This window comes from Luteimonas notoginsengisoli, from assembly GCF_042648885.1.
GTDB lineage: Bacteria > Pseudomonadota > Gammaproteobacteria > Xanthomonadales > Xanthomonadaceae > Luteimonas > Luteimonas notoginsengisoli.
The window spans coordinates 1-53,625 of record NZ_JBHRYF010000022.1; the positions used below are offsets into that span (position 1 = coordinate 1).

A 53,625-nucleotide genomic window follows, 5' to 3' on the forward strand; every position below is an offset into this window, starting at 1 on the left:
CCTGGCGGTGAAAACATGCCAGAAAGTTCTACTTCCGTGGTGTCTACCTACCCGGGAAGCTTACGCGAGGATCGCGCGCACGCCGTCGAGGCCGACGTGCGGATGGTAGGTAGTGCCGTGTTGCGCTTCGGCCAGCAGGCGGCCATCGGCGCGCCCGCGCCGGGCGGGCGTCAGTCCTCGCCGATATCCTCGTTCCACACCTCGGGATTGGCCGCGATCCAGTCGCCGAGCATCGAAATGCAGCGCTCGTCGGCAAGATCGACCACGTTGACGCCATTCTCGCGCAGCCAGTCGATCCCGCCGGCGAAGTTCACCGATTCGCCCACCACCACCGTGCCGATGTTGAATTGCCGCACCAGACCGCTGCAGTACCAGCACGGCGCCAGCGTGGTGACCATGATCGTGTCGCGGTAGCGGCGCTGGCGGCCGGCCTTGCGGAAGGCGTCGGTTTCGCCGTGCACGGACGGGTCGCCTTCCTGCACGCGGCGGTTGTGGCCGCAGCCGAGCAGACGCCCGTCGTCGTGGTACAGCGCCGCGCCAATCGGGATGCCGCCTTCGGCCAGGCCGGTGCGGGCTTCGTCGATGGCGGTGTCGAGCAGGGCGCGGTAGTCGGGCGTGGCGATCATCGGGCGGGTTCGCGGTGTGACGGGACGCACGATGGTGCCACGGCGGGCGGCGGCCGGTCGGGAAAGACTTGCGAAACGCCTGCGCGCGTGGATAGTGCAGGGCGCAAGGCCGCCGTCGGGGCGCGGCCCGATGCGACAGGGGAGAAGCAGTGATGACGGGATGCAACGGGCGCGGTGTCCGTGCGCGCGGTCGCGCGTGGCTCGCGGGCGCGATGCTGATGCTGGCCTGCACGGCCGCGGGCGCACAGATCGTGCAGGGTCGGCTGGCGCTGCAGTGGGGCGATCCGGGGCCCGCGCAACAGGCCCTGCCGGCACGGCTGTCGGCCACGCTGGTCACGGACGAAGGCGCGCGCATTGCGCTCGATCCCGCGCAGGCGCGGCGCGCGGCGGGCGACCTGTACGCGCTGTCGAACCGCCGCGTGGCGGTTGCCTTTGCGGCGCGCGATCGCGGCGTGCTGCAGCGGACGGCCGTCGAGGTGATCGTCCCGGCCGACCGGCTCTGGCAGCGCGCGCCGGCGCTCGACGCCGCCGGACGCGTGGTCGCCGAAGCGCCGGTCTCGGGCACCACGCGCTGGGTGACGCTGGCCTGCAGGTTCAGCGACATTGCCACCGAGCAGAAGACGACCGCATTCTTCACCTCGCAGTACGGCACGGCGGCCGGGCAGCTCGGGCACTACTGGAACGAGGTGTCGTACGGCAAGATCAACCTCACCGGCAGCCAGGCGTACGGCTGGTTCGCGCTGCCGCTGGCGCGCGGTGCGTACGTGACCATGGTCGACGGCGAAGAAGAGGCGGACCTGGACAAGCTGTTCACCGACTGCGCGGCCGCGGCCGACCCGACGGTCAACTTCACCGGCGTGCAGGGCGTCAACATGATGTTCAACGGCGACCTCGACGGGTACGCGTGGGGCGGCGGCGCCTGCGCCACGCTCGACGGCGTGCGCCGCTGCCCGCGCGTGACCTGGAACCCGCCGTGGTCGTTCGGCAACCTGGCGCCGCTGGCGCACGAGATGGGGCATGGCTACGGCCTGCCGCATTCGGACAACTCCGACGGCGACGACGACACCTACGACAACCCGTGGGACGTGATGAGCGACGGGTGGAGCAACGCGACGTACGACGGCACCTATGGCGCGCTGCCCAAGCACATCAACATCCAGCAGCGTGACCGCCTGGGCTGGGTGGATGCGGCGCGCAAGCTGATCGTGCCTGCGGGCAATTTCAGCAGGACCCAGGTGGCACTCGACTTCGCGAGCCTGAAGGGCTCGACCCATCCGCAGATGATCGTGCTGGCGATGCCGGCGGGCGCCGATCCGTATGCGACGGAGGTCTACACGATCGAGGCGCGCAGGCGCACGGGCACCTACGAATCGGCGCTCGCGGGCGACGCGGTGATCATCCACCGGATGGCGGACTACGGCACCGCGTACAGCGTCGACGCGGACGTGCCGCCGGCGGACGTGTCCAACAACGAGGGTTCGATGTTCACGCCGGGCGAAGTCTGGCAGTCGCCCGATCGCTCGCGGTGGATCCGGGTCGATGCGATGACCGCCACCGGCTTCCTGGTGACGATCGGGCCGAAGCTGCGCGTCACCGGCGGCCGGCTGCCGGGCCTGCGCAAGGCGGCCGCGCCGCTGGCCCCGCAGCCTGCGGGTTCTCTGCGCTCTGCGCGCGAGGCGAGCCATCCGTCGCCCGCGCGCGCCGGCGCTAGGCGGGCGCCCGCTGACCGTGGCGCCCGCGGCCCGATCGCCGGGCGGCGGATGCGATAATCGGCGGCATGAACGAATCCACGGGCAAGTCCGGCACCACCCACTTCGGCTTCCGCGACGTGCCGGTGGGCGAGAAGCAGAAGCTGGTCGGCGCGGTGTTCTCGTCGGTGGCGGGCAACTACGACCTGATGAACGACCTGATGTCGATGGGCATCCATCGGGTCTGGAAGCGCTACTTCGTCGCCACCGCGCAGGTCGGCAAGGGCGACCGCGTGCTGGACCTGGCCGGTGGCACCGGCGACATCGCGGCGCTGCTGAAGGACCGCGTCGGCGCCGAGGGCGAGCTGGTGCTCGGCGACATCAACGGCGCCATGCTGCGCGTCGGCCGCGACCGCATGACCGATCGCGGCAACGTGCGCGGGTTCGAGTACGTGCAGTGCAATGCTCAGGCGCTGCCCTTCCCGGATGCGAGCTTCGACCTGGTCACCATCGCGTTCGGCCTGCGCAACGTGACCGACAAGGAGGCGGCGCTGGCGGAGATGCTGCGCGTGCTGAAGGTGGGCGGGCAGGCGCGCGTGTTGGAATTCTCGGAAGTGAAGGCCGACTGGTTCAAGCCGATCTACGACTTCCACTCGTTCCAGGTGCTGCCGCGGCTGGGCAAGCTGTTCGCTCGCGACGCCGACAGCTACCAGTACCTTGCCGAGTCGATCCGCAAGCATCCGCCGCAGGACGAGCTCAAGGCGATGATGGAAGCCGCCGGCTTCGCGCGCTGCGACTACCGGAACCTGTCCGGCGGCATCGTCGCGATCCATACCGGCTACCGGACCTAGGCCGCGGCGAATCGTGCAGGGCGCCGCCCATCAGCGGTGGAGCGCGCCGATTTGGGTGCGCGCAGGCGGGGCGCTAGACTTGGCGGCCCTGTTGCTTCCCCCGGGATCCCAATGCGCGCTTTGCTTCTTTCCCTCGGTTTCGCGGTTGCCCTGGCCGGCTGCCAGCGCGACGCGGCCGACACCCCGACTCCCAAGCCCGCCGCGAAGCCTGCCGTGACCGCTTCGGCAAGCCCCGACGAGCACTCCTACGCCGAGCCGGGCAAGGTCGCCATCGACGACCTGGCGCTGGACCTGAAGGTCGATTTCGACTCCAAGACCATTTCCGGGACCGCCACCTACACCCTGGACTGGAAGGACAAGGGTGCCACGCAGCTGGTGCTCGACAGCCGCGACCTGTCGATCGACAAGGTCGAGGGCGAAGGCAAGGACGGGCAGTGGCAGCCGCTGCAGTACGGCCTGGCCAAGAGCGACGCGATCCTGGGCAGCAAGTTCACGATCGAGGCGCCCGGACAAAACGCGCATATCCGCGTCACCTACGCCACCTCGCCGCAAGCATCGGGCCTGCAGTGGCTCGAGCCGGCGATGACCGAGGGCAAGCAGCTGCCCTTCATGTTCAGCCAGTCGCAGCAGATCCACGCGCGGTCGTGGGTGCCGCTGCAGGACACGCCGAGCGTGCGCTACACCTACAGCGCGCACGTTTCCACGCGACCGGACGTGATGGCGCTGATGAGCGCCGACAACGACCCGAAGGCGGCGCGCGACGGCGACTACACGTTCAAGATGCCGCAGAAGATCCCGTCGTACCTGATGGCGATCGCCGCCGGCGACCTGGTGTTCAAGCCGATTTCCGAGCGTTCCGGGGTGTGGGCCGAACCGTCGATGGTCGACAAGGCGCAGGCCGAGTTCGCCGACACCGAGAAGATGATCCAGACCGCCGAGTCGCTGTACGGCCCGTATCGCTGGGGCCGCTATGACATCTTGGTGCTGCCGCCGTCGTTCCCGTATGGCGGCATGGAAAACCCGCGCCTGACCTTCGCCACGCCCACCGTGATCGTCGGCGACAAGTCGCTGGTGTCGCTGGTCGCGCACGAGCTGGCGCACAGCTGGTCGGGGAATCTCGTGACGTTCTCCAGCGCCAAGGATGCCTGGCTCAACGAAGGCGTCACCAGCTACGTCGAGAACCGCATCATCGAGGCGCTGTACGGCAAGGACCAGGCCGACATGGAAAGCGTCATCGCGCGCAACGAGCTCAAGGAAGAGTTCAAGCAGATCGATCCGAAGCTGCAGGTGCTGGCCGAGAAGCCGGGCGTGCTGAAGGATCCGGACAACAGCTCGGCGTCGACCGTCTACACCAAGGGCGCGTGGTTCCTGCAGTTCCTCGAGCAGCGCTTCGGGCGCGAGGACTTCGACGCCTTCCTGCGCGGCTATTTCGACCACTTCGCGTTCCAGAGCATCTCCAGCCAGCAGTTCGCCGATTACGCCAAGGCCAACCTGCTCGACAAGTACCCGGGCAAGGTGACCCAGGCCGAATTCGACGCATGGCTGTACGAGCCCGGCGTCCCGTCGACCGCGCCGCGGGTGCTGGCGCGCAAGTTCGGCGTGGTCGATTCGGCGCGGCTGGCGTGGCTGGGCAGCGGCGAACTGCCGCCGCCGGCGATCACCGGCGAATGGAGCACGCAGGAATGGGTGCACTTCATCGAGGGCATGCCCGAGACGCTGACCACCGAGCAGCTCGCGCAGCTCGACAAGGCCTACCAGTTCACCGGCACGCCCAACGGCGAGATCGCGCAGCGCTGGTATCCGCTGGCGGTGCGCAGCGGCTACACCCAGGCCAATGACGCGATCGCCGCGTTCCTGGAAAGGATCGGCCGCCGCAAGCTGATCATGCCGACCTACCACGCGCTGGCCGACACCACCGACGGCCTGGCGCTGGCCAAGGCCGTGTTCGCCAAGGCCAAACCCGGTTACCACCCGATCACCACCGGCTCGGTACAGACCGTGATCGATGAAGCCAAGCCGAAGCCATCGGTCGCGCCGGCGGCAAGCGAAGCGGCACCGGCGCAGGACGCGCCGGTGGAGGACGGCAAGCGCCCGGCCGCGGGAGACGCGACCGCGCCGGCGCCGGCATCGACGCCGGATCCGGCCGCCGGCTGACCCGGCGTCGCGGCGTCACGACGGTGACAGCGGCCATGGCCGCGATCGGGGCGCGGCCAACCCGCGCCCCTTGCCGTGCCCGCGGGATTCCCGCCCCCGGATGGCGTTCGAGCACAACGCCGATGACGAACGCCAACGTGGCCGTGCGCGCGAGCTGCCGGCGGACCCGATCGCCTCCGGCTTTTGTGGGAGCGGCCATGGCCGCGATGGCCGCCGCCACGCATCGCGACCATGGCCGCTCCCACCAGCACGTGTCCATGTGCGCGCGTCCGGGTGGTGACCGGTCATGACGACCGCGATCATCGCCGCCGTCGCCATCGTCGCCATCGTCGCCATCGTCGCGATTGCCGCCATCGCATGGGCGGCGCTCGCCCTCTGGCGCGATCCGTATGCGCTGGTCCGCGCCGAATTCGCGCGCGAGCGCGTTGCGCTGGGGCTTGCGCGGCGTGTCGTCGAGGTCGACGGCATCCGCTGGGTCTACGCCGAAGGCAAGGCGCCCGCCGCCGATGCGCCGGTGCTGGTGATGCTGCACGGCTTCACCGGCAGCAAGGAGAACTGGTATCCGGTCGCCAGACGCCTGCGCGGCCGGTACCGACTGCTGATTCCCGATCTGCCGGGCTGGGGCGAGAGCCAGCGCGAAGGCGTCGCCGGGCATGGCTTCGGCGTGCAGGCCGCGCGCGTCGCGGCCTTCATCCGTGCGACCTGCGACCGGCCGGTGGTGCTGCTCGGGCATTCGATGGGCGGAGGCATCGCGGCGGTGCTGGCGGCGCGCCAGCCGGCGCTGGTCGCGCGCGTCGGCCTGTTCGACGCGGCTGGCGTGCGTTTCGCCGACAACCAGTTCGGCCTCGAGGTGCTGGCGGGGAACAATCCGTTCGGCGTGCACGACCGCGCCTCGCTGGCGCAGTACTTCGACATCCTTTTCCACGACCGCGGCGCGCTGCCGGCGATGCCGTGGCCGGCGCCGGCCATCCTCGTCGCACGACGGCGCAGCGACAGCGCGTTCGAGCAGGCAGTGCTCGACGAGATCGGCCGCGGCCCGGAGCAGTTCCTGCCCGGCGAGGAAGCCGCGCGCATCCGCCAGCCCGCGCTGCTGGCGTGGGGCGCGCACGACCGCGTGATCGATCCCAGCGCGATGGACCTTTACGCGGCGCGGATGCCGCAGGCGCGTAGAGTGCTGCTGGGCGGCAGCGGCCACATGACGGTGATGGAGCAGCCCGGCGACATCGCCGACGCGATCGAAGGCCTGCTTGCCGACGCACCGGCCGAACAGGGAGCCCACGCATGAACCACCGCATCATCTTCTGCGCCGCGCTGCTGGCGTTGGCCGCCACCGTGGTCTCCGGCTGCGGCGACCGCGCCGCGGCGGACGCCGCGCGCGCCGCCGCGCAGGCCGCCGCCAACGAAAAGGCGGCGGCCGAATACGCCAACGGCTTCGACGCCGCCGTGGCCCAGGAAAACTGGACGCTGGCCAAGGCGCAGGGCGACGTGCTGTTCGCACGGTTTCCCGACACCCGGCAGGCAGCGCGCATCCGTCCGCACTACGACGAGGCCAAGGCCAAGGCCGAGGCCGCGCGCGAAGCCCGGCGCGTCGCCGCGCTGTGGAGCTACCAGACCGAGAGCGTCAAGGGCGGCAAGCAGCTCTCGGCGGCGATCTATTCCAGGGACGCCGTCGACACCGACGGCAGCGGCGCCAATCCAGTGCGGCTGATCTTCCGCGACCATCCGACCTGGGGCACCAGCAGCTACCTGGTGTTGCAGGCCGGCGACTTCGCGTGCCGTGGCGGCTGCAAGGTCAAGGTGACGGTCGACGACGCGGCGCCGAAATCGATGTCGGCGCTGCGCCCAGACACGGACGATGCGATCGCCATGTTCATCAACGACGAGCACGCGCTGTGGCGGATGCTCAAGGACGCAAGACAGGTCTCGATCGAATTCCCGGTCAAGGCCGGCGGCACGCGTACGGTGGTGTTCGAGGTCGCGGGGCTGGATCGCTCGAAGCTGCCCGATTGGGACTGATCGCACGACGGTCGGTAACGGGCAGGGCCGAACCGGATCCTAAATGCTGGTATGGCGAAAATCGTCATCCCCAGACAGACGTCATCCCAGAAAAGCTGTCATGCCGAGCGTAGCGAGGGATCTGCCTGCCTGTCGCACGTCGCGGAGAAGACAGATCCCTCGCTGCGCTCGGGATGACACGGAAAGATGGGAGAGTGGGTCGTTGTCGACCCGAAGCATCGCAACACCGGGAGCACCGAGGGCAGGGGAGGCATCGGTGCGCTTCTTGGCCCATCGGCACGGCGCGTGCGCCTACACGTTGCCGAAACCCTGCCGGAGTAGAGTGTGGCCACGGCGCACGACGCCTCGGGCGTTGCCTGCGCCGGACCGGTGCGCTGCCGGATGCGCGCGCCGCGACCCACCAGCCAGCCTCGCGCCGGAGCGGCAACGGGCCGAAGCAGGAGACGACCATGCTCGCTCCCCGCCTGCACCATTTCCTCGACGAACGCCACGCGCCCTACGCCACGCTGGCCCACGATCGAACGATCACCGCGCAGGAAACCGCCAACTGCGCGCACATCGGCAGCCGCCATTTCGCCAAGACCGTGATGCTCAAGGTCGACGGCGACCTGGTGATGATGGTGATGCCCGCTGCCTACCGCATCGACATGACCCGCCTGTCGCGCGCGCTGGGCGGCCGCGAAGTCGAACTCGCGCAGGAGCCGGACTTCCACGACGCCTTTCCCGACTGCGAGCTGGGGGCGATGCCGCCATTCGGCAATCTCTACGGGATGCCGGTCTACGTCGACGCGCGGCTGTCCGAGCACCCCGAGATCGTCTTCAACGCCGGCTCGCACACCGACCTGATGCGGATGCCGTATGCGCAGTTCGAGCGACTGGTGAAGCCCGAGCCGCTGTGGCTGGCGCACGTGATGTGAGGCGGGGATCCAAGACCCGGAAGCGCCGTCGCCGCGGCGCACCGGTGTTCCGGACTGCGGTTCCCGGATCCTCCGCGCTCGTCAGAGCGAGTAGCCGAACTGCTGCTTGAACTGTTCGTTGAACTCGTCGTAGTCGAAGCGCTGGTTCTGGGTGCCGGGATGCTCGACCTTCAGCGCGCCCATCAGGTTGCCGATGCGGCCGATGGTGAGCCAGTCGCAGCCCTTCTGGATGCCGAAGATCAGGCCGGCGCGGAAGGCGTCGCCGCAGCCGGTGGGATCGGTGACCCGGCGCTCGTGCGCCGGCGGCACGTCGAAGGTCTTGCCGTCGGTGAAGATCAGCGCGCCCCTGGGGCCGCGGGTGGCGATGTAGGCCTTCACCTTGTCGGCGATCTCGCGCTCGCTCCAGCCGGTGCGTTCCTGCAGCAGGTTGGACTCGTAATCGTTGACGGTGACGTAGTCGGCCTGCTCGATGAAGGCGCGCAGCTCGGCGCCGTTGAACAGCGGCATCGCCTGGCCGGGGTCGAAGATGAAGGGGATGCCGGCCTCGGCGAATTCCTTCGCGTTCTGCAGCATGCCCTCGTAGCCGTCCGGGCTGACGATGCCGATGGTCACGCCGGGCACGTCGCGCACGTGGTTTTCGTACGACCGCATCATCGCGCCGGGGTGGAAGGCGGTGATCTGGTTGTTGTCCAGGTCGGTGGTGATGAAGGCCTGGGGCGTGAACAGCTCGGGGATCTCCTTGACCTGGGCCAGCGGGATTTCCAGCTCCTCGAAGTATTCGCGGTAGGGGCCGAAATCCTGGCCGACGGTGGCCATCGGGACCGGATCGCCGCCCAGCAGCTTGAGGTTGTAGGCGATGTTGCCGGCGCAGCCGCCGAACTCGCGGCGCATCCGTGGCACCAGGAACGACACGTTCAGGATGTGCACCTTGTCCGGCAGGATGTGGTTCTTGAACTGGTCGGGGAACACCATGATGGTGTCGTAGGCCAGGGAGCCACAGATCAGGGCAGACATCGGGCGGGCGCTCGTTTCGGGCAAAAGGGCGGCTAGGTTAGCGGGCCGGGTCCGGCGAGGCCAGCCGACAGCGCCGACATCGGCACCTGCGAAGGCGCTCCAGGGGGCCTCGGGGCAGCCCCGCGGGAGCGGCGGCCGCCGCGATCTCGCACCGGCGGGGTTCACGGGCAGCGCATCGCGACCATGGCCATCGCCCGCAAAGGCGGGCCGCGAAGCGGGAAAGAGGCGTCGGCGAGCATCCACGTGCCGCTTTTTTGCTAGGCTAACCGACTCTTTTCACCCATTCCTCACGGACATTCTCCCCCGATGTTCAAGAAGTTCCGCGGCCTGTTCTCCAACGACCTGTCGATCGATCTCGGCACGGCCAATACCCTCATCTTCGTCCGCGGGCAGGGCATCGTGCTCAACGAGCCGTCCGTGGTCGCGGTGCGCCAGGACCGTTCGGGCTCCGGCAACCGCACGGTGGCGGCGGTCGGCACCGAGGCCAAGCAGATGCTGGGCCGCACCCCGGGCGGGATCACCACGATCCGGCCGATGAAGGACGGCGTCATCGCCGACTTCACCTATACCGAGGAAATGCTCAAGTACTTCATCCGCAAGGTGCACAAGTCGCGCTTCCTGCGGCCGAGCCCGCGGGTGCTGATCTGCGTGCCCTGCGGCTCGACCCAGGTCGAGCAGCGCGCGATCAAGGAATCGGCGCTCGAAGCCGGCGCCCGCGACGTGTCGCTGATCGAGGAGCCGATGGCCGCGGCGATCGGCGCCGGCATGCCGGTGACCGAGGCGCGCGGCTCGATGGTGGTCGACATCGGCGGCGGCACCACCGAGGTGGCGGTGATCGCGCTGTCGGGCATCGTCTACTCGCAGTCGGCGCGGATCGGCGGCGACCGCTTCGACGAGTCGATCATTAACTACGTGCGCCGCAACCACGGCATGCTGATCGGCGACAGCACCGCCGAGAAGATCAAGCTCGAGATCGGCAACGCCTGGCCGCAGGACCGGGTGATCGAGATGGAGGTCTTCGGCCGCCACCTCGCCGAAGGCGTGCCGAAGATGATCACGATCACTTCCAGCGAAGTGCTCGAGGCGCTGCGCGAGCCGCTGGCCGGGATCGTCAGCGCGGTCAAGCAGGCGCTGGAGCAGACCCCGCCCGAGCTGAGCGCCGACGTCGCCGAACTGGGCATCGTGCTCACCGGCGGCGGCGCGCTGCTGCGCGACATGGACCGGCTGCTTAGCGAGGAAACCGGGCTGCACGTGCAGGTCGCGGAAGACCCGCTGACCTGCGTGGCGCGCGGCGGCGGGCGCGCGCTGGAACTGCTGGACACGCACGGAAACGAGTTCTTCGCCTACGACTGAGGCGGGCGGGTGCAAGCAGCCCAATGCAGGGGCCAGGCATTGCGTGACGTCACCCTTCCCGAGAGGTGGCAGACGTCGTGGCCCGCGGCGAGTGGTGCGGCGAGCCTGCATTCGGGCCCGAAAAACACGGCGCGGCGGATTCACCGCGCACCCGGAGTGGCATGCTGGTGGCCCGTGTCGCGCCCGCTCGTCGCCTGCGTGGCGATCCCACTGACGTTTTTCCGCGCCGCCCTTCCCGGCTCCGATTCCCTCGTGTCCCGACCTGATGCCTGCCTACGCCAGTCCCACGCCCCCTCGTACCGGTGATGTCGCGGGCACGCTGCGCCTGCTGACCTACCTGGCGCTGGCGGTGGCGCTGCTGGTGCTCGACCATCGCGGCGGCTGGCTGACCCGGATCCGGGCCCAGGCCAATGTCGCAGTGCAGCCGCTGTGGTGGCTGGCCGGACTGCCGGCGCGGCTGGGCGACAGCGTGCGCGACGACGCGGTGACGCGCTCGATGCTGGCCGAGGACAATCGCCGCCTGCGCAATGCCTTGCTCGTCAGCAGCGCGCGCCAGGCGCGGCTGCAGGTGGCGGCGGCGGAGAACGCGCGCCTGCGCGGCCTGCTCGGCGCGGCCGAGCGCGGCGGGCTCGACGTGCAGCTGGCGCCGATCCTCGACATCGACCTCGACCCCACCCGCCAGCGCGTCATCCTCGATGCCGGCAGCCGCGACGGCGTGCGCCTGGGACAGAGCGTGATCGACGCCGGCGGCCTGGTCGGACAGATCATCGAGGTCACCCCGACCACGGCGACCGTGCTGCTGATCACCGATCCCGACCACGCCGTGCCGGTGCTGGTCGGTCGCAACGGCGTGCGCCTGGTGGCCTACGGCCAGGGTCGCAGCGACCAGCTCGAAGTGCCGAACATCCCGCTGTCGGCCGACGTCAAGGTCGGCGATGCGATCATCACCTCGGGGCTCGGCGGGCGCTTTCCGCCCGGCTTTCCGGTGGGCAGCGTGGCCTCGCTGCGCCCCGACGACAGTCGCGCCTTCCTGGTGGCTGCGCTGGCCCCGGCAGCGCGGCTGGATCGCGGCCGCGACGTCCTGCTGTTGCAGCAGGCCCGGACGCCGGGTGCGGCGAGCGGCGTTTCCGAAAACCTCGACCAGGCGTCGGCGCCCGTGCAGCCTGCGTCCGCAACCGGAACGGAGGCGGCCGCTCCGGCAAGCGACGCCGGCGCAAAGCCACCGGCCGGCGGTGCTTCCGGATCCCCGCTCCCCGGTTCCCCGCGCCCGCCCGCGGCCGAACCTGACGCATCCCCGTCGACGGAGCCGGCCCCATGAGCCGCCCCCGCCGCACCTGGCTGTTGCCGGTCAGCATCGTGCTGGCCCTGCTGCTGGGCCTGCTGCCGCTGCCGACGCTGCTGCAGCCCCTGCGCCCGTACTGGCTGGGGCTGGCGGTGGCGTTCTGGGTGATCGAGGAGCCGGACCGCGCCGGCCTGGGCTTCGCGTTCGCGATGGGCGTGATCGGCGACCTCGCGTTCGGCGGCATCCTCGGCGAGCAGGCGCTGCGGCTGACGGTGATGACGTTCATCCTGCAGCGTTTTCGCGCCCAGGTGCGCTTCTTCCCGATGGCGCAGCAGGCGCTGGTGATCGGCGGCCTGCTGGTCAACGACCGCGTGGTCAGCGCCGCGGTGCACCTGATGCTCGACGAGCCGCAGCTGCCGTGGTCGTACTGGTGGGCCCCGGTGCTCGGCATGGCGCTGTGGGCGCCGCTGTTCGTGCTGCTCGACGCGCTGCGGATCGGCCGGCGCAAGAGCTAGGCCTGGCGATGAATACGACACGCGCTGCGATGCAATCCTTCGGCCCGTCCTCGCGACCGCGCGCCGCCGCGTCATCGAGCGGTCGTGCATCGACAGCCACTGCCGTGCTCTTCCTTGCGGCGCATGGTCGCGGCCGCGGCGGATGCCGCTTCCACTGTAGCGCCAGGTCCTGATGCGCCAGATGCGGACCCGGCTGAAGAACCACGTGCGCGAGACCCGGCAGTTCCGCGTGCGCGCGCTGCTGGGCTTCGCGATCGTGGTGCTGGCACTGGGCGGGCTGGCGGGGTGGTATTTCAAGCTGCAGGTGCTCGACCACGCCGACTACGCGAAGCGCTCGGAGGCCAACCGGATCAAGCCCAGGCCAGTGGTGCCGGCGCGCGGCATCATCTATGACCGCAAGGGCCGGATCCTGGCCGACAACGTGCCGGCGTTCCGGCTCGACGTGGTGCCGGAGGACGCCGGTGATCCGAAGGCGCTGCTCGCCGGCCTGTCGAAGATCGTGGCGCTGTCGCCCGAGGACATCGCCCGCTTCGAGCGCGAGCGCAAGTCCAACCGCAGCTTCCGCGCGCTGACCCTCAAGCTGCGGTTGAGCGAGGACGAGGTCGCGCGCTTCGCGGTCGACCAGTGGCGCTTCCCCGGCGTCAGCGTCGAGCCCTACCTGACCCGGCGCTATCCCTACGGCGCACTGATGGCGCACATCGTCGGCTACGTCGGCCGCACCGACGAGAAGGACATCGAGCAGTACGGGCCGGGGCAGGCGCTGTTCACCCACACCGGCCGCGCCGGCATCGAGCGCTATTACGACGAGGCGCTGCGCGGCAAGGTCGGCTACGAGGAAGTGAAGACCAACGTCGAGGGGCGCGCGCTGGGCCGCGTCGGGCGGATCCCGGCGACCGCCGGCGCCGATCTGCGACTGGCCGTCGACGTGGACCTGCAGCGGACCATGGTCGAGGCGTTCGGCGACCACGACGGCTCGGCGGTGGCGATCGACCCCAAGACCGGCGAGATCCTGGCGATGGCCAGCCTGCCCAGTTACGACCCCAACCTGTTCGTCAACGGCATCTCCAGCGCCGACTACCGCGCGCTGATGGACAACCCGTCGCGGCCGCTGTTCAACCGCAACGTGCTCGGCGGCGGCCCGCCGGGTTCGACGGTCAAGCCGTTCGTCGCGCTGGCCGGGCTGGAAAGCGGCCTGCGCCGGCCCGAGGACAAGGTGTTCAGCACCGGCGAGTTCCACATCCCGGGACAGAGGCGCGGCTATCGCGACGCGCACGGCGGCAGCGGCTGGGTCGACCTGCACAAGTCCATCGCCGCCTCGGTGAACTACTACTACTACAAGCTCGCCTACGACATGGGCATCGAGCGCCTGTCGAAGTACATGCACCGCTACGGCTTCGGCGAGCCGACCGGCATCGACCTGGCCGGCGAAAAAGCCGGCGTGGTGCCGTCGCCGCAGTGGAAGTCGAAGAACAGCCGCGAGCCCTGGTATCCCGGGGAAACCGTCATCGCGGGCATTGGCCAGGGCTACTGGATCGCGACCACGCTGCAGCTCGCGCAGGGCGCCGCGGCGCTGGCGGCCGACGGCGTCATGCACCGCCCGCACCTGGCCAGCGACCGCCGCGACGGCTTCCGCAATCCCTGGACGCCGGTGCCGCAACCCGCGCCGCGGCTGTTGTCCGACAAGCCCGCCTTCATCCGTGCGGTGCAGGGCGGGATGGAGGGCACGATCTACGATCCGGGCGGCACCGGGCGGGCGATGGCGATCGGTGCGAGCTACCGCATGGCGGGCAAGACCGGCACCGCGCAGCGGGTCAGCCGCAAGGGCAATGTCAGCACCAACCCGCATTCGTTGCCGCTGCACCTGCGCCACCAGGCGTGGTTCATCGGTTATGCGCCAGCCGAGGATCCGCGGATCGCGGTCGCGGTGATGGTCGAGCACGGCGGCTACGGCGGCTCCACCGCCGCGCCGGTCGCGCGCAAGCTGTTCGACGCCTGGCTGCTGGGCAAGTATCCCGAGCCGGATCCCGATGCGATCCCGGTGACCGCGATCGGCGCCCGCGCGGCCGCATCGGAGGTCGCGCCGACGGCAGCGCGCGCGGCCCGCGCGGCGATCCCGGGACTGGACCAGGACACGATCGAACTGATCCAGGACGGTTCCGGGGCCGGGCATTGAACACGATCGTGCAATGGCTGCTCCACCTGCTGCTGCGCTTCGTGCGCACCCTGGACTGGTCGCTGTGCGCCGCCCTGTTCGCGCTGATGGCGATCGCGCTGGCCGTGCTGTACAGCGCGGGCGGGCAGAACGGGATGGATCTCGTGGTGGCGCAGGGCGCGCGCTACGGGGTGGGACTGGCGGCGATGTGGGGGCTGTCGCGGGTGACCCCGCTGCGCCTGCGCGACGTCACGCCGCTGGTGTACGCCGCCACGCTGCTGCCGCTGCTGCTGGTGCTGGTGATCGGCACCGGCAAGCACGGCAAGCACTGGATCGATCTGCGGCTGTTCTATTTCCAGCCGTCCGAACTGCTCAAGCTGAGCCTGCCGATGATGGCGGCGTGGTACCTGGATCGGCAGCTGCTGCCGCCGCGCATCGGCGTGGTGCTGGCCACCGTGGTGCTGATCGCGGTCCCGACCGCGCTGGTCCTGCTGCAGCCGGATTTCGGCACGGCGATGCTGGTGGCGATCAGCGGCTGCTTCGTGCTGTTCCTGGCCGGCCTGCCGTGGTGGTGGTTCGCGATCGCCTTCGGCGGCGTCGCCGGCGCCGCGCCGGTGGCGTGGTTCTGGCTGCTCAAGCCCTACCAGAAGGACCGCATCCTGACGTTCCTCGACCCCGAGTCCGATCCGCTGGGCGCGGGCTGGAACATCATCCAGTCGAAGATCGCGATCGGCTCGGGCGGGATGACCGGGCAGGGCTGGATGCAGGGCTCGCAGTCGCACCTGGATTACCTGCCAGAGCACACCACCGACTTCATCTTCGCAGTGCTCAGCGAGGAGTTCGGCTGGATCGGCGTGGCGACGGTGCTTGCGCTGTACCTGTTCGTGGTCGGGCGCTGCCTGTGGATCGCGGCCGAGGCGCGTGATGGCTATGCGCGACTGCTGGCCGGCAGCCTGGGCCTTGCGTTCTTCGTCTACGTGATCGTCAACGGCGGCATGATCTCCGGGCTGCTGCCGGTGGTCGGCGTGCCGATGCCGCTGCTTTCCTACGGCGGCACCGCGGCGGTATCGCTGCTGGCCGGCCTGGGCGTGGTGATGTCGGTGCGCAACCATCGCCCGATCCACGGCTGAAGCGACTTTCTCCGCGACGACGCATGCGCGGGCACATGGCGGCCGTGGCTGAACGCATCGTGCGCCGCGCCGTTGCATCCGGCCGACCCCGGGACGACCGCATGCTACCCTCGCGCCGATGATCCGACGCTCCTCGCCCATGCGCCTGCCCGTCATCCTGGTTCCGCTCGCCTTCGCCCTGGCCGCCTGCGCAACCGGTGCGACGGCGCCCCCGCCGACCGCCGCGAATCCGCCGCCGTCGCCCGCGGTGTCCACCGCGCCGGCCGCTTCGGCCGAAGGCCTGCTGCCCAAGATCCCGCAGCCGCCGGAGCGTCCGGTCGCGCCGCCCTCGGTGACCGATCCGGCGATCCCGCTGCCGCAGCGCATCGACGCCTTCGTCGACTACACCGCCCAGGCCTACGGCGTCGATCCGCAGGCGATCCGCGCCGCGCTCGCGCAGGCCGAATACAAGCAGAGCATCATCGACGCGATCTCGCGTCCGGCCGAGAAGGTGCGGCCCTGGCGCGACTACCGCCCGATTTTCATGAACGACGCGCGCATCGCCGGCGGCAAGGCGTTCTACGCCGACAACCGCGTCGCGCTCGATCGCATCACCGCTTCGACCGGCGTCCCGGCGCAATACATCGTGGCGATCATCGGCGTCGAAACCAGCTACGGGAAGATCACCGGCAACTACCGCGTGCTCGACGCGCTGTACACGCTGGCGTTCTGGCACCCGAAGCGCGCGCCGTTCTTCGCCGGCGAACTGGCGCAGCTGTTCGCGCTGGCAAAGGAAGAGCCGCAGCTCGACGTGCTTGCGCTCAAGGGCAGCTACGCCGGCGCGATGGGCATGGGCCAGTTCATGCCGTCGAGCTACCGCAACTGGGCCAAGGACGGCGACGGCGATGGCCGTCGCGACCTGCTCGACCACAAGCCGGACGTGTTCGCCTCGATCGCCAATTATTTCGTCGTCCACGGCTGGCAGCGCGGCGGTCCGGTGGTGGCGCGCGCGACGCGCGGCGCACAGGCGGCCGATTTCGCGCCCGAAGGGCTGGATCCGGTCTATCCACTGCCGATGCTGGCCGCCCGCGGCTATGCGCCGCAGCCCGGAGAACCGACCGCCGAGGGCGCGACGCTGCTCTCGCTCGACGGCGAGGCCGGCAAGGAATATTGGCTCGGCTATGGCAATTTCTACGTCATCACCCGCTACAACCATTCGCCGATGTACGCGCTTGCCGTGCACCAGCTGGCGCAGGCGATCGGCGGCAACGGCGCGCCGTGATGCGGTCGATCGCACCGCTGCGAATCCTGCCCGCGCTGGCAGTGGTCGCAACCCTGGCGCTGGCCGGCTGCGCCAGCGGACCGGAGAAATCCGCGTCGGAAGCGTCCGCGCTACCCGACGGCGAAGCGGTGCGCCGCGGCGAGCTCCCAGCCTCGGGCAAGCGTTCGCCGTACGCGCCGGCGCAGGAAGACACGTCCAAGCGCGGCCATTACACCGCCGGCGGCCTGTATGCGCCGCACATCAAGGACAGCGTGCCCGATGAGCTGCCGGACGTGGACGCGATCCCCGAGCCCGAGGTCGTGGACGAGCCGCGCTCGCGCTACGGCAACCGCTCGCCCTACAAGGTGCTGGGCAAGAGCTACACGGTGCGCGACAGCGCCGAGGGCTACGACGAGACCGGCATGGCCTCGTACTACGGCAACAAGTTCCACGGCCGCCGCACCTCGAACCTTGAGGTCTACGACATGTACGCCTTCACCGCGGCGCACAAGACGCTGCCGCTGCCCAGCTTCGCGCGGGTCACCAACCTCGACAACGGCAAGTCGGTGGTGGTGCGCGTCAACGACCGCGGCCCGTTCCACGACGGCCGGGTCATCGACCTGAGCTACGCCGCGGCGGTCAAGATCGGCATCCGCGCGCGTGGCACGGGTCGCGTCGAGGTCGTCGGCCTGAGCCCCGGCGAAAACGCGCGCAACGACTACGACGCGGTGGCCGCGCGCTCCGGCCGGACTTCGCAGCCTGTCGCGGCGACCACCACGTCCGGCAGCGGGGCGCTGCAGCTGCCGCCAGGCGTACGCATCGCCACCGGCAAGCCGCAGCCGGCCAGCGCGATGGACAAGCTGATCGAAGGGGTGCTGCCGATCGGCGCGGCCAATGCCAGCGAGCGCGTGCCCGGCGCCCCGCTGGTCGCAAGCGCCTCGGCTGTCGCGCCGCCCACGTCGACCGGCACCGCGGCCTCGCCATCGACGACACCGGCGCCATCGGACGACCTCGACTGGCGCTTCGACATGCGCCAGGACGGCAAGGCGATGACCGCTGACGAGTTCGATGCCTGGATGAAGGCGCGCCGCGCGCGCGTGGCTACCGGCAAGGCCGGCACGCCCGATCCCTATGGCGCGGCGGCGCCCGGTGCGCGTGCGCCCGTGAAGGCACCACCCCGCGCCGCGGTCGCCGCCACGCCCGCACCCGATGCCGCCGCAAAGCCCGCGGCGCCGGTTCCCGCGACCGGCAACGGCGTCACACTGCAGGTCGCCGCTTTCGGCGCACGCGCGAATGCAGAGCGCGCGCTGGCGATGCTGCGCGGCGCCGGGGTGCCCGAAGCCCGCCTGCTCGACGGCCTCTCGGCCGGCCGGCAGGTCTGGCGCCTGCGCGTGGGTCCGGTCGAAAGCGCGAAAATCCCGGAACTGTCGGCGCGCGTCGCCGGTCTGGGGTTCGGCCAGCCCCAGGTCGTGCGCGAATAGCCGCGGCTTCTGCGCCTGTCCTGATTCGATCCACCCGTTCCACCCGCCTCTTTCCACCTCGCTTGCACCAAGCGGTTTTTCCCGGAGTTCCGTTGTCGATGAATGTCACCCAGACCGCGCGTCGCGTCCTGCTTGCCGCCCTGTTCACTTCCGCCGTCGGATTCGCCGCCGCCCAGGCCCCGACGCCGGATGCCCCGGCCGCCGCGCTCAGCGACAGCTTGCCGGTCCCGCCGGCGCCCGCGCCCAAGCAGTCCAAGGCCTGGGTGCTGCTCGATGCCGCCAATGGCCAGGTGCTGGCCGGCGACAACGTCGACCTGCGGGTGGAGCCGGCCAGCATCACCAAGGTGATGACGTCGTACGTGCTGGCGGCCGAGATGAAGGCTGGCAAGATCGGTCGCGATGACCAGGTGCTGATGAGCGAGAACGCGTGGCGCACCGGCGGTGCGGGCACCGACGGCAGCTACAGCGGCTTCGAGGTCAACAAGACCGCGAAGCTGGTCGACATGGAAAAGGGCATGGTGGTGCAGTCGGGCAACGACGCGGCGATCGCGCTGGCCGAGCACGCCGCCGGCAGCGAGGCCGCGTTCGCGCAGCTGATGAACGCCTACGCCAAGAAGCTCGGCCTGAAGAACACCCATTTCGCTAACGCCACCGGCCTGACCGCCGAGAACCACTATTCGAGCGCGCACGACCTGGCCCTGCTCGGCCGCGCGCTGGCCCGCGATTTCCCCGAGGCGTACGGCTACAACAAGATCAAGGAATTCACCGTCGGCCCGATCACCCAGCGCAACCGCAACCTGCTGCTGTGGCGCGATTCGACCGTCGACGGCATCAAGACCGGCCACACCTCGGCCGCCGGCTACTGCCTGATGGCCTCGGCCAAGCGCGGTGACCAGCGCCTGGTGGCGGTGGTGATGGGCGACACCAGCGAGAACCAGCGCGCGGTCGATGCGCAGGCGCTGCTCAACTGGGGCTTCCGCTTCTACGAATCGCACAAGCTCTACGAAGCCGGCAAGCCGGTGGCCAGGCAGAAGATCTGGAAGGGCCAGGCCGACGAACTGCGCCTGGGCGTCGCGCATCCGCTGCTGGTCAGTAGCCCGCGCGGCAAGTACGCGCAGCTCAAGCCGACCATGGACGTGCCCAAGACGCTGGTCGCGCCGGTCAAGAAAGGCCAGAAGATCGGCACGGTGAAGGTGACGCTGGATGGAAAGACGATCGCGTCGGCGCCGCTGGTCGCGCTCGACGACGTCGAGGAGGCCGGCTTCTTTGGCCGTCTGTGGGATTCGTTCTGGATGTGGTGGGAATCGGCCTGAGCGCCACGCCGCGTCATCGGCGATGAGGGAGGGGCCGGCGCAAGCCGGCCTCTTTCGTTTCCCGTGCTCAGGATTCGCAGGAGCGGCAGAAGCCGCGATGGCCGTCCGGGCAGAACATCGCGGCTTCCGCCGCTCCTGCGAGGGCCAAGGCAGAGCGCCGCCGCGTATCACTTCCGCGAGGCGCGTCCTTGCAGGAAACGCTCAGGTCCGCACGAACCAGGGCAACGCGACCAGCACCGCCCCCACCAGTACCATCGCCCACGCGCTGGACACGAAGCAGGGGAAGAGGACCAGTCCCAGCCCGCACACCAGCGGCACCGGCGCGCGCTGGCGCCGGGCGTAGACCAGGTACCCGACCCCGATCGCGCCGAACAGCATCCCCCACCACAGCGTGACCTCGCCCATTGCTCCGGCCTCTTCCGGTGGATGCCAAACAGGGATGGCAGCCTCCTCGTGGGAGCGGCTTCAGCCGCGAGCTTCTCGCGTCGCTTGAAAACTCGCGGCTGGAAGCCAGCTTCCATGCGTCCCATTGTGCGCCGCGCTCGACGCGGGTCATTCCGACAGGCGCGAAGGGCCACGAGCGCGAGGCAGAGCCAAGCTTCGCCGACAAGCGTTCGCCCTCAGCGTGACAGCCCGAACAGCGTCGAGTTCACCCAGCCGCGATTGCCCAGCTCGTCGTCCACCTCCCACATCAGTCCGTCCTTGTTGCCGGTGGGGTAGAGCATCATTCCGACGTCGAGGTCGCGTACCGCGCCACCCTGGCCGTTGGACTGCTTCAGCAGTCTGGCCGGTTTGCTGACCGTCACCGCCTGCTGCACGTTCGCCGCCGAGGCATTGGTAGGCAGGCCGCCCAGCTGCGCGACCAGGTCGGTGTAGGCCTGGAGGTAGGCCAGGGTGATCACCTGGCCGATTTCGGTGTTGGCGTAGCCGCTGGCGCCCGCGCCGCCGAAGCCGCCGCGGAACACGCCGCCGCCGGCGCCCCAGCCCAGGTCGGTCCGGGTGGCATGGCCTTCGGTCATCGCCACCTGTTCGGACGAGCGCACGTCGGTGACGGTAAGCACCACGTCGGCGGTCTTCTTCTTGATGTTGATGCCGCCGACCAGGGCGCCGACGGTGCGGTCGCCGATCAGGCCGCCGAGCAGGCCGCCGATGGCGTTGCCGCTGGAATTGTCGTTCTGCGAGACCAGGTCCGGCACCATGACGTAGTCGGCGGCCTTGATCTGGCCCTTGCCGAGGTTGGAGCCGCCGCGCAGGTCGCCGCTGGCCGCGAGCTCGCGCTCAGCCTGCATCGCCGACATCCCGCGGCCGCGATCGACCAGGGTGAAGCAGCGCGACTTGCTGACGAAGACCTTGATCAGCGCGGCCGGCGAGGCGAGCTGCTGGCCGGTCCACCAGTTCCTTCCCTCGGGCTCGAGCACGGCCAGGGTGCCCAGCGGGCGGCTGCAGGCCGGGATTTCGGCGGACTTCTGCGCGCGCTCCTGCTGCGCGGTGGCGCCATGCGCGGGCAGGGACGCTGCCAGCAGGGCGAGGACGCCGGCGATGCCTGCGGCCAAGGTGGAGTTGGGGTGAGCCATGGTCGGGAGTCCTTGCGTCGAAAGGCCCGCTGCGGGGCGTTTCAAGTGCATACGTGGAAAGCAGCATCTGCGTGCCACGTGTCCCGCGGTGCCTTGGGTCGGGGCAGGGACGGGTCCATAATCGTGCGATGGAAATCAAGTCAGACAACCCCGAGCACGGCTTCCAGTTCCCCGGCACCTTCGAGGTCACCGCGATGGGGCCGGCCACGGCCGGGCTCGAAACCGAGATCCCGAAGCTGCTGGCCGCCAGCGGCATCGACGTGCTGCACGAAACGATCTCCTGGCGCGCATCGAGCGGCGGCAAGTTCGTCTCGGTCAAGCTGAGTTTCCGCGCCGACGACCGCGCCCAGTACGAAGCCGCGCACGAAGCCCTGCGCACGCATCCGGAAGTGAAGTGGACGCTGTGAGCCGTTGCTCGCATCCCCGCGCCGGAAGCGCGCGGGTCTCAAACAGCATCGCGGGCCGTGGGCGTCCTCTCCAGGGTTCCGCCTGCCGTCGCAGGGAGAGCGACCCTGCGGGAAGGCGGGCATGAGCCCGCGCCAGGCCATCGTCCGCGACCTCGGCCGCCAGCCGTACGAACCGGTGTGGCGCGCGATGCAGCGCTTCACCGACCTGCGCGGCGACGATTCGATCGACGAAATCTGGATGGTCGAGCACGAACCGGTGTTCACCCTCGGCCAGGCCGGCAAGCCCGAACACGTGCTGCTGCCCGGGGACATCCCGGTGCTGCACGTTGATCGCGGCGGCCAGGTGACGTACCACGGCCCCGGCCAGATCGTGGTGTATCCGCTGCTCGACCTGCGACGCCTCAAGCTCGGCGTGCGCGAGTACGTGTGCCGGATCGAGCAGGCGGTGATCGACACCCTGGCCGAGTGGAACATCGGCGCCGCGCGCCGCAACGGCGCGCCGGGCGTCTACGTCAACGATGCCAAGGTCGCCGCGCTCGGCATCCGCGTGCGCCGCGGCTGCACCTTCCATGGCCTGGCCTTCAACGCGGCGATGGACCTGGAGCCGTTTGGCCGCATCAACCCCTGCGGCTACGCCGGGCTGCGCGTGACCTCGGTGCTAGACTTGGGCGGCCCGTCGAGCATGGAAGCGATCAAGCCGGTGCTGCTCGACGCGATGGCGACGCGGTTCGGCCTTGCGTTGCAGCCGGCACCGTCGCCGGACCTCGCGGACCCGCGCCCGCTCGCCGCCGCGCCTTCCTCTTCCACGCAAGCTGCCTGAGCCGTCGCCATGTCCGAGTCCCCGCCGCGTTCGATCCCCCTGCAGGTCGTGGCCAATCCGGCGTCGGCGCTGGAAGCGGGGGCGAAGCAGGTTGCCGGCGACAAGATCGCGCGCTCGCCGGTGCAATTCGCCGATGCGCCGGTACTGCGCAAGCCGTCGTGGATCCGCGTGCGCATCCCCAGCGGCAACGCGGTGCAGAAGCTCAAGGCCAAGCTGCGCGAGAACCGCCTGGTCACGGTGTGCGAGGAAGCCAGCTGCCCCAACATCCACGAGTGCTTCGGCCACGGCACCGCCACCTTCATGATCCTCGGCGAGGTCTGCACCCGCCGTTGCAGCTTCTGCGACGTCGCCCACGGCCGTCCCAAGCCGCCGGACCCGGCCGAGCCGCTGCACCTGGCGCAGACGGTCAAGGACATGGGCCTGAAGTACGTGGTGGTCACCAGCGTCGACCGCGACGACCTGCGCGACGGCGGCGCGGCGCACTTCGTCGACTGTATCGCGGCGATCCGCGAGTTCAGCCCGGGCACGAAGATCGAGATCCTGACCCCCGACTTCCGCGGCAAGGGCCGCATGGAACGCGCGCTGGAGATCCTGGCTGCCAACCCGCCGGACGTGTTCAACCACAACATCGAGACCGTGCCGGACCTGTACCGCAACGTCCGGCCCGGCGCCGACTACCAGTGGTCGCTGACCCTGCTTTCGAGGTTCAAGCAGCAGCATCCGCACATCCCGACCAAGTCCGGGATCATGCTCGGCCTGGGCGAGACGATGGAGCAGGTGCAGGCGACCCTGCGCGACCTGCGCGCCCACGACGTGGAAATGGTCACCATCGGCCAGTACCTGCAGCCCAGCGCGCACCACCACCCGGTGCTGCGCTACTGGACCCCCGACGAGTTCAAGGCGCTGGAAGTCTTCGGCATGGCGCTGGGCTTCACCCACGTCGCCTCCGGGCCGCTGGTGCGTTCCTCGTATCACGCGGACCGCCAGGCGGCCGAGGCCGGCGTCGCCGCCTGAAGCACCGCACGCGCGGACCGCGCGCAGCCGCGGCCGCGGCGACTGATGTTTTGTTCACATACCCTGCGGCAGCGGCGGTTAGAGTGGATTTCGCGCGATCGTGCAACTTTCAGCACTGTCACGCCGTCCATCGAGGACGCCAGACTCCCTCCTTCCGAACAGCGGCCGTGGCGCGGCCCGAGTGAACGCATGAACCTGTCCCGCACCGTGTCCGTTTCCGTGATCGCCCTCGCCCTGTCGGTGCCGCTGGTGCTGATGGCGCGTGCCGACAACGCCACCATCCCGTCCACTGCCAGCGTCGACCAGGCCACCACCTCCAAGATGGTCTACGGGCTGCTCTCCGACAGCCGCTACGCCTACCGGCCGCGGCCGCTGGACGCGACCTTGTCGGCCGACATCTTCAAGCGCTACCTCGAGTCGCTCGATGCCGGCAAGATGTTCTTCACCGCGCAGGACGTGGCGAAGTTCGCGCCGTACAAGGCCGGCATGGGCCGCGCGATCAAGGCCGGCGAACTCGACCCGGCATTCGCCATCTTCTCGCTGTTCAAGCAGCGCGTGGGCCAGCGCGTGGACTACGCGCGCGGCCTGCTCAAGCAGGACATCTTCGACTTCAGCGGCAACGACCGCTGGTACTACGACCGCGAGGACGCGCCGTGGGCGGCGAGCGACGCGGAGGTCGAACAGCTGTGGAAGCAGTCGGTGCGCAACGACTGGCTGCGGCTGAAGCTGGCCGGCAAGAAGCCCGACGACATCCGCAAGACGCTCGACAAGCGCTACGCCAACCTCGACAAGACCTTGCAGCAGCTCGACGGCACCGACGCCTTCCAGAGCTTCCTCAACGCCTACACCGCGTCGATCGACCCGCACACCGATTACTTCGACCCGCGCAGCGCCGACCGCTTCAACCAGAGCATGTCGCTGTCGCTGGAGGGCATCGGCGCGCAGCTGCAGAAGCAGGACGATGTGGTGGTGATCCGCGAGCTGATCGCCGGCGGCCCGGCCGCCAGCAGCGGCAAGTTCACCCCCGGCGACCGGATCGTCGGCGTCGGCCAAGGCGCCAACGGGCAGATGGAAGACGTGATCGGCTGGCGCATCGACGACGTGGTCGAGAAGATCAAGGGACCCAAGGGCACCCAGGTGCGCCTGGACGTGATTCCCGCGGCGATGGGCATGGACGGCAAGCCCAACCGTATCGTGCTCACCCGCGCCCGGATCCGGCTCGAGGAGCAGGCCGCCAAGTCCGAGATCCTCAAGCTGCCGGCCGCAGGCAATGCGCCCGAGCGCCGGATCGGCGTGGTCAAGCTGCCTGCGTTCTACCAGGATTTCGAGGGTCGCCGGAAGAACAGCGACGACTACGCCTCGGCGACGCGCGACGTGGCGCGCCTGCTCAAGGAGTTCAAGGCGCGCGGCGTCGACGGCGTGGTGATGGACTTGCGCAACAACGGCGGCGGCTCGCTCAACGAAGCGATCGAGTTGACCGGCCTGTTCATCGACAAGGGTCCGGTGGTGCAGGTACGCGAGTCCGGCGGCCGCGTCAGCGTCGAGGGCGACCGCGACGCAGGCGTTGCCTGGGACGGCCCGCTGGCGGTGCTGACCAACCGCGGTTCGGCGTCGGCCTCGGAAATCTTCGCCGGTGCGATCCAGGACTACGGCCGCGGGCTGGTGATCGGCGAGACCACCTTCGGCAAGGGCACGGTGCAGAACCTGGTCGACCTGGACCGCTGGCCGGGCAACGAGGGCAAGCGCTATGGCCAGGTCAAGCTGACCATCGCCCAGTTCTTCCTGCCCGACGGCAGCAGCACCCAGAACAAGGGCGTGGTGCCGGACATCGCCTTTCCGGTGATGGTCGATGCCTCGGAGTTCGGCGAAAGCACCTACGACAACGCGCTGCCGTGGACGCGGATCGCGGCCGTGGCGCATACGCAGTACGGCAACTTCGCGCCGCTGCTGCCGAAGCTGCAGGCGCGGCACGTCGCGCGGATCGCGCAGGACAAGGAATTCCAGTGGTTCGAGGAGGACGTCAAGGAATTCCGCACCGAGCAGGCGAAGAAGTACGTCTCGCTCAACGAGGCCGAGCGCCGCGCCGACCGCGACCGCCAGGACGCGAAGCGCAAGTCGCGCCAGGAGCAGCGCAAGGCGTTGGGCCTGCCGCTGGATCCACTGGCCGCCGATGCCGCCGACGACGGCCTGCAGGCCAGCGAGCGCAACGTCGCCAAGGACGCCGCGCGCGAGAAGGCGGCCGAGGATGCGCCCGACCCGCTGCTGCGCGAGTCGGCGGCGATCCTCGCCGACGCAGTGCAGCTGCTGGGCAACGACGAGGTGCTGTCGGCGCAGGTGCTGCCCGAGGCCAAGGTGCAGGGGCACTGGGCCGACTGAGGCGTGCCGCCGGTCGGACGGCGGATGCAGGAGAAAGGAAACGGGCGCTTAGGCGCCCGTTTTCGTTGGCGTCGCCGGAAGTGTCCGAGGACTCGTGGGAGCGGCTTCAGCCGCGAGCTTTCACTGCCGCACGCAAGGCATCAGTCCTCGAGGCTGATCCGCAAACGATGCACATGCAATTGTCCGACGCGGACCTCTCGTCACGCGCACTCCGATTGGCCCACCTGCGGGAGACAGCATCGCGCTGAGCGGTCGCGCGGCAGGCGTAGAATTCCGCACTCGGGACTGCAGCCCCGTCCCCCACGCCCCCGATCCGGACCCCATCCATGAGTGCCTCGTCGCCGCTCGTGCCGCCGCCCGTTTCCACAATCGCCGTCGCCCTGGCGCTGGCGGTGGTGTACGTGATCTGGGGATCGACCTACCTCGGCATCCGTTTCGCGCTCGAAGGCGGCTGGCCGCCCTTGCTGATGGCCGGGACGCGTTTCCTCGCCGCCGGCGCGATCCTGTTCACGCTGCTGCGCCTGCGCGGCGTGGCCATGCCCACGCCGGTGCAGTGGCGCAACAGCGCGTTCATGGGGATGTTGCTGCTGGGCATGGGCAACGGCCTGGTCTGCATCGCCGAGCAGTCGGTTTCGTCGGGCCTGGCCGCGGTCGCGGTGGCTTCGGTGCCGCTGTGGATCGGCCTGTTCGCGACCCTGCGCGGTCAGCGCTCCAATCGCCTCGAATGGCTGGGCCTGGGCATCGGCTTCATCGGCGTGCTGTGGCTCAACGCCGGCAGTTCGCTGGCCGCGTCGCCGACTGGCCTCGTTGCGCTGCTGGTCGCGCCGATCGCGTGGGCGTTCGGTTCGGTCTGGAGCAAGGGCCGCGACCTGCCGTCGCCCTTCATGGGCGCGGCGGCGCAGATGCTGTGCGGCGGCGTGCTGATGCTCGCCGCCGGCTTCGCGCTGGGCGAACGCTTCGACGTCGTGCCGTCGGCCAAGGGCTCGTTCGCCGTCGCCTACCTGGCCGGCTTCGGTTCGATCGTCGCGTTCTCGGCCTACGTCTGGCTGCTGCACAACGTGCGCGCGACGCTCGCCGGCAGCTACGCCTACGTCAACCCGGTGATCGCGGTGGTGCTGGGCGCGTGGCTGGCCGCCGAGCGCTTCAGCGCGCACGACATCGGCGCGATGGTGGTGATCCTGTGCGGCGTGGTCGCTATCACGCTATCGAAGGCGCGTGCACCCAGACCGGCGAAGGCGTCGACGTGACGGCGGGCGCCCTTGATCGCCGCGGCCTCTGGGTCGCCGTCGGCTCGTTCGTGCTGTGGGGCGTGATGCCGCTGTACTGGCATCTGCTCAAGGCGGTGCCGTCGCTGCAGATCATCGCCCACCGCATCGTCTGGAGCGCGCTGCTGGTGGTCGGGTGGCTGCTGTTCAAGTACGGCCGCAGCTGGCTGCGCGAGACCCTGGCGCAGCCGCGCGCGGCGTGGATGCTCGCGCTGAGCGGGACCCTGATCGCGTTCAACTGGGGCCTGTACATCTGGGCGGTCAACGCCGGGCACGTGGTCGAGACGAGCCTTGGCTACTTCATCAATCCACTGCTCAACGTGCTGCTGGGCGTGGTGGTACTGCACGAACGGCTCAACCGCACGCAATGGCTGTCGGTGGCGATCGCCGCCGGCGGCGTGCTGTGGCTGACGGTGCACTACGGCAGCTTCCCGTGGATCGCGTTGACCCTGGCCGCATCGTTCGGCGCCTACGGCCTGATCCGCAAGCTGGTCGCGGTGCCGCCGGTGCGCGGGCTAGGCGTGGAAAGCCTGTACCTGGTGCTGCCGGCGCTGGCACTGCTGTTCTGGGGCGAGAGCCATGGCGAAGGCGGATTCCTGCCGACCGGCGTTGCCGCCTGGGGCTGGAAGCTCGATGCGCTGCTGGTGCTGGGCGGCGCGCTGACCGCCCTGCCGCTGATCGGCTTCGCCGACGCGGTGCGCCGCATCCCTTATTCGCTGGTCGGCCTGCTGCAGTACATCGCGCCGACGCTGCAGCTGCTGTGCGGCGTGCTGCTGTTGGGCGAGGAGTTCGGCTCCGAGCGTGCCATCGGTTTCGTGCTGATCTGGATCGCGCTTGCGGTCTACGCCGGCGACGGACTGCTGCGCGCGCGACGGCGACCGCAGCCGGCCTGACCTGCGCCGATGCGCATCGCGCATCGCCATGTCGGCTGGACCCGCCGGGGCGGACGCGCAGCAAGCTCCAGCCCTTGGCGGAGGCGGGTGATGGTGAACGACTCCGGGTGTTCCGCTTGCTGTGGCTGGTCGCTTCGCCCTATGACAACGGCACGTTGCGGGTGAGCGACCACCACGCCAGCGCCGCGCTGCCTGCGATCGCCACCGCGATGGACGCCTTGCGCCACGCCTGCGCGCGCTTTCGCAGACGCCGCACGCGTTCCTCGTTGAGCGCCCTGGCCTGCGCGATCAGCGGCGCGGCCACGGCCTCGGCCTGCGCGTACGCCGCCTCGGCCTGCGCCGGGTTGGCTTCGGCGCGCAACGCCGCGTCCTCGTAGGCGTCGAACGCACGCTTCTGCAGATCGTGCAGCATGGCTTCGAGCTGCGCGTGACTCATGTCAGCGGGGGAGTTGGGGTTCATCCGTGACGGCTTCCGTGGGGCTGGATGGCGCGGTGCCCGCGCCAGGAGGGACGGGCGATGTGGATGGGGCGTCGGCGGCCGGGGCCATCCCGCTGGCAGAGAACTGCGAGGGGCCGCCCTCGGCCAGCGGATCCGGCGGAAGCCGGAGCTGGCTGCATTCGCCGTTCGCGACCTGCTGCAGCCACGCGTCGAGCGGACGCGCCAGCCACTCGATGCGCAGCGGCAGGCTGAGGTGGCTCTCGTCCGGCAGCTCGCGATAGCGGACGAGCGGGGAGGCATCGGCCAGGGATCGGGCCGCGGCGACGGGGACGTAGCGGTCGCCGGCCCCGTGCAGCAGCAGGGTGCACGTTGCAGTCTGGGCGAGCGTGGCGCGCACGTCGATCGCATCCAGGTCGAGCCCCAGCCGCTGGCCCGCCTGGCGCACGCCGCGCTCGATGGCGGGCGCGTCGTAACGCCAGCGCGCAAAGGCGCGCATCAGCGAGCCGTGCAGGCCATCGTCACGATCGGCCTGCGCGCCGGCGATGAAGCCGCGCACGCCATCACCCGCAGCGGCATAGCTTTCCATGGCGACGATGCCGGTCACGCGATCGCGCAGTAGCGGCTCGGCGAACAGGGCGGTCGCCGCGCCGTAGGACACGCCAAACAGATAGACCGGCGGCCGCAATCGGCCTTCGGCCTGCAGGTGTTCGACAAGGGCGGCGACGTCTTGCGCCTCATGGGTGCCGAATCCGGCGGGCGCCCGCGACGAGTGGCCATGGTTGCGCAGGTCGGCGACGACGCCCTGGTAGCCGAGCTCCGAAAGCGCCAGCGCCCACGGCAGCATGCTCGATGCGTCGAGCCCCCAGCCGTGCAGGAAGATCACGCTGCCTGTGGTCGGAACCGTTTCGGTCTTCTCGCCGAAGCGGATCGCGAACGTCATGCTGCCATCGCCGCGCGACATCGTGTACATCATCCCGCGCATCGCAGGCGGGACGAAGGCATAGGCGAGGGTGACGCCGTCGGGCGTGCGGAAGCGGGCCGGCTGGACCCCGATCGTCGACTCCATCCGGTCGAGCGTGTCGACGTCGTACAACTTGGCACTGTGCGGCTGGGCGATCCGCTCGCCGAGCGACGTGCAGCCACCTGCCAGGCAGGTGGCCAATCCCAGAGCGACCGCGGCGGCGCCGCGCGGCAGCTCGGTCATGCGTCGCGCAGGGCCGTGGTCACCGGCAGCCGGGCGGCGCGCAGGGCGGGGAACAGGCCGCCGACCAGGCCGATGCCCAGCGCCCACTTCAGGCCCGTCCACAGCAGCTCTGGCGAGACCTTGAACTGGAACACCACCTGGCTGAAGTTGTTGCCCAGGGTGCTGACGCTGTAGCCGTTGAAGATCGCCCACGCGACCAGCCCGCCGAGCACGCCGCCGACCAGCGCCAGCAGCATCGTCTCGAGCATCACCGCCAGCACCACCGGCAGGCCGCGGAAGCCGATCGCGCGCATCGTCGCGATCTCGCGCGCGCGCCCGGCGACCGCCGCGTACATGGTGTTGAGCGCGCCGAACACCGCACCGATCGCCATGATCGCCCCGATCACCGTGCCCAGGATGCTGATCAGCTTGCTCAGCTGGCCGCTCTGCTTGGCGTAGTAATCGTGGGTGGTCTCGACGTCGAGCTTCAGCCGCGGATCGGCCGCCATCGCCGCCTTGAACGCCGCGACGCCCGCCTTGCCGTCGTTGCGCACGCTGATCGACTGGAAGGCGCTGCGGTTGTAGGTCGAGCCCAGCGTCTCGGCGTCGGTCCACAGCTCCGAGTCGTGCGCATCGCCCGAGGCGAACACGCCCACCACCGTCCACCGCTGGTTGCCGAGTTCGAGGTCCTTGCCGACCTCGAGTCCGCGGAACTGCCCGCGCGCGCCCTGGCCGGCGACGATCTCGCGCAGCCCCGGCTTGAACTTGCGGCCCTCGATGATCCTCACCTTGTCGTGCACGGTCCAGGCCAGCTCGCCGACCCCGCGGAACTGCGCGTTGACGTCGGTTCCGTCGGACTTCGACGGCAGGTTGACCACCTGCGACAACTCGGGCGAGACCAGCGGGCGGCCGTCGGCGTCGCGCGCGATGCCTGCCAGGCTGCTGACCAGCGGCACTTGGTCGCGGGTGATCACCGAGTTGGTCTCGGCCTGCGAGCCGCCGCGCAGCACGATGGTGGACACCTCGTCGCCGGTGCTGCCGAGCGTGGCCTGGAAGCCTTCGCCCATCGCCAGCATCGCCACCAGCACGCCGACCACGCCGGCGATGCCGACCACGATCACCGACGAGGCGCCCCAGCGCTGCGGCAGGCTGGCGATGCCGATGCGCGCCGCCGCCAGCGCCAGCCGCCCGCTGCGCGTGAGCAGTAGCCACAGCGCCAGCAGCACGGCGATGGCCAGCACGCCATACCAGGGCAGCACGATCCAGATCGCCAGGCCCACGAGCAGCAGCAGGATCGAAAGCACGTTCCACAGCCATTGGTTCTTCATGGTTGCCACCTCGGTTTCATTGGCGTCGCCGCTGCGCTGCGCGCGGGGGCTCCGTGACGCACGGGCAGGTCGTATCGATGGATGGCGGACATGCTCAGCGCCCCGCCAATGCGTCGACGATCTTCAGGCGCTTGGCGCGCAGCGCGGGCAGCAGCCCCACCACCACGCCGATCGCCAGCATCAGTCCCAGGCCCACCAGCCATGTCTGTGCCGGTACCTGCGGCAGCCCGATCATGCCGCCGCTGGCCGCGGCGACGCCGGGCATGATCACCGATGCCAGTCCCAGCCCGATGAGCCCGCCGAGCATCACCAGCAGCACCGATTCCACCATCACCAGCACCAGGACCGTGCCGTCCTTGAAGCCCAGGGTCTTGAGCACGGCCAGCTCGGGTACGCGCTCGCGCACGGCCTGGGCCATGGTGTTGCCGGTGAGCAGCAGCAGGGTGAAGAACACCGCGCCCATGATCGAGGTGACGATCAGGCCGATGTCGGCGAACTGCTTGGCGAACGCCTGCTGGAACGCCGACTCGCTCTGGCTCTTGGTCTCGTGGTCGGAATTGGCCGACAGCGCATCGATCGCGCGCGCCACGCGCGAGGCCTGGTTGGCGCTGGCCAGCTGCACCGTGTACCAGCTGACCTGGCTCTTGATGTAGTCGTTGGACTCGTCGAAGTACTTCCAGTTCATCATCAGCTGGTTCTCGGAGCCGACGTTCTTGCGGTCCTTGGCGCGGAAGATCGCCTTGAGTTCCAGCGGCCAGTCGTTGCTGCCGCCGCGCGGGAAGATCGTGGCCTGCAGCGGGATCGTGTCGCCGATCTTCCAGCCGTGCTTCTGCGCCAGCGCCTCGCCGACGATGGCGCCGGTGCGGGTGTCCTGGAACGCCTTGAGCTGCTCCGGCGGCACGTCGTATTCGCTGTAGACGTCGAAGAAGTTGGGCGCGACCGAAAAGTTGGGGAAGAAGTTCTTCGGGTCCTGGTAGATGCCGCCGAACCACATCGCGTAGGTCACCTTGCGCACCCCCGGCACCGCCTCGATCTGCGGCAGCAGGTTGATCGGCAGCGACTGGGTGATCGACAGCCGCGAGGCGACGATGAGGCGGTTGGCGCCCTCGACGCTGCCGCCGGCGTTGAACGCCACGCGCACCGAATCGAGCATCCCGAACAGCAGGAACGCCGCGACCACCGACAGCAAGGTGAGCAGGGTGCGGGTCTTGCTGCGGAACAGCTGGGCCCAGATCAGGGAAAGGTATTTCATGTCGGTCTCCAGTGGCTCCCTCCCCTGCGAAGGCAGGGGAGGGTTGGGGAGGGGTTGCGTGGGCGCCGGCGGATTTCTCCGGAGAGATCAGCAGCGCCTGCGGCACCCCCTCCCAGCCTCCCCCTGGCTTCGCAGGGGGAGTAGCAAAGATCAGTGCGCCATCACCGCGGCATCCACCAACTCGCCCTTGTCGAGATGCACCGTATGGGTCGCGTACTCGGCGGCCTTGGGATCGTGCGTGACCATGATGATGGTCTTGCCGTGGTCGCGATTGAGCACCTGCAGCAGCTGCAGGATCTCTTCGGCCGAGTGGCGGTCGAGGTCGCCGGTCGGTTCGTCGCAGATCAGGAAGGTGGGGTCGGACACGATCGCGCGCGCGATCGCCACGCGCTGCTGCTGGCCGCCGGACAGTTCGTTGGGCTTGTGCTTGCCGCGATCGGCCAGGCCGACCAGCTGCAGCGCGATCTCGGCGTTGCGCTTGCGCTGCGCGGCGCCGAGGCTGGTCAGCAGCAGCGGCAGCTCGACGTTCTTCTGCGCGGTGAGCATCGGCATCAGGTTGTAGAACTGGAACACGAAGCCGACGTGGCGGCTGCGCCAGTTCGACAGCTGGCCGGCGCCCATGCGGTCGATGCGCTCGCCTTCGATCTCGATCTCGCCCGAGGTCGGCGTGTCCAGCCCGCCGATCAGGTTGAGCAGCGTCGTCTTGCCCGAGCCCGACGGGCCCATCAGGGCGACGAAGTCGCCCTTGGGGATGTCGAGGTCGATGCCGTGCAGCACCTCGATCTTCTCGGGTCCGCGCTGGTAGGCCTTGGTGAGTCCGCGGGTGGTGACCAGTGTCGACATGGTGCGTGCCTCGCTGTGAAGCCGGGTGTCGCCCGGCGGGTGTGTGGTGCGCGGCGGGCCGATGCCCGCCACCTGTCTACTCTTCGGCGTCCGCGGCCATCGTGACCCTGGCGCCGTCCTTCAGCTCTTCCGGTGGATCGAGCACCACCGCGTCGCCCGCCACCAGCCCCGACAGCACCTGGCGATCGTCGCCCATGGCCAGGCCGGTCTTGAGCGCGCGCTGCTGGACGTGGCTGCCTTCGTCGTCGAGCGCGAAGGTCACGTCTTGGCCGTCGCGCTGCACGATCGCAGCGGTCGGCACGCGCACGCCCGGCGGCTGCTTCGCCGCTTCGGGCTTCGCGGCCTCCAGGAAGCTCACGCGCACGCCCATGTCCGGCACGATCCGCGGGTCCTTCTGCTTGAGCGCGATGCGCACCTTGACCGTCGCCTTGCCGCGGTCGGCGGCCGGGATGATCGCGATCACCTCGGCCGGGATCTTCCAGTCCGGGTAGGCGTTGAGCGTCGCCTCTACCGGCATCTTCGGCTTCACCCGGCCGATGAAGGCTTCGCCAACGTCGACTTCCACTTCCAGCGAATCCATGTCGACGATGGTGCCGATGCCGGTGCGGGTGAAGCCGCCGCCGGCCGACAGCGGCGAGACGATCTCGCCCGGCTGCGCGGCCTTGGCCGTGACCACGCCGGCGAACGGCGCGCGCACGATGGTGTTGTCGACCCCGTTGTCGGCGATCGCGAGCCGGTCCGCGGCGACGTTCGCGTTGCGCTGCGCGGTCGCCAGTTCCGCACGCAGCGCGTCGCGCTGGGCCACGGCCTGGTCGTACTGCGACTTCGACACCAGCTGCCGCCCGACCAGCGCCTGCAGGCGACTGGCATCGACCTCGGCTTCCTTGAGCCGCGCCTGCACACCGCCGATCTGGCTGCGCGCAGCGGCCAGCTGCGAAGCGGCGAGCGCGCGGTCGGCGTCGGCATCGACCGGGTCGAGCGTGGCCATGACCTCGCCTTCCTCGACGGTCTGCCCTTCCTCGATCAGCACCTCGCGCACCTTGCCGGTGATCTTGGCCGACACCGTGGCCATGCGCCTGGCCACCACGTAGCCGGTGGCGTCGAGCACCGAAGCCGAGGCCCCGCCGCTGCCGATCGCCTGCACGGTGGCGGTGCGCACCTCGATGCCGCGATCGCGTCCGAACAGCGCCCAGGCCGCGGCGGCGGCCAGCAACAGCGCCACCACCACCGCCAGCGCGATCCACAGGCCGCGCCGCGACGGCGGCGGCGTCGCGTTGCGGTCGATGCGGAGTTCCTTCAGCAGGTCGGCGTTGGTATTCATCGGATCCAGGGACGGGGGGAAAACGCGGAGTGTGACCGCAACCGCGGCGTGGACCAAATGCCCGGAAGTCACTACGTGGATGGTTCGCACAGGCGGCCGACTCCCGCTAGTCGGCACACCCACAGCCTAGGCCGGCGCCGCCGCCGCGTCACCTGACGGCTGTCATGCGAACGACGTGACCGACGCGACTGCCGCGCATCGGCCCACGCGCCTATCGTCGCCGCCATCGCCCGAACCCGGAGACGCGGATGGATGCCAGCCCACACGAACTCGCCAGCCTGCGCGGCGTGCGCAAGCAGTACGGCAAGGTGCTCGCGCTCGACGGCATCGACCTTGCGATCGCGCCCGGCCAGATGCTGGCGCTGCTCGGCGCCAACGGCGCCGGCAAGACCACCGCGATCGCGCTGCTGCTCGGGCTGGTGCGGCCCGACGCCGGGCAGGCGCTGCTGTTTGGCCTCTCGCCGCAGCAGCTTGCCGCGCGCCGCAACATCGGGGTGATGCTGCAGTCGGCGGGCATTGCCGACAACAGCAAGGTGCGCGAGCTGCTCGCCCTCACCCGCAGCTATTACCCACAGCCGCGCAGCGTCGACGAGTGCGTCGCGCTGGCCGGGCTCGACGGCCTGCTCGGGCGCCAGTACGGCACGCTCTCCGGCGGCCAGCAGCGACGCGTGCAGTTCGCGCTGGCGCTGTGCGGCAATCCGCGGCTGCTGTTCCTCGACGAACCGACCACCGGCATGGACATCGAGGCGCGGCAGGCGCTGTGGCGCGCGATCGGGCAGCTGTCCGCGCAGGGCTGCGCGGTACTGCTCACCACGCATTACCTGGAAGAAGCCGAGGCGCTGGCCGATCGCGTGGTGGTGCTGGCGCGCGGCCGCGTGGTCGCCGCCGGCAGCATGGACGAGGTGCGCCGCCACGTCGCGCAGCGGCGCATCCGCTGCGTGTCTTCGCTGGATGTCGCGTGCATCGCCGCCTGGCCCGAGGTGCGCAGCGCGCGGGCACTCGGAACCGCCGTCGCGGGAGCGGCCATGGCCGCGATGCCTTCCGCGGCGGCCGGCGATCGCGGCCGTGGCAGCGCCGACGCGGGACCTGATGGCGGCGACAGGATCGAGATCGTCGCCGACGCCGCCGAGCCGGTGGTGCGGCGCCTGCTGGCCGAGGACCCGACGCTGTCGGACCTGGAAGTCCAGCGCGCCGGCTTGGCCGAGGCCTTCATCGAACTCACCCGCGACGACGCCGATGTCGCACCCGCCACCCAGCGCGAGGCCGCCTGATGAACGCAATCGCCACAACCCGGCCCGCCGCGCCGCGGCATTCCGTGCTGCGCATCTACCTGCTCGAAGCCCGGCACGAATTCCTGCGCATGCTGCGCACGCCCTCGTTCGCATTGCCGGTGCTGCTGTTCCCGGCGCTGTTCTACACGCTGTTCGGGCTGGTGCTGAACCGCGCCGACGGCGGCGGTGCGGCGCGCTACCTGCTCGCCACGTACGGCGTGTTCGGAATCATGGGCGCCGGCCTGTTCGGCTTCGGCGTGGTGGTGGCGATGGAGCGCGAGCGCGGCTTCCTCGCCTACAAGCGCGCCTTGCCGATGCCGCCGGGCGCCTACATGTTCGCGAAGATGGCCATGGCGATGCTGTTCTCGCTGCTGATCAGCACGCTGCTGGGCACGCTGGCGGCGGGCTTTGGCGGGGTGTCGCTGCTGCCGTGGCAGTGGCTGGCGCTGCTGGCGATCAACGTGGTCGGGGTGCTGCCGTTCTGCGCGCTGGGCCTGTTCGTCGGCACGCTCGTCGGCGGCCAGGGCGCGCCGGCGGTGCTCAACCTGCTGTACCTGCCGATGGCCTTCCTGTCCGGGCTGTGGCTGCCGCTGACCATGCTGCCGCCGGTGTTCGCATCGATGGCGCCCGCCTGGCCGCCGTACCACCTGTCGCAGGTCGCGCTGCGCGTGGTCGGCATGCACGACGGCAGTCCGTTGCTGGTCCACGTCGCGGTCCTCGTCGCGGTCACCATGCTGTTCTTCGCGCTGGCGCGTCGGCGCCTGCGCCGGACGGGCTGAGGGCGCCGGTTGCCGTGCGCGCAACAGGCGCTAGAGTGCCGGGGGCCGGGGCCACGTCCGCCACGGACGGTGCGACATGATGCTTCCATCGCTGCCCCCATGGCTCAGGCCGGCGCCGGATTCCACGGTGGCGATCGACCTGCGCATCGGCAAGTCGCCGTGGGTGGAAGCGGTGCACCTGGTGTGGTCGATCTGGGTCTTCATCACCCCGATGTTCGTGCCCGGCGGCTACTCGCTGCGCTGGGCGCTGCTGACGCTGGGCTCGTATCCGCTGTTCGTCCTGCTCTATGCGCTGTGCCTGCTGCTGCCGCGGCGCCTGGCGTCGCGGCCGGCCTACGGGCTGATCGCGCTGTGCATCGTGCTGATGCCCTGGTATCCGTCCGGCATCAGCTACTTCATCTTCGGCTGCGTGATGCTGCGGATGCACTTCGCCCAGTCCACGCTGGCCTACGTGGGGCAGTTGCTGCTCGCCAACGCGGTGTTCCTCGGCGCCGCGCTGTGGATCGGCTACCCGTGGCAGAGCGTGGCCTGGACGCCGATCATGACCCTGGTGATCGGGCTGGTGGTCAACGTCGAGCGCGCGAACCAGGAAAAGGACGCCGAGATCCGGATGTCGCACGACGAAGTGCGCCGGCTGGCCGCGACCGCCGAGCGCGAACGCATCGGCCGCGACCTGCACGACCTGCTCGGCCACACGCTGTCGCTGATCACGCTGAAGCTGGAACTATCGCGCAAGCTGTTCGACCGCGACCCGGCGGCCTCCAGGCGCGAGCTGGAGGACGCCGAGGGCGTCGCCCGCCACGCGCTGGCGGAGGTGCGCAGCGCGGTCACCGGCTTCCGCGCCACCGACCTGGCCGCGGAGCTGGCGTCGGCCAGGCTGATGCTGGAATGTTCCGGCGTGCACCTGGACTACGACCTGCCGCCGGTCGGCCTGTCGGAAGACACCGAGAGCGGGCTGGCGCTGGTGCTGCGCGAGGCGGCCACCAACATCGCCCGCCACGCGCGCGCGGGCAGCGCGCGGATCCGATTCACGCGCGACGGCCAGCACCTGCGGGTGCTGGTGGCCGACGACGGCATCGGCGGCGTCGGCAGCCACGGCAATGGCCTGGGCGGCATGCGCGAACGCGTGGCCAGGCTCGGCGGCAAGCTGGCCATCGAATCGCCGCGCGGGCAGGGGACGCGACTGCAACTGGAGCTGCCGTGCGTGCCCGCCACCGCCGCGCCCGCGATGCCGGCGCATGCCTGCGGCGCGGCGCGCGAACGCGCGCATCCGGCCGCCGCGCCGGGACCTGCCTCGTGATTGCGCCATCCATGCCCAAACCGTCGGGGCGCGCGGCGTGATCCGCATCCTGCTGGCCGAAGACCAGGCCATGGTGCGCGGTGCGCTGTCGGCGCTGCTTGGCCTGGAATCGGACATCGAGGTGCTCGGCGCGGCGGCTGACGGTGAAGCCGCGTGGCGCGAACTGCAGCGCCTGCGCCCCGACGTGCTGGTCACCGACATCGAGATGCCGGGCCTGAGCGGACTGGAGCTGGCGCAGCGCGTGCAGCGGCACGGGCTGGCGACGAAAGTCGTCATCGTCACCACGTTCGCGCGCAGCGGCTTCCTGCGCCGCGCGCTCGACGCGGGCGTGTCGGGCTACCTGCTCAAGGACTCGCCGGCCGAGGACCTGGCCGAAGCGCTGCGCAAGGTGCATCGCGGTGGGCGCGCGATCGACCCGCAGCTGGCGCTGGATGCGTGGGGCGAGGCCGATCCGCTCAACGACCGCGAACGCCAGGTGCTGCGCCTGGCCGGCGAGGGACGATCGGCCAGCGACATCGCGGTCCAGCTCAACCTCTCGCACGGCACGGTGCGCAACTACCTGTCCGAGGCGATCGGCAAGCTCGGCGTCGGCAACCGCATCGAGGCCTATCGGCTGGCGCGGCAGAAGGGCTGGCTGTAGGCGCTAGCGGACGGCTTCGCAAGGCGGGCCGCGCGGCATGCAGCGGCTCACACTGAACGCGCGTTTGGCTTCTTCACCCCGGGCGCTGGTATCGTCGGCCGCACTCCCCCGTCGAGCACCCCGGCCGCGATGCGGAAGATCAAGGAAAGAACCCGATTCGGGCTGCTGATCGCCGCGCTGATCTTCATCGGCATCGGCGCCGGCATCCTGTACGGCGCGCAGCGGTTGATCATCGACGCGCGTTCGGTCGCCCACACCAACGCGGTCATGGCCGCGCTCGACGAGATGGAGGCGCGCCTGCGCGACGCCGAGTCCGCACAGCGTGGCTACCTGCTCACCGGCCGGGTCGAATACCTCGTCGACTACCACGGCTCGCGCGAGCACGTCCCCGCGCTGGTCGACAGGATCGCGACGCTGGTCGCCGACAACCCGATACAAACCAGGCGCGCGCGCGCGCTGCGTGCGCATACCGAACTGCGCCTGCACCAGATGGCCAATACCCTGTTGCGCTACGGCAGCGACGGCCTCGTGGGCGCTCGCGCGTCGATGGGGAGCGACGTGTTGCAGACTTCCAGCGCGATCCGGCGGATCAAGGCGCAGATGGTCAGTGACGAGCGTCTGCTGCTGGAGCGCCGTGCCACGTCCACAGGTTACAGCGCCAACGTGTTGCGCGCGCTTGCCGTGCTCGGCATCCCGCTGGGCCTGACGGTCATCTTGAGCGTGTACGTGCTGCTGGTGCGCGAGATCGCCCGGCGTTCCGAGGCCGAAGCCGCCGCGCGCGACGTGCAGGCGCGGCTGCGCGAGGGCAACGCCGAACTCGAGCACAAGAGCGCCGACCTGCGCGCGCTCAGCCGCTACGGCGGCATGCTGCAGGGTTGTGTCGATCCGCAGGAGGCGCTGCAGCTGACTTCGCGTTTGTTGTCCACCCTGCGTCCCGGCACGGCCGGCACGATCTACCGGATGCGCAATTCCCAGGACTACGCCGAAGCCGCGATCCACTGGGGCCGTCACTCCGCCACGAGCGCCGAATCGCTGTTGCCCGAGGCCTGCTGGGCCCTGCGCCGCAACCAGCCGAACCTGTCACCGGATGCGGCCCACTCGCATTGCCCGCACGTATCGGGCGTCCAGCATGACGGCGTCGCCACGGCCTGCGTCCCGCTGATGGCGCAGGGGGCGCAGATCGGCCTGCTGTACCTCTCGGACGACGACGATGGATTCCTCGCGCGGATGGACATCATCGAGGCCGCCGCCGAGCAGCTGTCGATGGCGCTGTCGAACCTGTCGCTGCGCGAGCGCCTGCAGCTGCAATCGATCCGCGAGCCGCTGACCGGGCTGTTCAATCGCCGCTACCTGGAGGAGTCGGCGACCCGGGAACTGGCCCGCTGCGCGCGCCGCGATCTGCCGCTGTCGCTGATGATGCTCGACGTCGATCACTTCAAGGCCTTCAACGACGTGCACGGCCACGCGGGCGGCGACGCGGTGCTGGCGCAGTTCGGCAAGCTGCTGGCCGAGCACAGCCGCGGCGAGGACATCGCCTGCCGGTATGGCGGCGAGGAGTTCACCCTGATCCTGCCCGAGGCGCCCCCTGCGGCGGCCCTGCAGCGCGCGGAAGCGATCCGCTCGGCGGTGGAAGCCATGCGCGTGCAGCACATGGGCCACGACCTGCCGCCGGTCACCGTGTCGATCGGAGTGGCGAGCTTCCCCGCCGACGGCAATACGCCCGACGCCTTGCTGCGCGTTGCCGACGCGGCCCTGTACAGGGCCAAGCACAACGGTCGCAATTGCGTCGAGCCTGCCCGGGCGCACTAGCGCTCTCGTAGGAGCGGCTTCAGCCGCGAGCTTTTCCCGGACTCGCGCGCGAAGGCAAAAGCTCGCGGCTGAAGCCGCTCCTACCGGGACGCGCAGCGCAATCTATCCAGCGGCGCAGCTGGCATCCCCAGCCTACGCGCAGCGCTGCTTGAGCATCTCGTAGGCCGCGCGCAGGCCTTGCGCCTCGCCGCCCGCCGGGCGCCCGGGGCGATCGCTGTCGTTCCACGCGTACACGTCGACATGCGCCCACTTCTGCGCAGCCGGCACGAACCGCTCCAGGTACAGCGCGGCGGTGATGCTGCCGGCCATGCGCGTCGAGCTGCCGTTGGCGATGTCGGCGACATGGCTGGTCAGGTAGCGCAGGTACGGACGCCACAGCGGCATCCGCCACATCGGGTCGCGCACGCGCTGCGCGGCCGCGAGCCAGGCGTCGGCCAGCGCGTCGTCGTTGCTGTACAGCGCCGGCAGGTCAGGGCCCAGCGCAATGCGCGCCGCGCCGGTGAGCGTGGCGAAGTCGAGCAGCAGCGCGGGCGCCAGTTCGCCGGCCAGCGCCAGCGCATCGGCGAGGATCACACGCCCCTCGGCGTCGGTGTTGTCGATCTCCACGCTCACGCCCTTGCGCGTGGCGACCACCTCGCCCGGCCGGAACGCATCCGGCCCGATCGCGTTCTCCACCGCGGGAATCAGCAGCGTCAGCCGCAGCGGCAGTTTGCGCGCCATCACCAGTTCGGCCAGCGCCAGCGCGTGCGCCGCGCCGCCCATGTCCTTCTTCATGTTGCGCATGCCGTCGGCGCCCTTGATGTCCAGGCCGCCGGTGTCGAAGCACACGCCCTTGCCGACCAGCACCACATGCTCGTGCGCGTCGTCGCCCCAGTCCAGCCGGATCAGCCGCGGCGCGCGGTGCGAGGCGCGACCGACGGCGTGGATCGAGGGGAAGTTCTGCTCCAGAAGCGCGTCGCCAACGATGCTTTCGAACGTCGCGCCGTGCGCCTGCGCGACCTGGCGCGCGACGTCCTCCAGCTCCTGCGGCCCCATGTCCTGGGTCGGCGTGTTGACCAGGTCGCGCACGCGCAGGCACGCGGCGAGCACGTCGGACATCTCGGGGTCCAGTTCGCTGGCCGCGAGCTGCGCCGGCACGCGCGGCGCGTCGCGGTAGCGGGTGAAGCGGTAGGCGCCCAGGCCCCAGCCCAGCTGCAGCGCGCGGCGCGCGTCGGCGTCGAGTTCGCCGCTGGCTTCCCAGGCGCCGCCGGGCAGCGACTGCGGCGCGTGCGCGTAGGAAAACGGATCGAGCGCATCGCCGATGCCGAGCACCGCGCCGGCCAGCGCGCCGTCGCCGCCGGGCAGCGTCAGCTGCGAACCGGCCGCGGCATCGAAGCCGTGCGCCCGCATCCACTGCACCAGCGCCGGCGGCTGGCGCCCGCGCCAGGCGTCGAGTCCCTCGCGATTGACGAAGTACAGCGGCCGCAGCGTCAGCGCCGGATCGCGTTCGGCGAAACCATGGGGCAGGGTCATGCGGTGGCAACCTCGGAAAGTGGGGGCGAGGCCGCGTCGAGCCAGTCGGCCAGCGCGGCAAGGGAGTCGAAGTGCAGGTCGGGACGGATGTCGTCATGCGGCCAGTCGCGCGCTTCGCGGTCGATCCAGCAGCTGCGCAGGCCGGCGCGCGCGGCGCCGAGCACGTCCATCTCGATGTGGTCGCCCACGTGCAGCACCTCGCCCGGCGCGCAGCCCAGCCGCGTGCAGGCGGCGTGGAAGATGCTGGCGTCGGGCTTCGCGGCGCCATGCTCGCGCGGGCCGAGGTTGAAGCGGAAATGGTGGCCCAAGCCGATCCGGTCGAGGTCGGCATTGCCGTTGGTGACCGCCGCCACCGGCACGCGGCTGGCGATGCGCTGCAGCGCCTCGATCGCGTCGGGATAGCACTCGACCTGGTTGCGCGCCTCGTAGAACGCCTCGTAGGCGGCATCGGCCAGCGAGGCGTCGCCACCGCTCTCGCGCAGCGCGCGCTCCAGCGTCATCCGGCGCAGCGCGCCCAGGTCATGGGCGAGCAGCGGATTCTCGTCGAACACCAGGTCGCGCAAGGCGCGCATCTCCGCGGCTGGGAAGCGCATCGCGGTCGCGGGACTGTGCTCGCGCATCCACGCCTCGAGCACCTGCTCGATCCGCGCGCCGATGGGGGCGAACGGCCAGAGGGTGTCGTCGAGGTCCAGGGTGATGGCGCGAACGGGGAATCTCACGAGGTCATTCTACGCCGGCCGATCCCGGCATTCCTCGCGGTCCGGGGCCGATGTCATTGCCGACGTTGCCAGTGAGCCATCTTGCCTTGGCCGTGCCGTTGCTCCTGCCGTTGGCTTGTCGTTTCCCCACGCCACACGCCCCACGCTAGCCTACAGACCCGGAGGGCGTCGCACATAGATGTGCGACGTTTTTCTATGAGGAAAGGATGCCGATTAGAAAAATCCCTGCGTCAACGAATCGCCCGGTTAGCTCTGTACGGGGAAGCGTTTTTCTTTGCTTCCGTTTCTTTGACTCGCGCCATCCATGGCGCTCGCCCCTTCGGGGCCAGCTTCGCTGTTCGCGCCCGCTCCCTGCGTGCGCAGTGACGCTTATTAAAAGAAATGAAGCCGCCGAAGGCGGAAGCTTCTGACTTTCGCACTTGTGGGTATTGGCGCTTGGAATCCCAAAAGGCCAAGATCAAGAGCATTTCGACCGCTGCGCGGCCGAGTTCATTTCTTTGATAAGCGTCAAAGAAACGAACCAAAGAAAACGCTTTCCCCGTACACACCTCCCGCAGCAGCGTTCAGTAGCGCAGGGATTTTTCTAATCGGCATCCTGCCTCATAGAAAAACGCCGCACATCCATGTGCGGCGCCCTCCGGGTCTGCGATCAGGCGACCCGAACTGTTTTCGTGAAAGCGGAAAGCGGAAAGCGGGAGGGGTGGCGGGAAGCGGGAGGGGCGAAGCGAGAGGCCAAAGCCCAAAGCCCAACGCCAAAGACGAGAGGCGAGAGACGGTGCCAAGTGCCAAAACCAGGCAACCGCAAGTGCGAAGCGCGGCAGCGACCCTACTCCAGCAGCCGCGCCCACCCCTCCATGCCCTCGATCTTCGCGAGTACCAGCTTCACGCACACCAGCAGCGGGACCGCCAGCAGCAGGCCGATGATTCCCCACAGCCAGCCGAACAGCATCAGTGCGAGGATCAGGATCAGCGGCGACAGCGCCATGCGCCGGCCGAGGACGATCGGCGTCAGGATCTGGCCTTCCAGCGTGTGCAGGCCCAGGTAGATCGCCGCGGGCAGCAGCGAGGGGCCGATCTCGTCGTAGGTGATGAAGCCCATCAGCAACATCAGCAGCACGCCGATCAGCGGGCCGACGTAGGGAGCGAAGTTCAGCAGCGCGGCCAGCGTGCCCCACAGCAGCGCTTCGGGCAGGGCGACGCCGAGCCAGTGCAGCGCGCCGGCGAGGATCATGCCCAGCGCGGTGTTGATGAGGGTGATGGTGAGCACGTAGCGCGAGATCTCGCGCTCGATCGCCTGCATGATCTCGACCGTGATCTTCTTGCGCTGGCGCGTGGGCAGCAGGGCGATCGCGTTGCGCTGCAGGTTCTCGCCGAAGACCATGAAGAAGAACGTCAGCAGCACCACCGCCAGCACCGAGGCCAGCATCTTGGGCGTGGCGGTCAGCGACTTCCACGGGTCGGCTTCCTGGATCGTGACCACCTGCACTTTGGGCGGCTTGTCTTGGCTGCCGGTGGCGCGGGCGAAGGTCTGCGCGGCCTGGTTGGCCTGCTGCATCGGCTCGGTCATGCGCTTGATCTTGGGCGTCAGCAGGCGCAGCTCGCGCGGCGCCTGCTGCATCCAGTCGCCGGCGGGCACCACCAGCTGGCGGCCGAGCATCACGGTCGCGGCCATTCCGACAACGAGCAGCAGCAGCGCGCCGACGAAGCGCGGGATCCAGATCCTGCGCAGCCCGCGCAAGATGGGATTGCCGATCAGGGCGAAGAACATCGCCAGCAGGATCGGCAGCAGCACCGCCTGCGCGGCCCAGAGGGTGTAGCCGACCGCCAGCGTGGCCAGGACCACCATCGCGCTCGGCGCGCGCGGGCGGGCGGGCGGCTGCGGCGGGAGCGTGTCCTGGCCGGTGGCAGCGACGTCGTTTGCGTTCAAGCGTTACCTCGGCGGTGGAAGGGTCAACGCTCGGAGATTTCGGTCGCCGCTTCGGCCGGGGCCGGGGGCGTGTTCCAGCTGGGATCGGGTCGGCGACGGTCGCTGGATAGCGGCGGCTGCGTCGGCTGCTGGTGTTCGCCAACCGCGACATCGTCGGTGGCCACGTGGGCGGCCACCGCCGCGTCGCCTGCCTGTTCGGCGGCCTCGCCGGCGTGGTCCGCGGCCTTGTCGGCGGTGGCGGCCGCCACGCTCGACTGCAGCGACGCGAACAGGCCCGACAGCGCGCCGATCAGCTGGATCCAGCGCCCGCCGCCGCCGAGCTGCCGCAGCGCGCGCGACGGTTCGGCGCGGCCCACCAGGAAGCCCGCGGCGAGGCCGGCGAGGATGATCCGTGCCGGCGTCCAGCTTTCGCGCCACGTGGCCTTCAGCGCGCTGGCGCGCACGCGGGTCTGCAACGCGCGGCCCTCGACCAGCTGCTCGCTGCGCTCGACGCGGCGGCGGATCGCTTCGAACTTCATGGTGTTCCCGTCCCGGCAGTCGAAGCCGGCATCGGGGGTGTGGGGCACGAGGGCGGATCGGTTCCCTCGTCCGGCTTGGCGCTCTCGTCGCCGACGCCCAGGCGCGAGAACTGCCTGCGCGTGGCGTGCATGCCGGCGTAGTCGAAGAACACCGACACCCGCCACGCCGCCAGGGCGGTCACGGCGAGGTTCAGCGCCGCGCAGATCGCGAACCCCGCCAGCCACGACAGCCCCAGCGAATGCAGGAAGGCGGTCGCCATGCCCATCACCAGCAGCCAGGCCGATGCCCCGAACACGATCGCGACCGCGACCCACGCCAGCGCGCGGCCCATGGCGCTGCGCGCCAGCGCGAGATCGTTCGCGACCAGCCGGCGCAGGGCGCGGCCGGTATCGAGCGCCGAATCCAGCGTCGCCCGGCCGGCGGCGCCGATCCGGCGCACGCTCTCGTCGAGGTGCGGCGTCTGGGCGCGTTCGGTGTCGTCGTCCGGTCCTTCGGGAACCTGCTGGTTGGCGTCGCGCTCGGCCACGTCGTCCCCCCGCGACCGCGACTTACCTGTCGCCACCACCGCTGCGGGCCAGCTTGGCGATGATCCAGCCGGCGGCGAAGGCGACGCCGAACGAGGCGATCGGGCGTTCGCGGATCAGGTCGGCGGCGCTGTCGACCAGGTCGCGGCCCTTGTCCATCAGCTGGTCCACCTGCTCACGCGCGGCGCCGGCGCCTTCCTCGAGCGCGGCGATGCCCGACAGCGCGCTGTCGGCGAGGTTCGACTTCACCTGCGCCTTGCCCAGGCGCATTTCGTCGCCGGCGACGCTCGCCGCGCCGCGCACCGCTTCGCTGGCATGGCCTGCGGCCTGCTTGAGGTGGTCGGTGGCCTGGCCGAGGTTGGTCTTGAGATTGTCGGTGTGGGTGGGATTCATCGTGGAACTCCGTGGGTGGGCGGAAAGTCCCGTCGATGATGGCCGATCCGGGGTCGGCGAGGCGTGAGGGGCTGCTGATGCATGCAGCAGCGCCTCGCCGGTGACCGGCCTGTCGAAAGCATCCCGCCCGTCGGCGCTGGCGTTCTGCTGCGGAGCGCCTGCCTCACTGCATCGGCAGCGTCCCCTGCCTGCCACCGCGCAGGATCCGCAGCACCAGCTGCGCCGGCTGCTTGCCGACGCTGGCGCGGAAGCCCGGCAGGTCGCTGAAGCCGCCGCTGCTCGCGGCCAGGACCACGTCGCCCTCGCGCAGGCCGTTGCTGGCCGCGCGGCTGCCGCGCGCGACTTCGGCCACCAGCACGCCGCTGATCCCGCCGCGGCGCGCGGTCTCCGGCAGCTCCGCGAAGCGCGCGCCGGACAGGCGCGGGTCGAGCGCGTTGCCGTCCAGCGCGCGCGGCTGTTCGCGCAGGGTCGCCGACAGCTGCAGGGGCTTGCCGGCACGGCGCACGTCGAGCGCGACCTTCGCGTCCGGGGCCTGCAGGCCCTGGAAGTTGCGCAGCGTCTCGCTGTCGTCGATCCGCTGGCCGTTGGCGGCCACGATCACGTCGCCCGGCTCCAGCCCCGCCTTTTCGCCGGCCGAACCTGCGTACACGCGCGTCACCGCAGCGCCGCGGGCGACATCCAGGCCCAGCGAACTGGCGATGCGCTCGTCCACGTCCTGGGTCTCGATGCCCAGCGTGCCGCGACGCACGACGCCGCCGGCGAGCAGCTGCTGCATCACGTTCTCGGCCAGGTCCGACGGGATCGCGAAGCCCAGGCCGATGTTGCCGGCCATCGAACCGCGCGGGTTGAAGCTCGCGGTATTGATGCCGACCAGCTCGCCGTTGAGGTTGACCAGCGCGCCGCCGGAGTTGCCCGGGTTGATCGAGGCGTCGGTCTGGATGAAGTTCTGGTAGCCCACGCCCGGCACGTTGCTGCGGCCCACGGCCGAGACGATGCCCGAGGTCACCGTCTGCCCGACCGCGAACGGATTGCCCACCGCGACCACGAAGTCGCCGACCCGCAGGCGGTCGCTGTCGGCCAGCGGGATCGCGGTCAGGTTGTCGGCCTGGATGCGCATCACGGCCACGTCGGTGTCGGGATCGGAGCCGACGAACTCGGCCTTCACCGTGCGCCCGTCCGCCAGCGTCACGGTGACGTCGTCGGCGCCTTCGATCACGTGGTGGTTGGTCAGCACGTAGCCGTTCTTGGCATCGATGATCACCCCCGAGCCCAGCGACTGGTTGAGCTGCTGCTGCGACAGCTCCGGGAACATGCGGCGGAAGAACGGGTCGTCGCCGAACGGGCTCACCCGCACCACCTGCCGGGTGCGCACGCTGACCACCGCCGGCGTCACCCGCTCCAGCATCGGCGCCAGCGACGGCAGCGGCTGGCCGGCGACGGCAGTGGGCAGGGCCGTCACCGCGGGCACCGCGACCGGCATCGCGGGCTCGGCATGGGCCGGCCGGTCCAGGCCGTCGCGCAGCGCGGTGGCGGCGAAGCCGCCGAAGGCGGCGGCGAGGGTCAGGGCAAGCAGGGTCCGGCTGGCGTGGGACATCGGGCGCATGGGATTCCTTCTGGATCTGGGTTCGGAGCCGTCGGGCAGCCGACGGATGCGGCAACAGATGCGGGCTGGAGCGCGCCGGCCCAAGTCCGCACGCCGCCCGGCGACCTGCCAGTCTCGGGGTGGACCATTGAATCGGTGGTGAAGTTTCCACCACCGTGCGCGCGTCCAGGCCCTCGCAACGGAGCCTGGTGGCCCGCACGGCCCTCCCGGAGGCCCCCCGAGTCCGCACCCGGAGGCAGGCCGCTGGACCCGGTTTCCGGGACGCTCGACGGGCATTTCCTCACCCTGCCCGGGTGGCCCCGGAGGGCCGGAACTGGATCACGTAACAGGCGCCGCAGGCGGTTGACTTCGGCCAGGTCGGCGGTTAGCTTGAGTCCCCGCCGGCCACAACATATTGGGGTCCGGCAGGATGGTAAGACCCAAGCATTGGGGGTTGTCAGGGTTTTCGTGTGAACACGACGCCATGGGGGTGGCGCGCGATGGGAGCAGGATCCGCCGGCAAGCACCACATGATCTGAAACGCGACGCAGGACTGCGGCGCGGCTTCGCTGTCGCCGCATCCGGCCAGTCCGATGCGCGCCACGGGCACGCCAGCCACCACAGAACAACAACGCGTCCCGGGACGACCCGGGCCAGGATGAGGAAGGAGATCCAACCAGCATGAGCAGCGTGCGACTCGAGGCCGTGAAGACCACAACCGCCAGGGACATCCCGATGCAGCCAGCGTCGCAGGACATCTGGGACAAGAAGTACCGGCTCAAGACCAAGACCGGCGAAGCGGTGGATGCCGACATCGACGGCACCTACCAGCGCGTGGCCAAGGCCCTGGCCGAAGCCGAGCCGACCGCCGACAAGCGCCAGTACTGGAACGAGCGTTTCCTCTGGGCGCTGCGCCGAGGGGCGATCCCCGCCGGCCGCATCACCTCCAACGCCGGGGCGCTCGAGCACAAGCCGGCCACCAGCACCATCAACTGCACCGTGTCGGGCACCATCGTCGACTCGATGGACGGCATCCTGGAGAAGGTCCACGAGGCCGGGCTGACGCTCAAGGCCGGCTGCGGCATCGGCTACGAGTTTTCCACCCTGCGCCCGCGCGGCGCGTTCGTCGCCGGCGCCGGCGCGTACACCTCCGGGCCGATGTCCTTCATGGATATCTACGACAAGATGTGTTTCACCGTATCAAGCGCCGGCGGCCGCCGCGGCGCGCAGATGGGCACGTTCGACGTCAGCCACCCCGACGTGAAGGACTTCATCCGCGCCAAGCGCGAGGACGGCCGCCTGCGCCAGTTCAACCTGTCGCTGCTGATCACCGACGGCTTCATGGACGCGGTCAAGACCGATGGCGACTGGCCGCTGGTGTTCCCGATCAACGAGAAGGAAGCCGGCGACATCGACCTGGCCAATGCCGACCAGGTGGTCTGGCGCGACTGGCCGCAGCACCAGAACTACATCGTCCGCGACGACGGCCTGGTGGCCTGCAAGATCTACGGCCACATCCGGGCCCGCCATCTGTGGGACATGATCATGGTGTCCACGTACGACTACGCCGAGCCGGGCTTCATCCTGATCGACCGCGTCAACGAGATGAACAACAACTGGTGGTGCGAGAACATCCGCGCCACCAACCCCTGCGGCGAGCAGCCGCTGCCGGCCTACGGCGCCTGCCTGCTGGGCTCGGTCAACCTCACCAAGTTCGTGCGCAACGCGTTCACCGACCAGGCTACGTTCGACTGGGAGGAATACAAGGAAGTCGTGCGCGTGTTCACCCGCATGCTGGACAACGTGGTCGAGGTCAACGGCCTGCCGCTGGAGCAGCAGCGCAACGAGATCATGCGCAAGCGCCGCCACGGCATGGGCTTCCTCGGCCTCGGGTCCACCGTGACCATGCTGAAGATGAAATACGGCAGCGCGCCGTCGTGCGAGTTCACCGAGCGCATCGCCCGCGAGATGGCCGTCGCCGGCTGGGAAATGGGCCTGGAGCTGGCGAAGGAAAAGGGCCCCGCGCCGATCATGGGCGAGCAGTTCGAAGTCACCGCCGAGATGCTGCGCAAGCGCCCGGAGATGGCGAAGGACGGCTGGCGCCTGGGCCAGATGATCGAGGGCAAGCAGCTGCACGCCCGCTACAGCCGCTACATGCAGCAGATCGCCACGGTCGCCCCGGACCTGGTCGACGAGCTCGCCGAGACCGGCGCCCGCTTCACCCACCACAGTTCGATCGCGCCCACCGGCACCATTTCGCTGTCGCTGGCCAACAACGCCAGCAACGGCATCGAGCCGTCGTTCGCCCATCACTACAGCCGCAACGTGATCCGCGAAGGCAAGAAGTCGAAGGAAAAGGTCGACGTGTTCTCGTTCGAGCTGCTCGCCTACCGCGAGCTGGTCAACCAGAAGGCCATGCCCTTCAGCGACGAGCCGTCCGCGCAGCTGCCCGACTACTTCATCTCCGCCGACGACATCACGCCCAGGGAGCACGTCGACGTCCAGGCCGCGGCGCAGAAGTGGGTGGACTCCTCGATCTCCAAGACCGCCAACGTCCCCACGGACTACCCGTACGAGGACTTCAAGGACATCTACCGCTACGCCCACGAAAAGGGCCTGAAGGGCTGCACCACGTTCCGCTTCAACCCCGCCGCGTTCCAGGGCGTGCTGGTGAAGGAGGCGGATCTGGCCAACACCACCTACCGCTTCGAGCTCGACGACGGCTCCGTGGTCGAAGTCCCGGGCAACGAGCAGATCGAATACGACGGCGAGATGCACACCGCCGCCAACCTGTTCGATGCATTGAAGGAAGGGTATTACGGCAAGTTCTGATCCGCCGTGCTTCCTCCCCTGCGAAGGCAGGGGAGGGTTGGGGAGGGGTCCCGCAGGCACCCGCGTTCCCCGGCCAGCAATCTGCGGCCGTCGTCGCACGCCGCAGCTTGCATACACACCGCGGACTTCGCGCTACATTTCGCCGGCGGGCGTCCCGCCCGTAACAGACCTGACGAGGGAAACACAATGAGCAACGGCAATGGGGTCACCGCGACCCTGACCAATGCCGCCGAAGCCGTCGCCGACAAGGCGAAGGAAATCGGCAGCGCCGTGACCAAGCGCGCGAGCAAGGCGGTGCAGTCGGCCAGGGAGAGTGCGAAGCAGGCCGAGCAGGCCGTCAGCAAGACCGCCGGCAGCGCGAAGAAGGCCGTCACCAAGCGCGTGGCCAAGGCCAGGAAGTCGCTCGCCTCGGCCAGCGCCTCGGCCAAGGCCGAAGTCGCGTCACTGACCAAGGGCGGCGCCGGCAGGAAGACCGCGAAGAAGTCGGCCAAGAAGGCGACCAAGAAGGCGGGCGCGAAGAAGGCTACGGCCAAGAAGGCCGGCGCCAAGAAGACCGCGAAGAAGGCACCGGCAAGGAAGACCAGCGCCAGCAAGACCGCGAAGAAGACCACCGCGAAGAAGGCCGGCGCCAAGAAGACCGCGCGCAAGGCACCGGCCCGCAAGGCCGCTTCGAAGAAGACCGCGAAGAAGGCTTCGGCCAGGAAGTCGCCGGCAAAGAAGGCGCCCGCCAAGAAGGCGGGCGCAAAGAAGACCGCCCGCAAGGCTGCGCCCAGGAAGGCCGCGAAGAAGGCTTCGGCCCGCAAGGCACCGGCGAAGAAGGCCGGCGCCAGGAAGACCGCCCGCAAGTCCGCAGGCAAGTAACCGCTCCAAGCCCCTCTCCCGCAGCGCGGGAGAGGGGTGGGGGTGAGGGCTCGGCGCTTCGCCCGATCCCGAATCCAGGATCCCCCGAACACCCGCACCACGCCCCACCAACACCGCACCCCCAGGAACCGCGTCATGGCCGTCAAGATCGAAAAGAAAATCACCGGATACGCCGTCGTCAACGCCGACGACAAGGACAAGGCCGTCGCCGGCGCGTCCGTCGCGCGCGAGAAGGTCGAGGCCGAGCTGCCCACCGCCGACGTGATCCAGATGCACGAGCGCATCGAGCGCCCCGAAGTGCTGATCGGCAGCACCTACAAGATCAAGTCGCCGCTGGTCGAACACGCCATGTACGTGACGATCAACGACATCGTGCTCAATGCCGGCAGCGAGCACGAGCAGCGCCGCCCGTTCGAGATCTTCGTCAACTCAAAATCCATGGAACACTTCCAGTGGATCGTCGCGCTCACCCGGATCATGTCCGCGGTGTTCCGCAAGGGCGGCGACGTCACCTTCCTGGTCGACGAGATGAAGGCCGTGTTCGACCCCAAGGGCGGCTACTTCAAGGCCGGCGGCGTGTACATGCCGTCGCTGGTCGCCGAGCTGGGCAGCATCATCGAGGACCACCTCAAGTCGATCGGCATGATCGTCGACCACGAGATGAGCCCCGCGCAGAAGGCGCTGATCGCCGAGAAGCGTCACGCGTACGAGCAGCGCTCAAAAAAAAACCCTGAAGTAAGCACGACCCAGGTCTCCGACAACATGGAAGACCCGGCCGAAGACATCGCCGTCACCGGCGACGGCGCCACGTTCCCGCCCTCGGCCAGCATGTGCCACAAGTGCAGCACCAAGGCCGTGGTGATCATGGATGGGTGTGCGACTTGTTTGAATTGTGGGTACAGCAAGTGCGGGTGAGGGGATTCTAATGAATGAGGTGGCAGCGGCTGTTGTCCGCTTTCCTAAAAGCTTGGATTCCTAACCCATAAGTTTGGAATCATGGACTTAGAAACTTAGAAGGGCCCCTTGGGGCCCTTTTTTTGTCTTGAGATGACCTCTCGGTCGAGTTTATCCAGTTCGTGCCGCCATCATTTAATTGCTAGGCCGCAAAGATCGCCGCATTCATTTTGTACAGATTTTTGCTAGAACGTACAATTAGCCGTGAGCTGCTAATCGCGGCTAATTCTTTGGTTGGCCCTGCATACCAGCATCTGCATCACGAACATCGGAAGGCCGCATAAGCGTCGGCTTCATGGTGATTGGGGAGAATTATCGCGGCTCTGAGGAAGGCGGCCGCACGATCTTGGGCTGCAGCTTGGTTCCGCACCCACATCGGGAACCGGCAGGAAGCGGGGTCTCGCAGATCACGCAGACGTGGTAGGGCTCGCCGAGCTCCTCGAGCCTGATGAGCTGCTCGGCGAGTACGCGCTCGTGACGCTGCCAAGGAGTCTCCGGCGGTTGATCCGGCGGTGGACTCGGCACCGCCCGGACGGGACGTTCCAGCGCGAAGGCCGCCAGGTCCGGCTTGGTTCCGATCACCTGGTACACACCCTGCTCCTGCAACTCGATCAGCGAGGCAGCCCATAGCTGATCAGCAAACTCGCCAACCAGGTCGAAGGGGGAGGGGATCAGTTCATTCTCCCAGCCCTCGAAGAACCATGCTGAGTACGGATACGGCCGCCGAAACCCTTTCTCCCGGGCCTGTTGCCAATCTCGCTGCTGCGCGTCGAACAGCCGCTTCAGTGACGCGTTGAAGCCAACCATCCTGCCCAGGTGCGGGACCCATTTCCCGATTTGGAACCGGGTGCCCACCGGCTGCCCAAGCACGATTTGGCCCCACAGATTCAGCTGCCACAGGTGGGGGTGGGCATCGACCAGCTGCCATCCGGTCGGTATCTGCGCGAGGAACGGGGGCAGAGGACCATCGTCCAAGTAACGCCGGCGGGCCAGGTCAATCGCTGGAGCATCCCGTTCGAACAGCTGCAATAGCCGCTTACGTGCGGCTTGGGGCGAGCACAGCTCGACGAGTGCCTCCAGATCGCCTAGGTACGGAGCGCGCAGCTTCTGGCGGAATCGTTCCTTGCGGCCAAGATCGGCATCCAGTTTGGCCTTGGCTGTGCGCTCGTTCGCGTCGCGCTTTGCGCGCTCAGCAATAATCTCGGCGTTTCGATCAGCAACCTGCTGCTCAACCTTTGCCTGGACCTGCTCGAACATGCGCTCGGCCGCCGGCGAGTGTATCCAAACTCGAGGGGCCACCTGTAGCACGGTGCGTTCGAAGGCATCGTCCAGCATCGCGTCGGTGTCCAGCCCGGACAGGTCGATCTCGATCATGGCCCAGCCACGCTTGCGTACCAAGGCGGCCTTCTCATGACCGACAGCATTGGAGACCTTGACCTCCACCAGAAGTGGCATCGTCATAGAGCGGTCACCTTCAAGCACCACGTCCGGCGACGTCCCCCCACCTTTGAGTAGCGCCGCGATCTGGAGTCCAATCCCCAACGACAAGGAGATTG

General features: G+C 69.4%; 44 protein-coding genes and 2 pseudogenes. 28 read left to right on the forward strand and 18 right to left on the reverse strand.

Annotation, left to right across the window (positions count from 1 at the left end; translation table 11 throughout):
- Positions 1 to 170 precede the first annotated feature (170 nt).
- Positions 171 to 626 carry a nucleoside deaminase gene (locus ACFOM9_RS15680; protein WP_386713046.1) on the reverse strand — a complete coding sequence of 152 codons (456 nt, stop codon included), beginning with the start codon at positions 624 to 626 and terminating at the stop codon, positions 171 to 173.
- Between the two features lie 152 nt (positions 627 to 778).
- Here ACFOM9_RS15680 and ACFOM9_RS15685 point away from each other — a divergent pair, with 152 nt between their 5' ends.
- From ACFOM9_RS15685 to ACFOM9_RS15710, 6 genes are all read left to right on the forward strand, one after another.
- The gene (locus ACFOM9_RS15685; protein WP_386713049.1) at positions 779 to 2,395 is read left to right on the forward strand and encodes a hypothetical protein; all 1,617 of its coding nucleotides are present in this window, start codon (positions 779 to 781) and stop codon (positions 2,393 to 2,395) included.
- Between the two features lie 8 nt (positions 2,396 to 2,403).
- On the forward strand, positions 2,404 to 3,165 hold the full coding sequence (ubiE, locus tag ACFOM9_RS15690) for a bifunctional demethylmenaquinone methyltransferase/2-methoxy-6-polyprenyl-1,4-benzoquinol methylase UbiE (RefSeq protein WP_386713051.1): 762 nt from the start codon (positions 2,404 to 2,406) through the stop codon (positions 3,163 to 3,165).
- 111 nt (positions 3,166 to 3,276) lie between these two features.
- Positions 3,277 to 5,319, forward strand: coding sequence for a M1 family metallopeptidase (locus tag ACFOM9_RS15695; protein WP_386713054.1), 2,043 nt, complete (start codon positions 3,277 to 3,279; stop codon positions 5,317 to 5,319).
- A gap of 286 nt (positions 5,320 to 5,605) precedes the next feature.
- On the forward strand, positions 5,606 to 6,604 hold the full coding sequence (locus ACFOM9_RS15700; RefSeq protein WP_386713057.1) for an alpha/beta fold hydrolase: 999 nt from the start codon (positions 5,606 to 5,608) through the stop codon (positions 6,602 to 6,604).
- Positions 6,601 to 7,335: a hypothetical protein gene (locus ACFOM9_RS15705; protein WP_386713060.1), complete on the forward strand. Its 735-nt coding sequence runs from the start codon at positions 6,601 to 6,603 to the stop codon at positions 7,333 to 7,335. Before ACFOM9_RS15700 ends, ACFOM9_RS15705 begins: the two co-directional genes overlap by 4 nt.
- A 449-nt stretch (positions 7,336 to 7,784) precedes the next feature.
- The gene (locus ACFOM9_RS15710) at positions 7,785 to 8,252 is read left to right on the forward strand and encodes an aminoacyl-tRNA deacylase (protein WP_386713063.1); all 468 of its coding nucleotides are present in this window, start codon (positions 7,785 to 7,787) and stop codon (positions 8,250 to 8,252) included.
- Between the two features lie 81 nt (positions 8,253 to 8,333).
- Here the strand turns inward: ACFOM9_RS15710 and ACFOM9_RS15715 are convergent, their stop codons facing one another.
- Positions 8,334 to 9,266, reverse strand: coding sequence for a carbohydrate kinase family protein (locus tag ACFOM9_RS15715; protein WP_386713066.1), 933 nt, complete (start codon positions 9,264 to 9,266; stop codon positions 8,334 to 8,336).
- Positions 9,267 to 9,572: 306 nt separating this feature from the next.
- On the opposite strand from ACFOM9_RS15715, the gene ACFOM9_RS15720 reads away from it, so the two are divergent.
- From ACFOM9_RS15720 to ACFOM9_RS15755, 8 genes and pseudogenes are all read left to right on the forward strand, one after another.
- Positions 9,573 to 10,619, forward strand: coding sequence for a rod shape-determining protein (locus tag ACFOM9_RS15720; protein ID WP_386713069.1), 1,047 nt, complete (start codon positions 9,573 to 9,575; stop codon positions 10,617 to 10,619).
- Positions 10,620 to 10,884: 265 nt separating this feature from the next.
- A pseudogene (gene mreC / locus ACFOM9_RS15725) lies at positions 10,885 to 11,931 on the forward strand (rod shape-determining protein MreC); the annotation flags it as partial.
- Between the two features lie 2 nt (positions 11,932 to 11,933).
- Positions 11,934 to 12,416 carry a rod shape-determining protein MreD gene (mreD, locus tag ACFOM9_RS15730; RefSeq protein ID WP_386713072.1) on the forward strand — a complete coding sequence of 161 codons (483 nt, stop codon included), beginning with the start codon at positions 11,934 to 11,936 and terminating at the stop codon, positions 12,414 to 12,416.
- Positions 12,417 to 12,597: 181 nt separating this feature from the next.
- Entirely contained in the window at positions 12,598 to 14,589 is a 1,992-nt protein-coding gene (gene mrdA / locus ACFOM9_RS15735) for a penicillin-binding protein 2 (protein ID WP_386713164.1), read from the forward strand.
- Positions 14,586 to 15,698, forward strand: a complete 1,113-nt coding sequence (gene rodA / locus ACFOM9_RS15740) for a rod shape-determining protein RodA (protein WP_386713075.1) — start codon at positions 14,586 to 14,588, stop codon at positions 15,696 to 15,698. The genes mrdA and rodA overlap by 4 nt, the downstream gene beginning before the upstream one ends.
- Before the next feature lie 139 nt (positions 15,699 to 15,837).
- Positions 15,838 to 16,959: a lytic murein transglycosylase B gene (mltB, locus tag ACFOM9_RS15745; RefSeq protein WP_386713077.1), complete on the forward strand. Its 1,122-nt coding sequence runs from the start codon at positions 15,838 to 15,840 to the stop codon at positions 16,957 to 16,959.
- The gene (locus ACFOM9_RS15750) at positions 16,959 to 18,419 is read left to right on the forward strand and encodes a septal ring lytic transglycosylase RlpA family protein (protein ID WP_386713080.1); all 1,461 of its coding nucleotides are present in this window, start codon (positions 16,959 to 16,961) and stop codon (positions 18,417 to 18,419) included. The genes mltB and ACFOM9_RS15750 overlap by 1 nt, the downstream gene beginning before the upstream one ends.
- A 98-nt stretch (positions 18,420 to 18,517) precedes the next feature.
- Positions 18,518 to 19,732, forward strand: coding sequence for a D-alanyl-D-alanine carboxypeptidase family protein (locus tag ACFOM9_RS15755; protein ID WP_386713083.1), 1,215 nt, complete (start codon positions 18,518 to 18,520; stop codon positions 19,730 to 19,732).
- Positions 19,733 to 19,933: 201 nt separating this feature from the next.
- On the opposite strand, the gene ACFOM9_RS15760 is transcribed toward ACFOM9_RS15755, so the two are convergent.
- Together ACFOM9_RS15760 and ACFOM9_RS15765 are read right to left on the reverse strand one after the other, a co-directional pair.
- Complete coding sequence (locus tag ACFOM9_RS15760; protein ID WP_386713086.1) at positions 19,934 to 20,137, reverse strand: hypothetical protein; 204 nt, start codon at positions 20,135 to 20,137, stop codon at positions 19,934 to 19,936.
- A gap of 215 nt (positions 20,138 to 20,352) precedes the next feature.
- Positions 20,353 to 21,306, reverse strand: coding sequence for a CsgG/HfaB family protein (locus tag ACFOM9_RS15765; RefSeq protein WP_386713089.1), 954 nt, complete (start codon positions 21,304 to 21,306; stop codon positions 20,353 to 20,355).
- Positions 21,307 to 21,434: 128 nt separating this feature from the next.
- On the opposite strand from ACFOM9_RS15765, the gene ACFOM9_RS15770 reads away from it, so the two are divergent.
- From ACFOM9_RS15770 to rarD, 6 genes are all read left to right on the forward strand, one after another.
- Positions 21,435 to 21,713: a DUF493 family protein gene (locus tag ACFOM9_RS15770; protein ID WP_386713091.1), complete on the forward strand. Its 279-nt coding sequence runs from the start codon at positions 21,435 to 21,437 to the stop codon at positions 21,711 to 21,713.
- A 121-nt stretch (positions 21,714 to 21,834) separates the two neighbouring features.
- Positions 21,835 to 22,533, forward strand: coding sequence for a lipoyl(octanoyl) transferase LipB (gene lipB, locus ACFOM9_RS15775; protein ID WP_386713094.1), 699 nt, complete (start codon positions 21,835 to 21,837; stop codon positions 22,531 to 22,533).
- 9 nt (positions 22,534 to 22,542) lie between these two features.
- A complete protein-coding gene (gene lipA, locus ACFOM9_RS15780) occupies positions 22,543 to 23,547 on the forward strand; it encodes a lipoyl synthase (RefSeq protein ID WP_386713097.1) in 1,005 nt (334 codons plus the stop codon).
- Positions 23,548 to 23,736: 189 nt separating this feature from the next.
- Positions 23,737 to 25,923, forward strand: a complete 2,187-nt coding sequence (locus ACFOM9_RS15785; RefSeq protein WP_386713099.1) for a carboxy terminal-processing peptidase — start codon at positions 23,737 to 23,739, stop codon at positions 25,921 to 25,923.
- 326 nt (positions 25,924 to 26,249) lie between these two features.
- The gene (gene yedA / locus ACFOM9_RS15790) at positions 26,250 to 27,170 is read left to right on the forward strand and encodes a drug/metabolite exporter YedA (RefSeq protein WP_386713102.1); all 921 of its coding nucleotides are present in this window, start codon (positions 26,250 to 26,252) and stop codon (positions 27,168 to 27,170) included.
- On the forward strand, positions 27,167 to 28,081 hold the full coding sequence (rarD, locus tag ACFOM9_RS15795; RefSeq protein WP_386713104.1) for an EamA family transporter RarD: 915 nt from the start codon (positions 27,167 to 27,169) through the stop codon (positions 28,079 to 28,081). Before yedA ends, rarD begins: the two co-directional genes overlap by 4 nt.
- Positions 28,082 to 28,220: 139 nt before the next feature.
- On the opposite strand, the gene ACFOM9_RS15800 is transcribed toward rarD, so the two are convergent.
- The 6 genes from ACFOM9_RS15800 to ACFOM9_RS15825 all read right to left on the reverse strand — a co-directional run bounded on the left by ACFOM9_RS15800 (position 28,221) and on the right by ACFOM9_RS15825 (position 34,447).
- Entirely contained in the window at positions 28,221 to 28,517 is a 297-nt protein-coding gene (locus ACFOM9_RS15800) for a hypothetical protein (protein ID WP_386713106.1), read from the reverse strand.
- A 1-nt stretch (position 28,518) separates the two neighbouring features.
- Positions 28,519 to 29,724 carry an alpha/beta fold hydrolase gene (locus ACFOM9_RS15805; RefSeq protein WP_386713109.1) on the reverse strand — a complete coding sequence of 402 codons (1,206 nt, stop codon included), beginning with the start codon at positions 29,722 to 29,724 and terminating at the stop codon, positions 28,519 to 28,521.
- Positions 29,721 to 31,031, reverse strand: a complete 1,311-nt coding sequence (locus ACFOM9_RS15810; protein WP_386713112.1) for an ABC transporter permease — start codon at positions 31,029 to 31,031, stop codon at positions 29,721 to 29,723. The genes ACFOM9_RS15805 and ACFOM9_RS15810 overlap by 4 nt, the downstream gene beginning before the upstream one ends.
- 94 nt (positions 31,032 to 31,125) lie before the next feature.
- On the reverse strand, positions 31,126 to 32,283 hold the full coding sequence (locus ACFOM9_RS15815) for an ABC transporter permease (protein WP_386713115.1): 1,158 nt from the start codon (positions 32,281 to 32,283) through the stop codon (positions 31,126 to 31,128).
- 150 nt (positions 32,284 to 32,433) lie between these two features.
- Positions 32,434 to 33,126: an ABC transporter ATP-binding protein gene (locus ACFOM9_RS15820; protein ID WP_386713118.1), complete on the reverse strand. Its 693-nt coding sequence runs from the start codon at positions 33,124 to 33,126 to the stop codon at positions 32,434 to 32,436.
- 76 nt (positions 33,127 to 33,202) lie between these two features.
- Positions 33,203 to 34,447, reverse strand: a complete 1,245-nt coding sequence (locus ACFOM9_RS15825; protein WP_386713121.1) for an efflux RND transporter periplasmic adaptor subunit — start codon at positions 34,445 to 34,447, stop codon at positions 33,203 to 33,205.
- 248 nt (positions 34,448 to 34,695) lie between these two features.
- Here ACFOM9_RS15825 and ACFOM9_RS15830 point away from each other — a divergent pair, with 248 nt between their 5' ends.
- From ACFOM9_RS15830 to ACFOM9_RS15850, 5 genes are all read left to right on the forward strand, one after another.
- Positions 34,696 to 35,718, forward strand: coding sequence for an ABC transporter ATP-binding protein (locus ACFOM9_RS15830; RefSeq protein ID WP_386713123.1), 1,023 nt, complete (start codon positions 34,696 to 34,698; stop codon positions 35,716 to 35,718).
- A complete protein-coding gene (locus tag ACFOM9_RS15835; protein ID WP_386713126.1) occupies positions 35,718 to 36,497 on the forward strand; it encodes an ABC transporter permease in 780 nt (259 codons plus the stop codon). The genes ACFOM9_RS15830 and ACFOM9_RS15835 overlap by 1 nt, the downstream gene beginning before the upstream one ends.
- 79 nt (positions 36,498 to 36,576) lie before the next feature.
- Positions 36,577 to 37,797 (forward strand): sensor histidine kinase, encoded by a 1,221-nt coding sequence (locus ACFOM9_RS15840; RefSeq protein ID WP_386713167.1) that lies wholly within the window; start codon positions 36,577 to 36,579, stop codon positions 37,795 to 37,797.
- Between the two features lie 37 nt (positions 37,798 to 37,834).
- Positions 37,835 to 38,437, forward strand: coding sequence for a response regulator transcription factor (locus ACFOM9_RS15845; protein ID WP_386713129.1), 603 nt, complete (start codon positions 37,835 to 37,837; stop codon positions 38,435 to 38,437).
- A 129-nt stretch (positions 38,438 to 38,566) separates the two neighbouring features.
- Positions 38,567 to 40,246, forward strand: coding sequence for a diguanylate cyclase (locus tag ACFOM9_RS15850; RefSeq protein WP_386713132.1), 1,680 nt, complete (start codon positions 38,567 to 38,569; stop codon positions 40,244 to 40,246).
- A gap of 132 nt (positions 40,247 to 40,378) precedes the next feature.
- Here the strand turns inward: ACFOM9_RS15850 and ACFOM9_RS15855 are convergent, their stop codons facing one another.
- The 7 genes from ACFOM9_RS15855 to ACFOM9_RS15885 all read right to left on the reverse strand — a co-directional run bounded on the left by ACFOM9_RS15855 (position 40,379) and on the right by ACFOM9_RS15885 (position 47,443).
- Positions 40,379 to 41,758, reverse strand: coding sequence for a leucyl aminopeptidase family protein (locus ACFOM9_RS15855; RefSeq protein ID WP_386713136.1), 1,380 nt, complete (start codon positions 41,756 to 41,758; stop codon positions 40,379 to 40,381).
- Positions 41,755 to 42,477 carry an HAD family hydrolase gene (locus tag ACFOM9_RS15860; protein WP_386713139.1) on the reverse strand — a complete coding sequence of 241 codons (723 nt, stop codon included), beginning with the start codon at positions 42,475 to 42,477 and terminating at the stop codon, positions 41,755 to 41,757. The genes ACFOM9_RS15855 and ACFOM9_RS15860 overlap by 4 nt, the downstream gene beginning before the upstream one ends.
- Positions 42,478 to 43,303: 826 nt before the next feature.
- Positions 43,304 to 44,404: an AI-2E family transporter gene (locus tag ACFOM9_RS15865; RefSeq protein WP_386713142.1), complete on the reverse strand. Its 1,101-nt coding sequence runs from the start codon at positions 44,402 to 44,404 to the stop codon at positions 43,304 to 43,306.
- A 23-nt stretch (positions 44,405 to 44,427) separates the two neighbouring features.
- Positions 44,428 to 44,922: a protein sip-5 gene (locus tag ACFOM9_RS15870; RefSeq protein ID WP_386713145.1), complete on the reverse strand. Its 495-nt coding sequence runs from the start codon at positions 44,920 to 44,922 to the stop codon at positions 44,428 to 44,430.
- Complete coding sequence (locus ACFOM9_RS15875; protein ID WP_386713148.1) at positions 44,919 to 45,449, reverse strand: phage holin family protein; 531 nt, start codon at positions 45,447 to 45,449, stop codon at positions 44,919 to 44,921. The genes ACFOM9_RS15870 and ACFOM9_RS15875 overlap by 4 nt, the downstream gene beginning before the upstream one ends.
- Positions 45,450 to 45,471: 22 nt before the next feature.
- Positions 45,472 to 45,840 carry a DUF883 family protein gene (locus ACFOM9_RS15880; protein WP_386713151.1) on the reverse strand — a complete coding sequence of 123 codons (369 nt, stop codon included), beginning with the start codon at positions 45,838 to 45,840 and terminating at the stop codon, positions 45,472 to 45,474.
- Positions 45,841 to 46,003: 163 nt separating this feature from the next.
- Complete coding sequence (locus ACFOM9_RS15885) at positions 46,004 to 47,443, reverse strand: Do family serine endopeptidase (protein ID WP_386713153.1); 1,440 nt, start codon at positions 47,441 to 47,443, stop codon at positions 46,004 to 46,006.
- 660 nt (positions 47,444 to 48,103) lie between these two features.
- On the opposite strand from ACFOM9_RS15885, the gene ACFOM9_RS15890 reads away from it, so the two are divergent.
- The 3 genes from ACFOM9_RS15890 to ACFOM9_RS15900 all read left to right on the forward strand — a co-directional run bounded on the left by ACFOM9_RS15890 (position 48,104) and on the right by ACFOM9_RS15900 (position 52,030).
- On the forward strand, positions 48,104 to 50,254 hold the full coding sequence (locus ACFOM9_RS15890) for an adenosylcobalamin-dependent ribonucleoside-diphosphate reductase (protein ID WP_386713156.1): 2,151 nt from the start codon (positions 48,104 to 48,106) through the stop codon (positions 50,252 to 50,254).
- Positions 50,255 to 50,440: 186 nt separating this feature from the next.
- A complete protein-coding gene (locus ACFOM9_RS15895; protein ID WP_386713158.1) occupies positions 50,441 to 51,115 on the forward strand; it encodes a hypothetical protein in 675 nt (224 codons plus the stop codon).
- Positions 51,116 to 51,250: 135 nt separating this feature from the next.
- Positions 51,251 to 52,030, forward strand: a complete 780-nt coding sequence (locus ACFOM9_RS15900; protein ID WP_386713161.1) for a TSCPD domain-containing protein — start codon at positions 51,251 to 51,253, stop codon at positions 52,028 to 52,030.
- Positions 52,031 to 52,381: 351 nt separating this feature from the next.
- On the opposite strand, the pseudogene ACFOM9_RS15905 reads toward ACFOM9_RS15900, so the two are convergent.
- Positions 52,382 to 53,625 (reverse strand): annotated as a pseudogene (locus ACFOM9_RS15905) (hypothetical protein); the annotation flags it as partial.

Excerpts from the sequence above, each read along its gene's own strand:
- ACFOM9_RS15695 (WP_386713054.1), top strand. The coding sequence starts at position 3,277 with ATGCGCGCTTTGCTTCTTTCCCTCGGTTTCGCGGTTGCCCTGGCCGGC.
- ACFOM9_RS15870 (WP_386713145.1), bottom strand. The coding sequence starts at position 44,922 with ATGAAGTTCGAAGCGATCCGCCGCCGCGTCGAGCGCAGCGAGCAGCTG.
- ACFOM9_RS15720 (WP_386713069.1), top strand. The coding sequence starts at position 9,573 with ATGTTCAAGAAGTTCCGCGGCCTGTTCTCCAACGACCTGTCGATCGAT.
- ACFOM9_RS15705 (WP_386713060.1), top strand. The coding sequence starts at position 6,601 with ATGAACCACCGCATCATCTTCTGCGCCGCGCTGCTGGCGTTGGCCGCC.
- ACFOM9_RS15820 (WP_386713118.1), bottom strand. The coding sequence starts at position 33,126 with ATGTCGACACTGGTCACCACCCGCGGACTCACCAAGGCCTACCAGCGC.
- ACFOM9_RS15885 (WP_386713153.1), bottom strand. The coding sequence starts at position 47,443 with ATGCGCCCGATGTCCCACGCCAGCCGGACCCTGCTTGCCCTGACCCTC.
- ACFOM9_RS15850 (WP_386713132.1), top strand. The coding sequence starts at position 38,567 with ATGCGGAAGATCAAGGAAAGAACCCGATTCGGGCTGCTGATCGCCGCG.
- lipA (WP_386713097.1), top strand. The coding sequence starts at position 22,543 with ATGTCCGAGTCCCCGCCGCGTTCGATCCCCCTGCAGGTCGTGGCCAAT.
- ACFOM9_RS15900 (WP_386713161.1), top strand. The coding sequence starts at position 51,251 with ATGGCCGTCAAGATCGAAAAGAAAATCACCGGATACGCCGTCGTCAAC.
- lipB (WP_386713094.1), top strand. The coding sequence starts at position 21,835 with ATGAGCCCGCGCCAGGCCATCGTCCGCGACCTCGGCCGCCAGCCGTAC.
- ubiE (WP_386713051.1), top strand. The coding sequence starts at position 2,404 with ATGAACGAATCCACGGGCAAGTCCGGCACCACCCACTTCGGCTTCCGC.
- ACFOM9_RS15830 (WP_386713123.1), top strand. The coding sequence starts at position 34,696 with ATGGATGCCAGCCCACACGAACTCGCCAGCCTGCGCGGCGTGCGCAAG.
- ACFOM9_RS15880 (WP_386713151.1), bottom strand. The coding sequence starts at position 45,840 with ATGAATCCCACCCACACCGACAATCTCAAGACCAACCTCGGCCAGGCC.
- ACFOM9_RS15765 (WP_386713089.1), bottom strand. The coding sequence starts at position 21,306 with ATGGCTCACCCCAACTCCACCTTGGCCGCAGGCATCGCCGGCGTCCTC.
- ACFOM9_RS15825 (WP_386713121.1), bottom strand. The coding sequence starts at position 34,447 with ATGAATACCAACGCCGACCTGCTGAAGGAACTCCGCATCGACCGCAAC.
- ACFOM9_RS15815 (WP_386713115.1), bottom strand. The coding sequence starts at position 32,283 with ATGAAATACCTTTCCCTGATCTGGGCCCAGCTGTTCCGCAGCAAGACC.
- ACFOM9_RS15770 (WP_386713091.1), top strand. The coding sequence starts at position 21,435 with ATGGAAATCAAGTCAGACAACCCCGAGCACGGCTTCCAGTTCCCCGGC.
- ACFOM9_RS15805 (WP_386713109.1), bottom strand. The coding sequence starts at position 29,724 with ATGACCGAGCTGCCGCGCGGCGCCGCCGCGGTCGCTCTGGGATTGGCC.
- ACFOM9_RS15890 (WP_386713156.1), top strand. The coding sequence starts at position 48,104 with ATGAGCAGCGTGCGACTCGAGGCCGTGAAGACCACAACCGCCAGGGAC.
- ACFOM9_RS15750 (WP_386713080.1), top strand. The coding sequence starts at position 16,959 with ATGCGGTCGATCGCACCGCTGCGAATCCTGCCCGCGCTGGCAGTGGTC.
- ACFOM9_RS15760 (WP_386713086.1), bottom strand. The coding sequence starts at position 20,137 with ATGGGCGAGGTCACGCTGTGGTGGGGGATGCTGTTCGGCGCGATCGGG.
- ACFOM9_RS15800 (WP_386713106.1), bottom strand. The coding sequence starts at position 28,517 with ATGAGTCACGCGCAGCTCGAAGCCATGCTGCACGATCTGCAGAAGCGT.
- ACFOM9_RS15840 (WP_386713167.1), top strand. The coding sequence starts at position 36,577 with ATGCTTCCATCGCTGCCCCCATGGCTCAGGCCGGCGCCGGATTCCACG.
- mreD (WP_386713072.1), top strand. The coding sequence starts at position 11,934 with ATGAGCCGCCCCCGCCGCACCTGGCTGTTGCCGGTCAGCATCGTGCTG.
- ACFOM9_RS15715 (WP_386713066.1), bottom strand. The coding sequence starts at position 9,266 with ATGTCTGCCCTGATCTGTGGCTCCCTGGCCTACGACACCATCATGGTG.
- ACFOM9_RS15700 (WP_386713057.1), top strand. The coding sequence starts at position 5,606 with ATGACGACCGCGATCATCGCCGCCGTCGCCATCGTCGCCATCGTCGCC.
- ACFOM9_RS15680 (WP_386713046.1), bottom strand. The coding sequence starts at position 626 with ATGATCGCCACGCCCGACTACCGCGCCCTGCTCGACACCGCCATCGAC.
- ACFOM9_RS15785 (WP_386713099.1), top strand. The coding sequence starts at position 23,737 with ATGAACCTGTCCCGCACCGTGTCCGTTTCCGTGATCGCCCTCGCCCTG.
- ACFOM9_RS15835 (WP_386713126.1), top strand. The coding sequence starts at position 35,718 with ATGAACGCAATCGCCACAACCCGGCCCGCCGCGCCGCGGCATTCCGTG.
- ACFOM9_RS15855 (WP_386713136.1), bottom strand. The coding sequence starts at position 41,758 with ATGACCCTGCCCCATGGTTTCGCCGAACGCGATCCGGCGCTGACGCTG.
- ACFOM9_RS15810 (WP_386713112.1), bottom strand. The coding sequence starts at position 31,031 with ATGAAGAACCAATGGCTGTGGAACGTGCTTTCGATCCTGCTGCTGCTC.
- yedA (WP_386713102.1), top strand. The coding sequence starts at position 26,250 with ATGAGTGCCTCGTCGCCGCTCGTGCCGCCGCCCGTTTCCACAATCGCC.
- mltB (WP_386713077.1), top strand. The coding sequence starts at position 15,838 with ATGCGCCTGCCCGTCATCCTGGTTCCGCTCGCCTTCGCCCTGGCCGCC.
- ACFOM9_RS15685 (WP_386713049.1), top strand. The coding sequence starts at position 779 with ATGACGGGATGCAACGGGCGCGGTGTCCGTGCGCGCGGTCGCGCGTGG.
- ACFOM9_RS15895 (WP_386713158.1), top strand. The coding sequence starts at position 50,441 with ATGAGCAACGGCAATGGGGTCACCGCGACCCTGACCAATGCCGCCGAA.
- ACFOM9_RS15710 (WP_386713063.1), top strand. The coding sequence starts at position 7,785 with ATGCTCGCTCCCCGCCTGCACCATTTCCTCGACGAACGCCACGCGCCC.
- ACFOM9_RS15755 (WP_386713083.1), top strand. The coding sequence starts at position 18,518 with ATGAATGTCACCCAGACCGCGCGTCGCGTCCTGCTTGCCGCCCTGTTC.
- mrdA (WP_386713164.1), top strand. The coding sequence starts at position 12,598 with ATGCGGACCCGGCTGAAGAACCACGTGCGCGAGACCCGGCAGTTCCGC.